Source organism: Modicisalibacter xianhensis, assembly GCF_900113605.1.
Lineage (GTDB): Bacteria > Pseudomonadota > Gammaproteobacteria > Pseudomonadales > Halomonadaceae > Modicisalibacter > Modicisalibacter xianhensis.
Genome location: NZ_FOPY01000005.1, coordinates 172613 through 228692, shown reverse-complemented (window position 1 = coordinate 228692; position 56080 = coordinate 172613). Strand labels below are relative to the sequence as shown.

Annotated in this window: 52 protein-coding genes (2 of these 52 cut by a window edge); 31 read left to right on the top strand and 21 right to left on the bottom strand. The window is 64.3% G+C overall.

Annotation, left to right across the window (positions count from 1 at the left end; genetic code table 11):
• Positions 1 to 21: the start of a DUF2782 domain-containing protein gene (locus tag BM194_RS07580; protein ID WP_092845364.1), read on the bottom strand. 270 nt of this gene lie to the left of the window's left edge; only the first 21 of its 291 coding nucleotides appear in the window; the start codon lies at positions 19 to 21; its stop codon lies beyond the left edge, outside the window.
• A 132-nt stretch (positions 22 to 153) separates the two neighbouring features.
• Positions 154 to 1368: an MFS transporter gene (locus BM194_RS07575; RefSeq protein WP_092845362.1), complete on the bottom strand. Its 1215-nt coding sequence runs from the start codon at positions 1366 to 1368 to the stop codon at positions 154 to 156.
• A gap of 125 nt (positions 1369 to 1493) precedes the next feature.
• Here BM194_RS07575 and polA point away from each other — a divergent pair, with 125 nt between their 5' ends.
• Positions 1494 to 4304 carry a DNA polymerase I gene (gene polA / locus BM194_RS07570; RefSeq protein WP_092845360.1) on the top strand — a complete coding sequence of 937 codons (2811 nt, stop codon included), beginning with the start codon at positions 1494 to 1496 and terminating at the stop codon, positions 4302 to 4304.
• Positions 4305 to 4313: 9 nt separating this feature from the next.
• On the opposite strand, the gene glpK is transcribed toward polA, so the two are convergent.
• Positions 4314 to 5813 carry a glycerol kinase GlpK gene (glpK, locus tag BM194_RS07565; protein WP_092845358.1) on the bottom strand — a complete coding sequence of 500 codons (1500 nt, stop codon included), beginning with the start codon at positions 5811 to 5813 and terminating at the stop codon, positions 4314 to 4316.
• Between the two features lie 311 nt (positions 5814 to 6124).
• Here glpK and BM194_RS07560 point away from each other — a divergent pair, with 311 nt between their 5' ends.
• From BM194_RS07560 to BM194_RS07550, 3 genes are all read left to right on the top strand, one after another.
• Positions 6125 to 6889, top strand: a complete 765-nt coding sequence (locus tag BM194_RS07560) for a DeoR/GlpR family transcriptional regulator (RefSeq protein ID WP_092845356.1) — start codon at positions 6125 to 6127, stop codon at positions 6887 to 6889.
• Between the two features lie 130 nt (positions 6890 to 7019).
• The gene (glpD, locus tag BM194_RS07555; protein WP_092845354.1) at positions 7020 to 8570 is read left to right on the top strand and encodes a glycerol-3-phosphate dehydrogenase; all 1551 of its coding nucleotides are present in this window, start codon (positions 7020 to 7022) and stop codon (positions 8568 to 8570) included.
• Positions 8571 to 8705: 135 nt separating this feature from the next.
• Positions 8706 to 9224 carry an ankyrin repeat domain-containing protein gene (locus BM194_RS07550; RefSeq protein ID WP_092845352.1) on the top strand — a complete coding sequence of 173 codons (519 nt, stop codon included), beginning with the start codon at positions 8706 to 8708 and terminating at the stop codon, positions 9222 to 9224.
• Between the two features lie 16 nt (positions 9225 to 9240).
• Here the strand turns inward: BM194_RS07550 and BM194_RS07545 are convergent, their stop codons facing one another.
• The gene (locus BM194_RS07545; protein ID WP_092845350.1) at positions 9241 to 9999 is read right to left on the bottom strand and encodes a Crp/Fnr family transcriptional regulator; all 759 of its coding nucleotides are present in this window, start codon (positions 9997 to 9999) and stop codon (positions 9241 to 9243) included.
• A 178-nt stretch (positions 10000 to 10177) separates the two neighbouring features.
• Between BM194_RS07545 and BM194_RS07540 the strand changes: the two genes are divergently transcribed.
• The 5 genes from BM194_RS07540 to BM194_RS07520 all read left to right on the top strand — a co-directional run bounded on the left by BM194_RS07540 (position 10178) and on the right by BM194_RS07520 (position 15552).
• On the top strand, positions 10178 to 11614 hold the full coding sequence (locus BM194_RS07540; protein ID WP_244890905.1) for a sigma-54 interaction domain-containing protein: 1437 nt from the start codon (positions 10178 to 10180) through the stop codon (positions 11612 to 11614).
• Between the two features lie 248 nt (positions 11615 to 11862).
• The gene (locus BM194_RS07535; RefSeq protein WP_092845346.1) at positions 11863 to 12987 is read left to right on the top strand and encodes a TRAP transporter substrate-binding protein; all 1125 of its coding nucleotides are present in this window, start codon (positions 11863 to 11865) and stop codon (positions 12985 to 12987) included.
• Positions 12987 to 13622: a TRAP transporter small permease subunit gene (locus BM194_RS07530; RefSeq protein WP_092845344.1), complete on the top strand. Its 636-nt coding sequence runs from the start codon at positions 12987 to 12989 to the stop codon at positions 13620 to 13622. The genes BM194_RS07535 and BM194_RS07530 overlap by 1 nt, the downstream gene beginning before the upstream one ends.
• Positions 13615 to 14970 carry a TRAP transporter large permease gene (locus tag BM194_RS07525; protein ID WP_092845342.1) on the top strand — a complete coding sequence of 452 codons (1356 nt, stop codon included), beginning with the start codon at positions 13615 to 13617 and terminating at the stop codon, positions 14968 to 14970. Before BM194_RS07530 ends, BM194_RS07525 begins: the two co-directional genes overlap by 8 nt.
• 9 nt (positions 14971 to 14979) lie before the next feature.
• On the top strand, positions 14980 to 15552 hold the full coding sequence (locus tag BM194_RS07520; protein ID WP_092845340.1) for a Rossmann-fold NAD(P)-binding domain-containing protein: 573 nt from the start codon (positions 14980 to 14982) through the stop codon (positions 15550 to 15552).
• A 12-nt stretch (positions 15553 to 15564) separates the two neighbouring features.
• Here BM194_RS07520 and BM194_RS07515 read toward each other — a convergent pair whose 3' ends face one another.
• Entirely contained in the window at positions 15565 to 16209 is a 645-nt protein-coding gene (locus BM194_RS07515) for a TetR/AcrR family transcriptional regulator (RefSeq protein ID WP_092845338.1), read from the bottom strand.
• Between the two features lie 115 nt (positions 16210 to 16324).
• Between BM194_RS07515 and BM194_RS07510 the strand changes: the two genes are divergently transcribed.
• Together BM194_RS07510 and BM194_RS07505 are read left to right on the top strand one after the other, a co-directional pair.
• Positions 16325 to 17419 carry an HlyD family secretion protein gene (locus BM194_RS07510; protein WP_092845336.1) on the top strand — a complete coding sequence of 365 codons (1095 nt, stop codon included), beginning with the start codon at positions 16325 to 16327 and terminating at the stop codon, positions 17417 to 17419.
• Positions 17416 to 18966, top strand: a complete 1551-nt coding sequence (locus tag BM194_RS07505) for a DHA2 family efflux MFS transporter permease subunit (RefSeq protein ID WP_244890904.1) — start codon at positions 17416 to 17418, stop codon at positions 18964 to 18966. The genes BM194_RS07510 and BM194_RS07505 overlap by 4 nt, the downstream gene beginning before the upstream one ends.
• 60 nt (positions 18967 to 19026) lie before the next feature.
• On the opposite strand, the gene BM194_RS07500 is transcribed toward BM194_RS07505, so the two are convergent.
• On the bottom strand, positions 19027 to 19761 hold the full coding sequence (locus BM194_RS07500) for a DUF4396 domain-containing protein (protein WP_092845334.1): 735 nt from the start codon (positions 19759 to 19761) through the stop codon (positions 19027 to 19029).
• Between the two features lie 203 nt (positions 19762 to 19964).
• Here BM194_RS07500 and BM194_RS07495 point away from each other — a divergent pair, with 203 nt between their 5' ends.
• From BM194_RS07495 to BM194_RS07475, 5 genes are all read left to right on the top strand, one after another.
• The gene (locus BM194_RS07495) at positions 19965 to 20492 is read left to right on the top strand and encodes a (2Fe-2S)-binding protein (RefSeq protein ID WP_092845332.1); all 528 of its coding nucleotides are present in this window, start codon (positions 19965 to 19967) and stop codon (positions 20490 to 20492) included.
• On the top strand, positions 20489 to 21496 hold the full coding sequence (locus BM194_RS07490; protein ID WP_092845330.1) for an FAD binding domain-containing protein: 1008 nt from the start codon (positions 20489 to 20491) through the stop codon (positions 21494 to 21496). Before BM194_RS07495 ends, BM194_RS07490 begins: the two co-directional genes overlap by 4 nt.
• Positions 21497 to 21508: 12 nt before the next feature.
• Positions 21509 to 23710 carry a xanthine dehydrogenase family protein molybdopterin-binding subunit gene (locus BM194_RS07485; RefSeq protein WP_092845328.1) on the top strand — a complete coding sequence of 734 codons (2202 nt, stop codon included), beginning with the start codon at positions 21509 to 21511 and terminating at the stop codon, positions 23708 to 23710.
• Between the two features lie 61 nt (positions 23711 to 23771).
• The gene (locus tag BM194_RS07480; RefSeq protein WP_244890903.1) at positions 23772 to 26009 is read left to right on the top strand and encodes a tRNA(Met) cytidine acetyltransferase TmcA; all 2238 of its coding nucleotides are present in this window, start codon (positions 23772 to 23774) and stop codon (positions 26007 to 26009) included.
• Between the two features lie 182 nt (positions 26010 to 26191).
• Positions 26192 to 27661: an aminoacyl-histidine dipeptidase gene (locus tag BM194_RS07475; protein ID WP_092845324.1), complete on the top strand. Its 1470-nt coding sequence runs from the start codon at positions 26192 to 26194 to the stop codon at positions 27659 to 27661.
• A 12-nt stretch (positions 27662 to 27673) separates the two neighbouring features.
• On the opposite strand, the gene BM194_RS07470 is transcribed toward BM194_RS07475, so the two are convergent.
• Both BM194_RS07470 and BM194_RS07465 read right to left on the bottom strand, forming a co-directional pair.
• On the bottom strand, positions 27674 to 28798 hold the full coding sequence (locus tag BM194_RS07470) for an App1 family protein (RefSeq protein ID WP_092845322.1): 1125 nt from the start codon (positions 28796 to 28798) through the stop codon (positions 27674 to 27676).
• A gap of 102 nt (positions 28799 to 28900) precedes the next feature.
• Positions 28901 to 29464: a type 1 glutamine amidotransferase domain-containing protein gene (locus BM194_RS07465; RefSeq protein ID WP_092845320.1), complete on the bottom strand. Its 564-nt coding sequence runs from the start codon at positions 29462 to 29464 to the stop codon at positions 28901 to 28903.
• 262 nt (positions 29465 to 29726) lie between these two features.
• Between BM194_RS07465 and BM194_RS07460 the strand changes: the two genes are divergently transcribed.
• Complete coding sequence (locus BM194_RS07460) at positions 29727 to 31148, top strand: DNA recombination protein RmuC (protein ID WP_092845318.1); 1422 nt, start codon at positions 29727 to 29729, stop codon at positions 31146 to 31148.
• A 57-nt stretch (positions 31149 to 31205) separates the two neighbouring features.
• Here the strand turns inward: BM194_RS07460 and BM194_RS07455 are convergent, their stop codons facing one another.
• Together BM194_RS07455 and BM194_RS21005 are read right to left on the bottom strand one after the other, a co-directional pair.
• The gene (locus tag BM194_RS07455) at positions 31206 to 31679 is read right to left on the bottom strand and encodes a Dps family protein (RefSeq protein WP_092845316.1); all 474 of its coding nucleotides are present in this window, start codon (positions 31677 to 31679) and stop codon (positions 31206 to 31208) included.
• A gap of 146 nt (positions 31680 to 31825) precedes the next feature.
• The gene (locus BM194_RS21005; protein WP_092845314.1) at positions 31826 to 32860 is read right to left on the bottom strand and encodes a hypothetical protein; all 1035 of its coding nucleotides are present in this window, start codon (positions 32858 to 32860) and stop codon (positions 31826 to 31828) included.
• 117 nt (positions 32861 to 32977) lie between these two features.
• Between BM194_RS21005 and BM194_RS07445 the strand changes: the two genes are divergently transcribed.
• A complete protein-coding gene (locus BM194_RS07445; RefSeq protein ID WP_092845313.1) occupies positions 32978 to 33652 on the top strand; it encodes a Fe2+-dependent dioxygenase in 675 nt (224 codons plus the stop codon).
• Positions 33653 to 33663: 11 nt separating this feature from the next.
• Here BM194_RS07445 and BM194_RS07440 read toward each other — a convergent pair whose 3' ends face one another.
• Positions 33664 to 34824: a glycerate kinase gene (locus BM194_RS07440; RefSeq protein WP_092845311.1), complete on the bottom strand. Its 1161-nt coding sequence runs from the start codon at positions 34822 to 34824 to the stop codon at positions 33664 to 33666.
• A gap of 183 nt (positions 34825 to 35007) precedes the next feature.
• Here BM194_RS07440 and BM194_RS07435 point away from each other — a divergent pair, with 183 nt between their 5' ends.
• The 4 genes from BM194_RS07435 to BM194_RS07420 are packed head-to-tail and all read left to right on the top strand — an operon-like array spanning position 35008 to position 39054.
• Complete coding sequence (locus BM194_RS07435; RefSeq protein ID WP_092845309.1) at positions 35008 to 35559, top strand: hypothetical protein; 552 nt, start codon at positions 35008 to 35010, stop codon at positions 35557 to 35559.
• Positions 35556 to 35912, top strand: coding sequence for a hypothetical protein (locus BM194_RS07430; RefSeq protein ID WP_092845307.1), 357 nt, complete (start codon positions 35556 to 35558; stop codon positions 35910 to 35912). Before BM194_RS07435 ends, BM194_RS07430 begins: the two co-directional genes overlap by 4 nt.
• Positions 35909 to 37723, top strand: coding sequence for a sensor histidine kinase (locus BM194_RS07425; RefSeq protein ID WP_244890902.1), 1815 nt, complete (start codon positions 35909 to 35911; stop codon positions 37721 to 37723). Before BM194_RS07430 ends, BM194_RS07425 begins: the two co-directional genes overlap by 4 nt.
• Positions 37720 to 39054, top strand: a complete 1335-nt coding sequence (locus tag BM194_RS07420; RefSeq protein WP_092845305.1) for a sigma-54-dependent transcriptional regulator — start codon at positions 37720 to 37722, stop codon at positions 39052 to 39054. The genes BM194_RS07425 and BM194_RS07420 overlap by 4 nt, the downstream gene beginning before the upstream one ends.
• Before the next feature lie 173 nt (positions 39055 to 39227).
• Here BM194_RS07420 and BM194_RS07415 read toward each other — a convergent pair whose 3' ends face one another.
• Positions 39228 to 39656 carry an HIT domain-containing protein gene (locus tag BM194_RS07415; protein WP_092845303.1) on the bottom strand — a complete coding sequence of 143 codons (429 nt, stop codon included), beginning with the start codon at positions 39654 to 39656 and terminating at the stop codon, positions 39228 to 39230.
• A gap of 216 nt (positions 39657 to 39872) precedes the next feature.
• On the opposite strand from BM194_RS07415, the gene BM194_RS07410 reads away from it, so the two are divergent.
• From BM194_RS07410 to BM194_RS07390, 5 genes are all read left to right on the top strand, one after another.
• Positions 39873 to 40901: a TAXI family TRAP transporter solute-binding subunit gene (locus BM194_RS07410; protein WP_092845301.1), complete on the top strand. Its 1029-nt coding sequence runs from the start codon at positions 39873 to 39875 to the stop codon at positions 40899 to 40901.
• A 97-nt stretch (positions 40902 to 40998) separates the two neighbouring features.
• Positions 40999 to 43128 carry a TRAP transporter permease gene (locus BM194_RS07405; protein WP_092845299.1) on the top strand — a complete coding sequence of 710 codons (2130 nt, stop codon included), beginning with the start codon at positions 40999 to 41001 and terminating at the stop codon, positions 43126 to 43128.
• Between the two features lie 82 nt (positions 43129 to 43210).
• Positions 43211 to 43957, top strand: coding sequence for a sulfite exporter TauE/SafE family protein (locus BM194_RS07400; protein WP_092845297.1), 747 nt, complete (start codon positions 43211 to 43213; stop codon positions 43955 to 43957).
• A gap of 105 nt (positions 43958 to 44062) precedes the next feature.
• Positions 44063 to 44191 (top strand): entericidin A/B family lipoprotein, encoded by a 129-nt coding sequence (locus BM194_RS07395; protein ID WP_092845295.1) that lies wholly within the window; start codon positions 44063 to 44065, stop codon positions 44189 to 44191.
• Between the two features lie 107 nt (positions 44192 to 44298).
• On the top strand, positions 44299 to 44427 hold the full coding sequence (locus BM194_RS07390) for an entericidin A/B family lipoprotein (protein ID WP_092845293.1): 129 nt from the start codon (positions 44299 to 44301) through the stop codon (positions 44425 to 44427).
• Positions 44428 to 44492: 65 nt separating this feature from the next.
• Here BM194_RS07390 and BM194_RS07385 read toward each other — a convergent pair whose 3' ends face one another.
• From BM194_RS07385 to osmF, 4 genes are read right to left on the bottom strand one after another with little or no spacing between them, the layout of a single operon-like run.
• Positions 44493 to 45245: an ABC transporter permease gene (locus BM194_RS07385; protein ID WP_092845291.1), complete on the bottom strand. Its 753-nt coding sequence runs from the start codon at positions 45243 to 45245 to the stop codon at positions 44493 to 44495.
• The gene (locus BM194_RS07380) at positions 45236 to 46297 is read right to left on the bottom strand and encodes an ABC transporter ATP-binding protein (protein WP_092845288.1); all 1062 of its coding nucleotides are present in this window, start codon (positions 46295 to 46297) and stop codon (positions 45236 to 45238) included. The genes BM194_RS07385 and BM194_RS07380 overlap by 10 nt, the downstream gene beginning before the upstream one ends.
• Before the next feature lie 31 nt (positions 46298 to 46328).
• Positions 46329 to 47534, bottom strand: coding sequence for an ABC transporter permease (locus BM194_RS07375; RefSeq protein WP_092845286.1), 1206 nt, complete (start codon positions 47532 to 47534; stop codon positions 46329 to 46331).
• Positions 47535 to 47576: 42 nt separating this feature from the next.
• The gene (gene osmF, locus BM194_RS07370) at positions 47577 to 48494 is read right to left on the bottom strand and encodes a glycine betaine ABC transporter substrate-binding protein OsmF (protein WP_092845284.1); all 918 of its coding nucleotides are present in this window, start codon (positions 48492 to 48494) and stop codon (positions 47577 to 47579) included.
• 171 nt (positions 48495 to 48665) lie between these two features.
• Here osmF and BM194_RS07365 point away from each other — a divergent pair, with 171 nt between their 5' ends.
• The gene (locus BM194_RS07365; protein ID WP_244890901.1) at positions 48666 to 48974 is read left to right on the top strand and encodes an I78 family peptidase inhibitor; all 309 of its coding nucleotides are present in this window, start codon (positions 48666 to 48668) and stop codon (positions 48972 to 48974) included.
• A 5-nt stretch (positions 48975 to 48979) separates the two neighbouring features.
• Here the strand turns inward: BM194_RS07365 and BM194_RS07360 are convergent, their stop codons facing one another.
• Positions 48980 to 49582 carry a LysE family translocator gene (locus BM194_RS07360; protein WP_092845280.1) on the bottom strand — a complete coding sequence of 201 codons (603 nt, stop codon included), beginning with the start codon at positions 49580 to 49582 and terminating at the stop codon, positions 48980 to 48982.
• 95 nt (positions 49583 to 49677) lie between these two features.
• Here BM194_RS07360 and BM194_RS07355 point away from each other — a divergent pair, with 95 nt between their 5' ends.
• Both BM194_RS07355 and BM194_RS07350 read left to right on the top strand, forming a co-directional pair.
• Positions 49678 to 51069 carry an aminotransferase-like domain-containing protein gene (locus BM194_RS07355; RefSeq protein WP_092845278.1) on the top strand — a complete coding sequence of 464 codons (1392 nt, stop codon included), beginning with the start codon at positions 49678 to 49680 and terminating at the stop codon, positions 51067 to 51069.
• A gap of 59 nt (positions 51070 to 51128) precedes the next feature.
• Positions 51129 to 52172, top strand: coding sequence for a hypothetical protein (locus BM194_RS07350; protein ID WP_092845276.1), 1044 nt, complete (start codon positions 51129 to 51131; stop codon positions 52170 to 52172).
• A 15-nt stretch (positions 52173 to 52187) separates the two neighbouring features.
• Here BM194_RS07350 and BM194_RS07345 read toward each other — a convergent pair whose 3' ends face one another.
• Both BM194_RS07345 and BM194_RS07340 read right to left on the bottom strand, forming a co-directional pair.
• Positions 52188 to 53216: an ion transporter gene (locus BM194_RS07345; RefSeq protein ID WP_092845274.1), complete on the bottom strand. Its 1029-nt coding sequence runs from the start codon at positions 53214 to 53216 to the stop codon at positions 52188 to 52190.
• Between the two features lie 33 nt (positions 53217 to 53249).
• Positions 53250 to 53777, bottom strand: coding sequence for an acyl-CoA thioesterase (locus BM194_RS07340; RefSeq protein ID WP_092845272.1), 528 nt, complete (start codon positions 53775 to 53777; stop codon positions 53250 to 53252).
• Between the two features lie 155 nt (positions 53778 to 53932).
• Here BM194_RS07340 and BM194_RS07335 point away from each other — a divergent pair, with 155 nt between their 5' ends.
• Complete coding sequence (locus BM194_RS07335) at positions 53933 to 54229, top strand: hypothetical protein (protein WP_092845270.1); 297 nt, start codon at positions 53933 to 53935, stop codon at positions 54227 to 54229.
• 44 nt (positions 54230 to 54273) lie between these two features.
• On the opposite strand, the gene BM194_RS07330 is transcribed toward BM194_RS07335, so the two are convergent.
• Together BM194_RS07330 and BM194_RS07325 are read right to left on the bottom strand one after the other, a co-directional pair.
• Positions 54274 to 55584 carry a short-chain fatty acid transporter gene (locus BM194_RS07330; protein WP_092845268.1) on the bottom strand — a complete coding sequence of 437 codons (1311 nt, stop codon included), beginning with the start codon at positions 55582 to 55584 and terminating at the stop codon, positions 54274 to 54276.
• A gap of 88 nt (positions 55585 to 55672) precedes the next feature.
• Positions 55673 to 56080, bottom strand: partial view of an MATE family efflux transporter gene (locus tag BM194_RS07325; RefSeq protein ID WP_092845266.1) — the 3' end only. It continues 927 nt past the right edge of the window; only the last 408 of its 1335 coding nucleotides appear in the window; its start codon lies off the right edge, out of view — the gene reads right to left on this strand; it ends in the stop codon at positions 55673 to 55675.

Sequence of the window (56080 nt, the reverse complement as noted above, 5' to 3'; positions counted from 1 at the left end):
GGCGGGACGGAACACGTTCATGACCACCTCCGAGCGGCTTCGATCGACATGATACTGGCAGTGTATGCGCAAATTCGGTGGGCTTGCACTCACTGCGACAATTGCGCCGCGGCAATAGAACTAGGCGTTGGTTACCGCGACTTGAATGGCCGCTCAGGACAGGCGCGGCCGCTTCGCGGGCGAGGGCTGGCGCAGCACCTCGGCCAGCGTACCTTGTGCGAGCAGCCAACTGCCGACAAGCAAGGCCAGCATGCCGCCGAGCAGGATCGCGAAGTCCGTGCCCACATCGAGCAGGATACCGAACACCGCGGGCGACAGCCCGGTGGCGAACACGATGCTGGCGCTCAGGGCAGCCCGGGCGCGCCCCAGGTGCTCGCTGCCCCACAGGCTGACCAGCAGGCTGTTGGCGACCGGCTCCTGCATGCCGACCACCAGGCCGCCGCCCAGCATCAGCGCCCAGATAGCAATGTCGCCGCCCATGGCCAAGGCCATGACCAGCGCCAGTGCGAAGGGCAGCTGGTACCATCGTCCCAGGCGACGCCCACCCAGACGATCGACCCAATGTCCGCCCATCAGCGCGCCGGGCAGGCGTGCCACGCCCTTGCCGGCCAGGGCCAGCGCGTAGGTCGCCGCCGCTGCACCCAGGTCGTCGGTCATCTGCGCCTGGTAGAGAAAGATGCCGGTCATGGTGACAGGCAGCACCATGAGCAGCGGCAACAATCGCCAGAAGCGTGCATCTCGCAGCGGGCGTACCGCCGGTGTCCCGATATCGTCGGTGGGCGACTGGGGAGCTGTCGGCCAACTGATTCGGGCCATCAGCGACAGCCAGACCACAATCAGAACCAGCGCAAGCAGCCACCAGGCTTCACGCCAGCCCAGCCACACCAGCAGCAGTGCCACGAACGGTGTCAGCAGAATCTCACCCAGCGGCATGCCCAGGCTGGCCACGCCCACCGCCTGGCCGCGCTGGTCGCCGAACTCGCGACCGGCCAAGGTGAAACCAAGGTGGACCATCAGGCCCTGGCCGCACAGCCTGACCAGTCCCAGCCCCAGCGCGGCAGCTACCAGCCAGGGCGACAGTGTCATCAACAGTACGCCGGCGATCAGCCCGATGAGTACCGCCAACGCAAAGCGCCGGGGCGGCACCCAGTCGAGACTGGGCCCCATACGCAGGACAATGAACCCGGCAACGAGCGAAACCAGCGAATACAGCATACCGAAGGTGCCCGCGCCAATTTCCAGGTGCTGGGTAAGCGGGCGCTGGAACAGCCCGACGAAGAAGCTCTGACCAAGATTGCCCGAAAATACGGCAAGAAAGGCAATGCCCAGCAAGCCGCGACGTTCCCTCAACAGGCGGCGGTAACTCATCCGTTCCTCCCTGACGGCATGACTGCAGTCTAGCGGCTTATCCGCCAACGGCGACTGACGCTCCTCGCCAGCTTGCGTATCATGGGGGCATCGTCTGTCTTTCGTTTCCCAGGGATGCCTTATCCATGGCCGATACCCCCATCGTTCTCGTCGACGGTTCCTCGTATCTCTATCGGGCCTTTCATGCCCTGCCGCCGCTGACCACCTCCAAGGGCAAGCCCACCGGGGCGGTCAAGGGCGTGCTCAACATGCTCAAGAGTCTGATCAAGCAATATCCTGACAGTCCCATGGCGGTGGTTTTCGACGCCAAGGGCAAGACGTTCCGTGACGAGCTCTTCGAGCAGTACAAGGCGCACCGGCCGCCGATGCCCGACGACCTGCGCGAGCAGGTCGAGCCGTTGCATGCGTGCGTGCGGGCGCTGGGCCTGCCGTTGCTGTGCGTGGAAGGAGTCGAGGCCGACGACGTGATCGGCACCCTGGCGCGCCACGCCACCGAGGCCGGCCGCGATGCAGTGATTTCCACCGGTGACAAGGACATGGCGCAGCTGGTCAACGGCCATATCACCCTCGTCAACACCATGAAGAACGAGACGCTCGACATCGAGGGTGTCAATGCCAAGTTCGGCCTGCCGCCGGAGTTGATCATCGACTTCCTGGCCTTGATGGGCGACAAGGTCGACAACATCCCGGGCGTGCCCGGGGTTGGCGAGAAGACCGCCCTGGGCCTGCTGCAGGGCATCGGAGGGCTCGATGCCATCTATGCCGATCTCGACAAGGTCACCACTCTGAGCATTCGCGGCGCCAAGTCGCTGCCCAAGAAGCTCGACGAACATCGCGAGCAGGCCTACCTGTCGTACCGGCTGGCGACCATCAAGACCGATTGCGAACTGCCGGTGGGGCTGGGCGATCTGGATATCGCGCACCCTGATCGCGAGGCGCTGCTCGAGCTCTATCGCGAGCTCGAATTCAAGGCCTGGCTCTCCGAACTGCTGGCCGGTCAGGACAAGGGCGTCGATGACGTGGCTGGCGGAGCATCAGCGGGCAATGCGCCGGCGAGCGCTTCGGCGGCGGCAGGCGAGGACGCCGTGGATGAGCCGGCTGCGCTGGCCAAACCGGCTCGTCACGACCATACCCTGCTCGAACAGGACGACTTCGATGCCTGGCTGGCCCGCCTCGAAAGCGCCGAAACGTTCTGCTTCGATCTCGAGACCAACAGCCTCAACTACATGGAGGCCGAGATCGTCGGCATCGGACTGTCACTGGAGCCCGGCGAGGCGGCCTATATTCCGCTGGCCCATGATTACCTGGATGCGCCCGCACAGCTCTCGCGCGACGCCGTGCTCGCCACGCTCAAGCCACTGCTCGAGGACCCTGCCAAGGGCAAGATCGGCCAGAACCTCAAGTACGACATTTCCGTGCTGGCACGTTACGACATCCGTGTGGCGGGCGCGCTGACCGACACCATGCTCGAGTCCTACGTGCTCAACTCCACGGCCACACGCCACGACATGGACTCGCTGGCGCTCAAATACCTGGGTGAGAAAACCATCACCTTCGAGGAGATCGCCGGCAAGGGCACCAAGCAACTGACCTTCAACCAGATCGCCCTCGAGCAGGCCGTACCCTACGCCTGCGAGGACGTCGACGTCACCCTGCGCCTGCATCGCGAGCTGCGTCCGCGCGTCGAGGCCGAAGGCCGGCTCGCCGAGGTGCTGGACACCATCGAACGTCCCATGATTCCGGTGCTCTCGCGCATGGAGCGAACCGGCGTGGCGCTCGATGCCGAGCGGCTGCACCGCCAGAGCCAGGAACTCGAGGCGCGCATCCGCGAGCTGGAAAAGGAAGCCTTCGACATTGCCGGGCGCGAGTTCAACCTGGGCTCGCCCAAGCAGCTCTGCGACATCCTCTTCGAGGAACAGAAGATCCCGGTGATCAAGAAGACGCCCAAGGGGGCGCCGTCCACTGCCGAGGCGGTGCTCGAGGAGCTGGCGCTGGATTACCCGCTACCCAAGGTGATCATGGCCCACCGTGGGCTGACCAAGCTCAAGTCGACCTACACCGACAAGCTGCCGCTACTGGTCAACAGGACCACCGGGCGCATCCATACCAGCTATCACCAGGCGGTGACCGCTACCGGCCGGCTGTCTTCGAGCGACCCCAACTTGCAGAACATTCCGATCCGCACCGACGAGGGACGCAAGATTCGCCAGGCCTTCGTCGCCCGGCCGGGCTACCGCATCGTCGCCGCGGATTATTCGCAGATCGAGCTGCGCATCATGGCGCACCTGTCCGAGGACAAGGGCCTGCTGGAGGCCTTCGCCGAGGAGCGCGATATCCACACCGCTACCGCCGCCGAAGTGTTCGGCGTGGCGCTGGACCACGTCCTGCCGGATCAACGGCGCAGTGCCAAGGCCATCAACTTCGGCCTGATCTATGGCATGAGTGCCTGGGGACTGAGCAGGCAGCTCCGGGTCGAGCGCAACCAGGCGCAGATCTACATCGATCGCTACTTCGATCGTTACCCGGGCGTGGCGCGCTTCATGAACGATACCCGCTCGCAGGCTGCCGACGATGGTTTCGTCGAGACCGTGTTCGGACGCCGGCTGTACCTGCCTGAAATCAATTCCCGGCAGCATGCCCGCCGCCAGGCCGCCGAGCGCACTGCGATCAATGCGCCGATGCAGGGCACTGCCGCCGACATCATCAAGCGGGCGATGATCGATGTCGATGCCTGGCTCAACCCGCGCGAAGGCGACGCAGAATTCGATGCCTGGATGGTCATGCAGGTACACGACGAACTGGTCTTCGAGGTCCGCGAGTCACAGGTCGAGGACTTTATCGGTGCAGTCAAGCAGCGCATGCAGAACGCTGCCGAGCTACGCGTGCCGCTCATCGTGGAAGCGGAAGCCGGGGAAAACTGGGACGAGGCGCACTAGGCGCTCTCCTCAGTCGACGGTGAATGCCATGGTCGCCTGCACGGCCTGGCGCCAGCCCTTGTAGAGCCGTTCGCGCACGTCTTCGGCCATCGTCGGCTCGAAGCGGCGGTCGGTGGTCCACTGGCGTGCGATGTCCTCGCAGCTTTCCCAGAAGCCGGTGGCCAAGCCGGCCAGGTAGGCCGCGCCCAGCGCCGTGGTTTCCGTCACCCGCGGCCGGCATACCGGCACGTTGAGGATGTCGCTCTGGAACTGCATCACGAAATCGTTGGCCACGGCGCCGCCATCGGCCCGCAGCTCCCTCAATTGCAGCCCGGCATCGCTTTCCATGGCGTCCAGCACATCACGGGTCTGGTAGGCCATAGACTCCAGCGCCGCGCGGATGAATTGCTCCTTGGAGGTGCCGCGCGACAGCCCGAACATGGCGCCACGCACGTCGCTGCGCCAGTAGGGGGCACCCAGCCCGACGAAAGCCGGCACCAGATAGACCTCTTCGTTGTGTCCGGCGCGTTCGGCATAGGCTTGCGAGTCGCTGGCCTTGCCGAGCATGCGCAGCCCGTCGCGTAGCCACTGCACCACCGAGCCCGACACGAAGATGCTGCCTTCCAGCGCATACTCCACCTTGCCGCCATGACCGCAGGCGATAGTGGTCAACAAGCCATTGCGCGAGCGTACGGCCGTATCGCCGGTATTCATCAGCATGAAGCAGCCGGTGCCGTAGGTGTTCTTGACCATGCCCGGTTCGAAGCAGGCCTGGCCGAACAGGGCGGCCTGCTGGTCACCCGCCACGCCGGCAATCGGCACTTCGCTGCCGAAGAAGTGCTGGGGCAGCGTATAGCCGTAGACCTCGCTGGACGCGCGAACCTCGGGCAGCATGGCGCGCGGCACGTCGAGCATGGCCAGCAACTCGTCATCCCATTGCAGCCTATGAATGTCGTACATCATGGTCCGCGAGGCATTGGTGTAATCGGTGACGTGCGCCTTGCCCCCGGTCAGGTTCCAGATCAGCCAGGTATCGATGGTGCCGAACAGCAACTCGCCACGCTGGGCACGTTCGCGGGCGCCCTCGACGTGATCGAGTATCCACTTGACCTTGGTGCCGGCGAAGTAGGGGTCGATCAGCAGGCCGGTCCTGTCGCGCACCAGCGATTCGAAACCGTCGTGGCTGAGTCGGTCACAGATGTCCTTGGTCTGGCGTGACTGCCAGACGATGGCATTGTGGATGGGCTGGCCCGTCTGGCGGTCCCAGACTACCGCTGTCTCGCGCTGGTTGGTGATGCCGATGGCGGCGATCTCCGCCACATCGACCTGGGTGTTCTTGATCACTTCGGTGGCGGTCACCAGCACGCTGGTAAGAATGGCGCGCGGATTATGTTCGACCCAGCCCGGCTGGGGAAATATCTGCTCGAATTCGCGCTGGGCGGAGTCGATGGCATGCCCTTCGCGATCGAACAGAATGGCGCGCGAACTGGTCGTGCCCTGATCGATGGCCAGGATATATTTCTTGTTCATGGGGCCTCCTTGGGTTCCGTAGGTCACGTTCCGGCACGCCGGCAACGCCCGTGCCGGAATGTCTCAACCGGTCGACGCACTGTAGAATGCGATGTCGTTGCCGCGAAGGGCGTCGTGCGTCATTGTTCTTATTGATGCATCATTAATTAGCGGTTTTTCGTTAACGAACATTGGCAAAGGTATGCCCCCAGGTCGGGGAAAACAAACGATTTGCGGGCTTCTTGCCTTAGACCATGGTTTGAGGCTCGCGATGCATGCCACGAGAAACCGCCTGTCTGCCATGTATTCAGGCCGATCAACGGGATTCAGCCATGTCTCAGCATCACCGCCATACGTCCATCCTCGAGTTGATCAAGCGCCAGGGGTATGCGTCCATCGAGCAGTTGACGAAACATTTCGACGTCACGCCGCAGACCATCCGCCGCGACCTCAACCAGCTTGCCGAGGACAACCTGATACGCCGGGTCCATGGCGGGGCGGGCCTGGTCGACTCGAGTACCGTCAATGCCTCCTACAGCACCCGCAAGACGCTCAATCTCGAAGCCAAGCAACGCATTGCCCGCTGTGTGGCCGAGCATATTCCCGATCACAGTTCGCTGTTCATCAATATCGGCACGACCACCGAGCTGGCTGCCGAGGCGCTGCTCGATCATCGTGGCCTGGAGGTGATCACCAACAATCTCAACGTTGCCGCCATCCTGCAGCGCAAGGAAGACTTCAACATCATCGTCGCCGGCGGTGTGGTGCGCTCCCGTGACGGCGGTATCATCGGTGAAGCCACCATCGACTTCATCCGTCAGTTCAAGGTCGACTTCGGCATCATCGGGATCAGCGGGATCGACGACGACGGCTCGCTGCTTGAGTTCGACTATCAGGAAGTGCGCGTCGCCCAGGCGATCATCGAGAATTCGCGTCAGGTGTTGCTCGCCGCCGATCATTCCAAGTTCTCGCGCAATGCCGTGGTGCGCCAGGGCAACCTCAGTCAGGTCGATGCGCTGTTCACTGATCGCGAGCCGCCGCAACCGGTTCAGGAGTTGATGCGCGCCCATGACGTCGAGTTGCACATCGCCGAATGAGGCGGTGGACGTCGCTGATGTAGTTTTCGCTTGATGTTCGTTTTTGCGTCGTTTATGTTCGTTAAGGAACATGCTCGGCGAGCCAGGGGACGGATGGCCTCCCTGGTCCGCGACCTCAGCGGAGCGACTCATGAACTCGCAACGAACGGACATCCTCGACCTTTTCGTCATCGGAGGCGGTATCAATGGCAGCGGCATCGCCAACGATGCGGCAGGGCGCGGCCTGAGCGTGGGGCTCTGCGAACAGGGCGACCTCGCCGGTGCCACGTCCTCTGCGTCCAGCAAACTGATCCATGGCGGATTGCGGTATCTGGAGTATTACGAGTTTCGCCTGGTTCGCGAGGCGCTTCGCGAGCGCGAGGTGCTGATGAAGAAGGCCCCGCATATCGTCTGGCCACTGCGTTTCATCCTGCCGTACCAATCCCATCTGCGTCCGGCATGGATGCTGCGGGCCGGCCTGTTCCTTTATGACCACCTGAGCCGTCGCAACGACCTGCCGGGGGCACGAGCGCTACGCTTCGACGCGGAGAGCCCGCTGAAACCGGGGATTCGCAAGGGGTTCGAATACTCCGACTGCTGGGTCGACGATGCGCGCCTGGTAATACTCAATGCGATTCAGGCCCGTGAAGCGGGCGCGGAGATTCTGGTTCGCACACGCTGCACCGGGGCAACCGAAAAGGATGGCATCTGGGAAATCAGCCTCGAAGACCTCGCCAGTGGAAGGGTCCACATGCGCCGCGCACGGGCGTTGATCAATGCCGCCGGCCCCTGGGTCGAGTCGTTCATTCGCGGCCAAACCCGGCGCTCGTCTCGCTACGCCATCAACATGATCAAGGGCAGTCATCTCATCACCCGCCGCATCAACGCCGACGAACGTGCCTATATCCTGCAGAACCGCGACAACCGCATCGTCTTCGTGCTGCCCTATGAGCAGGACTATAGCCTGGTCGGTACCACGGATATCGGCTATCAGGGCGATCCGGCCGACATCGCCATCAGCGATGCCGAGATCGACTACCTGCTCGATGTAGTCAACGAGCACTTTCGCGACCCTGTCACACGGGACGATATCGTGGCGAGCTATGCCGGAGTGCGTCCGCTCTGTGACGACGAATCCGACAATCCTTCGGCGATGACTCGCGACTACACACTGAACCTGGACCGGGGCAAGGAAGGGCTGGGAGCCCCGATGCTGTCGGTCTTCGGCGGCAAGATCACCACCTATCGCAAGCTTGCCGAGGCGGCACTGTCACAGTTGTCGCCGGATTTTCCTGCCATGGGCAGCCCCTGGACCGGCGAGGCCCGCCTGCCGGGTGGTGACATTCCGGGGCGACTGGCCTATGCCGATACCCTGGTGCAGCGCTATCCCTTCCTTGGGCGAGCCCGGGCCGAACGCTTCGCTTCCAGCTACGGCTGTCTGTGCGAGCGCTTCCTGGCGGGCAAGCGCTCGGTCGACGAACTGGGCGAGGATTTCGGTGCCGGGCTGACTCGGGCGGAGGTCGATTACCTGATGGATCACGAGTGGGCCCGTGATGCCCAGGATGTCCTGTGGCGGCGTACCAAGCTGGGGCTGCGGTTGCGCGAGGCCCAGCGGCAGTACCTGGCCGACTACTTGAAGGGCCGCCAGACATCGTCAACCACCCACCTCACCCGGCCCGAGCCGGCCGACGCGCGCAAGTAACCGATGCAGGGCGCCGCCCTGCCACGCATGCAATCGACCAATGAAGACGATAGCTTGCGTGGCGCTGCGGTCGGTGCCCAAGGTCTCTATGATAGGCAGAAGGTAGGCTTATCAAATGACTGCACGGAGAACGCCATGTCACAAGACCCCCAGAGCGCCAAGCCGGTGCCGGACGAGGAAACCATCGAGCTGGCGACCAAGCTGTTCAATTGCGCGCGTATCGGTGATACCGAGACCTTCCGGGAATACCTGCCCAAGGGGCTGCCGCCCAACCTGTGCAATCAAAAGGGCGATAGCCTGGTGATGCTGGCCAGCTACCACGGCCATGTGGAAACCACGCGGGTGTTGCTCGAGCATGGGGCCGACCCGGAAATGCGTAACGATCACGGTCAGAACCCGCTGGCAGGCGCTGCCTACAAGGGCAACCTGCCAATGGTCAAGCTGCTGCTGGCGCATGGTGCCAAAGTCGATGGCTGCTCACCGGACGGCAAGACGGCACTAATGTTTGCCGCCATGTTCAACCACGTCGATATCGTCGATTTCCTGCTTGCCAACGGGGCCAACCCGCAGGCCACGGAGAGCCGCGGCATGACCGCTCGCGACCTGGCCCAGGCCATGGGGGCCGAGGATACCGCGGCTCGGCTGGCGAGCTGATCCGGGCGAGCCAGCGTTATACAGTGGAGGATTGTCGGGGCGCTTCGCTGGGTGGCGACATGCCGCCGTCCAGGTACTTGCCGTCGAATTCCGCGACACAGGCCAAAGCATGGACATCGGGAATCTCGACCCACTGGCGTTTACGGAACACCAAGCCCTGCTCGCGAAACGCCGCAAAGGTCCGCGAGACGTGAACGGTGGAAATGCCCAGCAAGTCGGCCAGCAGCTGCTGGGACAGGGGAAGTTGGATGCGGTTCTCGGTGCACAGGCCGATACGCTCCATGCGCTGCAGGGTCTCGTAGAGAAAGTGCGCCAGCTTCTGCTGGGCATTGCGCCGAGCCATGTTGATCAGACGTTCGGTCAGCAGGGCCTGGTGGTGTCCGGCAATGGTGAAGAACAGCGACGTCAGCGTCGAGGATTCGTCGAAGACCTCCTGCAGGTTCCTGTGCGGAAAATAACAGACCTCGCCGTCGGTCAGCATGATGACGGTATTCAGGCGGTGGTGGAACGCATACTCGCCCAGGCCGATCACATCGCCCGGAATATGGATGTCGAGAATCTGTCGCGTACCATCTTCCATGTAGCGGCACGAGAATGCCCAGCCCTGCGATAGTACGCCGAAGTGGCCGGCGCGATCCCCGGTTTCCCACAGTGTAGTACCGGCCACGACGTTGTCGGGGTTGGCCTCGAGTGTTCGAAGGAGGTGCTTGTCCCGCTCGGACAGCGGGGCGAAATGGCTGAACTGGCGAATGAAACAGCTCTCCGAAGGGCTCACATCCTGGCTCCTGTATCGATAAACGGGCTAGCAAGCCGCACTTCATTGCTGAGTTCTTCAGCCTATTTATCGTGACACATCCGGCCTTGAATTGCCTCATCACGCCTCCGCGGGGCCTTTAACGCTTCGCCCAAGGTCGTCTTGCCGTACCTGGCGCGTCCCGCAATGCTGGAGCCACATGCCGCGAGCAGGAAGCATTACCATGGGCAACGTGCTGTTTTCCTCGGCGCCGGCACAGGCGCTGCCTTCACCGTTGCTGTTGCATGGCCTTGATGCCATGGGCGAATGGCTGGTGGTGGTCGATGGCGAGGCACGCATCGTCTACATCAATGCACCGTATGCCGATTTTCTCGAAGTGGATCCGCTGGCCGTCGTGGGGCGGCCGGTGGCAGAGATCATCGAGAACACGCGCATGCCCGAGGTGCTGGCATCGGGCAAGGCCGAGCTGGCGCAACTGCAGATGGTGCGCGGGCATCACATGATTGCCCACCGCTATCCGATCCGGGTCGACGGCAAGGTGGTCGGGGCCGTGGGCACGGTGATCTATCACGACACCTGGGAATGGCGGCAGATGAATGCCCAGGTCAAGGCGCTCGAGGCCGAGGTGGACTACTATCGCCAGGCGCTGGATGCTCGTGCCGGCACCCGCTGGCAGCTGGCCGACGTGGTCGGCGAGAGCGAGGCAATCCTTATCCTTAACGACAAGGTGCGCAAGATCGCGCCAGGCGATGCCTCGGTGCTGATCCGAGGCGAATCGGGTACCGGCAAGGAGCTCTACGCCCATGCCCTGCATCGGTTGTCGGAACGTGCCAGGGGGCCTTTCATCAAGCTCAACTGCGCGGCGATTCCCGAGCACCTGCTCGAGGCCGAACTGTTCGGCTACGAGGAAGGGGCTTTCACCGGGGCGCGCAAGGGCGGCAAGCCGGGCAAGTTCCAGCTCGCCCATGGCGGTACGCTGTTTCTCGACGAGATCGGCGACATGCCGCTGGCGATGCAGGTCAAGCTGCTGCGCGTACTTCAGGACCGTGAGGTCGAGGCGGTCGGCGCCACGCGGCTGGTGCCGGTCGATGTGCGGGTCATTGCCGCTACCCACCGCCCGCTGGAAAGCCTGGTCGAGCGCGGCGAGTTCCGTGAGGACCTGTTCTATCGCATCAATGTCGTACCGCTGACCATTCCCCCCTTGCGCGAACGCCGCGAGGACATTCCCGGCCTGGCCCGTCACCTGCTGGCACGTCTGGCCGAGAAGCGTGGGCGGCGCTGCCCGGGGCTCAGCGAGGCGGCGCTGGCTTGCCTGTGTCGCTATCACTGGCCGGGCAACGTGCGCGAACTCGAGAACGTACTCGAGGCGGCCTTCTACCTGGGGGGGAATCGGCTCGATGTCGACGACCTGCCGGAGGCGCTGCGCTGCGAGCCGGCAGTCACTCCGGCGCTGGGCGTCTCCCTCAAGGCGACCCTGGCACGGGCCGAACGTGACGCGCTCCAACATGCCCTGGCGGAGAGTGGCGGCAACCGGACCCGGGCTGCACGGCGCCTGGGCATCGCCAAATCCTCCTTCTACGAGAAGCTGGCGCGCCATGGGCTCGACGGTACCTCGCCGACCGCAAGCGTCCGTTAGGTCGGACACCGTCCGTTAATCCGGACGGCAGCATGTTGGCCTGCGTGGTGGCCCTTCGGAAAAGCGTCCGGAAAATCGGACGTTTTTGCGCTATTAATCATTCATGCACTGTCCTTGGCTTGCTCTTTACTGCCTTGCCAGTTGTTTAAGTAACTGATGTAAAAAACATCTTGTACGGTTGGCAGTCCCCTTGCGTGTGTCGATCCAGCCCCTTTGGGCCGGACAAGAACAACAGCAAGGAGTCAGCCATGCCAAGCAATGCAAGCAAGCCATTCACTCGCACATTGATTGCCGCCGGGGTCGGCGCAGTCGTGACTGCAACGCTGAGCGCCCCGGCGCTGGCCGAAGGGCCCAAGCGCCTCGACGTGGCGAGTACCTTCTCGACCCAGAACTTCCTCGGCGAAGGCGCCGTGCATCTTTCCGAGGAGCTCGAGAAAGCCACCGGTGGCGAAGTCTCGCTGCGTGTCCACGAGCCCGGCGATCTGGTGCCTGCCTTCGAAGTCTTCAACTCGGTGTCGTCGGGTGCCGTCCAGGCCGGCTGGGACTGGATCGGCTACTGGGCCGGGACGGTGCCCATCACCAATCTCTACGGTGCGCTGCCGTTCGGCCCCACACCGGAGGCCTTCATGTCGTGGATGTGGGCCGGCGAAGGTACCGAGCTGCTGCAGAAGGCCTACGACCCGTACGGCGTGAAAGTATTGCCGTGCTTCATCTCGCCCCAGGAAACCGGTGGCTGGTACAACAAGGAAATCAACAAGCCCGAGGATTTTGAAGGCCTGTCGATGCGCATTTCCGGTCTCGGTGCCAAGGTGCTCAACAAGTTGGGGGCCTCGACGCAGCTGGTGCCGGGCAGCGAGATCTACCTGGCCCTGGAGCGTGGACGTGTCGACGCCACCGAGTTCTCGGTGCCGCAGGTCGATGCCGCCATGGGCTTCGACGAGGTGGCCGAGTACTACTACTTCCCCGGCTGGCACCAGAGTGCAAGCTGGTTCTCGCTGCTGATCAACCAGCAGGTCTGGGATGAGTACAGCGACGAGCGCAAGGCACAGTTCGAGACCGCCTGCCGTGCCACCCTGCAGTGGGCCATGGCCGAGGCGCCACCGGAACAGGTGCGTACCATCCACCAGCTCGAGGAGAAGGGCGTCAAGGTGCGCCGTTTCCCCGACGAGGTCATCAGCGCGCTGCAGGATGCCTGGGTCGAGGTGCGCCAGGAAGAAATGCAGAACAACCCTGACTTCAAGGAAGCCTACGAGTCGTTGATGCAGCATGTGAAGCTGATCGACGAATGGTACGAGCTTCAGGCCCTGCCCGCGCCCAAGCCGATCCAGGGCGAGAACCAGCCTACGCCGGTTCAGGGTGAAGGAGACGCGTGATGACCGACGCCCGCCTTGCGCCCTGGCGTGAGCGCGGTGCGGCGGTGTGTGCCGCCCTGGCCAGGCCCCTGGTCTGGCTGGGGTTGTTCATCGGCCGTGTCACCAGCTGGCTGGTCCTGCTGGTGATGCTGGCCGTGCTCACCACCGTCACGCTCAACGCCCTGGGCATCAATGAAATCGCCCGCTGGCAGGCGGATGTCCTGCTGTTCGGCAACGCGCTGACCATCAACAGCGTGACCGAACTGCAGTGGCACCTGTTCGGCATCCTTACCCTGTTCGGCGGCACCTATGCGCTGCATCACGATACCCATGTACGTGTCGATCTGGTCTACCAGAAGCTTTCGCCGCGTGGCCGGGCCATCGTCGATATCCTCGGTCACTTGCTGATGCTGATTCCGTTCTGTCTGTTGATTGCCTGGCTGTCGCAGCACTTCGTGGCGATGTCCTACATGTCCGGCGAGCGCTCCAATTATGGCGGCCTGACCGACCGCTACCTGATCAAGGCGATGCTGCCGATCGGCCTGGTCTTCCTGGCCGTCGGGGCACTGGGGCAGGTATTCAACAATCTGGCCGGCCTGTTCGATCCGTCCCGCCTGGCCGTGCCCACCCACGACAAGGAGCCGATCCATGGCTGAATTTCTGGCCGAGTACGCCCTGGCCATTGCCATGGTCGTGGCCCTGCTGGCAGGGATCTTCACCGGTTATCCGGTAGCGTTCCTGCTCGGCGGGCTGGGCATCGCCTTTGCCTTCATCGGCGGCATTCCCATCCCGTTTCTGGGGACGGTGGGCTCACGCATCTTTGGCGGGGTGATCGAGAACTGGCTGATGATCGCCATTCCGCTGTTCGTGTTCATGGGGTTGATGCTGGAACGCTCGGGTGTCGCCAAGCGGTTGCTGCTCACCCTGCAGCGCCTGTTCGGGCGTACCCCCGGTGGCCTGGCCATCTCGGTGGCGATCCTCGGGGTGGTGATGGCAGCGAGCACCGGTATCATCGGTGCGTCGGTGGTCATGCTGGGCCTGCTGGCACTGCCGGTAATGATGAAACAGGGCTACCGCGCCGAGATGGCCTGCGGGGTGATCGCTGCCTCGGGTACGCTGGGCATCCTGATTCCGCCATCGATCATGCTGGTGCTGATGGGGTCGATCCTGCAGGTATCGGTCGGTGCGCTTTTCAAGGCCGCGCTGCTGCCCGGACTGCTGCTCGGTTTGCTGTATATCGTCTACCTGCTGGTCACCGCCTGGCTCAAGCCGGACTGGGCGCCGCTGGCCGACCCCGATGCAGTGGATGCCGACACCACGCCACTGCCGCTGGCACTGCTGCGCGATCTGCTCGGGCCGGTGGTGCTGATCGTCGCCGTGCTGGGGTCGATCATGGCCGGTATCGCCACACCCACCGAGGCGGCAGCCATCGGTGCCGCTGGCAGCCTGTTGCTGGCGCTGATCATGCGCAGTTTGGATTGGGCGACCCTGCGCGATGCGGTTCGCGAGACCTCACGCACGTCGGCGATGATCCTGTTCGTGGTCATTGGCGCGACCTGCTTCTCGGTGGTCTTCAAGCGCCTTGGCGGCGACTACATGATCGAGGAGATGGTCACCGGCACCGGCCTGGGCCCCTACGGGCTGCTGTTGTTGCTGATGCTGTTAATCTTCGTGCTGGGCTTCTTCCTCGAGTGGATCGAGATCAGCTTCGTGGTGCTGCCACTGGTAGCGCCGGTGGTCGAGGTGCTTGATTTCGGCTATGGCCTGTCGGGTCAGGCGTTGCTGATCTGGTTCGCCATCCTGGTGGCGATCAACCTGCAGACCAGTTTCCTGACGCCGCCATTCGGCTATGCGCTGTTCTACCTCAAGGGGATCACCGAAGGGCAGATCGGCATCGGTACCATCTATCGCTCGATCATTCCCTTCGTGCTGCTACAGCTCACCGGACTGATATTGTGCATCGCCTTCCCGGCGCTGGTGCTGTGGTTGCCGGGGTTGCTGTGAGGAGCGCACATGGCCAAGCGCGTATTGATTGCCGGCGGCGACGAGCTGCTCGAAGCGTTGGCGCGAGCCTTCCTGGAGGAGGGTGCCACGGTGGCCCTGCTGACGCCCGAAGCTACCAGCCTGGAGCGGGTGCTCGATGGGCTGGGGGGCGAGCACGATGACCGCTTCGGCCTGGTAGCGAGGGAGGGTGCGCTGGATGCCCTGTTGGGCCGACTGGGGCGTCTCGACGTGCTGGTCTGCGCGCCACAGGCGCTGGCCCGCAGCGTGTCGCTGGAACGGCGCCTGATCGAGCAGGTCGCCGGGCCATCAAGCCTGTTGCAGGTCGCACGAGCCTGGATGCACGGTCGCGGTGGCGGGCGCCTGGTGGCCGTGGCGCCGGATGGCGATACCCAGGCGGCCAGCATGGTGCGCGAGGCGCTGGCTGCACTGGTACGCAAGCTCGCCGATGCCAGTGGTCCGGGGGTGCGGGTCAATCTGCTGTGCCCACAGGGCGCGTCGAGTGCCGCAGTGGCCGATTGCGCGCGCTTTCTGGCCGGTGGGGCGGGGCGGGCACTGAACGGACAGGTACTGACACTCACTTGAGCGTAGAGCGGCTCAGGTGGACGCACCACGCAGGAACAGCGCCGTACAACGCCGGGCCCGCGCATCGCACTGGTCGCGAGTCGGATGGACGTCACGCCCGAGCAGGGCATCGACGTGCCATTCGCCAAGCAGCATGCCGATGAACATGCCGGCCGCCTCGCGGGGATTGTCCAGCGTCAGGCGGCCCTGGCGTAACTGTTCCTGCAGGTAATCGGCAAGCTGGCTACGAGTTCGATCCGGGCCGTGGCGCAGAAACAGCTCGCCGAGAGCGGGCGCGCGCTCCGCCTCGAAAGCCAGGCCACGGAACAGCCGTATTACCGCCGGATCGAAGACCAGAACCAGCATGCGCCGACCCAACTCGAAGAGTACCTCTTCAATACGCTGGTCGCTGCGCCTGCCTTCCTCGATGGCTGCCCAGGCGGTCGCCACATGACGCTCCATGGCCGCCATGAATAAGCCTTCCTTGTTGCCGAACTGCTTGTAGAGCGTAGCCAGCGAGCCCCCGGCACGGGCCACGATCTCGTTGACGCTGGCGCTGGCATAGCCCTGCTCGAGAAACACGTCCCGGGCAGCGTCGAGCAGGCGTTCGCGGCGTGCATGCCCACGTGAGGTGAGCGTGGCGGCGCCGGGGGAGGAGGATCGGTCCGAAGAAGGCATAGGTTCAGAACATCGAAAAACTCATGGAAAGTGTAGTGTAGCATTCATTACACTATTGCCTAGTGTGTGCGGCCCTTCAGTTATGTCGCACCGACCATCGACATGAGGCAGCAGCATGAAGCAGGGCGGCAAGATAGTCGTGGCGCTGATCGCCATGGTGGCGTTTGGCGCCCTGGCCTGGTGGGGCGTGACCTGGTGGACGACCGGGCGCTTCATCGAGGAAACCGACAATGCTTACGTGCATACCGACAATGTGGCGGTACGCTCCGAGTTATCGGCGCGCATCGCCGAGGTGGGCGTGACCGACAACCAGCCGGTCCGGCAGGGCGATCTGCTGGTGCGCCTGGACGATAGCGATTACCGAACCCAGGTAGCCCAGGCCGAAGCCCAGCAGGCTGTGGCTGCGGCAGACATCACCCAGGCCAAGCGTCAGGTCGCGCTGCAGGAAGCGGCCATCGATGAGGCCCGGGCCCAGATCGATGCCGCCGAGGCCGACGTGCGCCAGGCGCGCCAGCACCTGCAGCGCTCGCAGTCGCTGGAATCGCGCCAGTATGCCTCGCAGCAGCAGCGCGAGGATGACGAGGCGGCCCTGCGTATCGCCGAGTCGACACTGGCCGCGCGCCGCGCTGCGCTGGTTTCCGCCCGGCGTCAGCTGGACGTGGCCCAGGCCAGCGTCGAGAGTGCCGAGGCCAGCTTCGAGGCGGCACGTGCCGACCTCGACTATGCGCGCAACCAGCTTGCCAAGACCCGCCTGACCGCGCCGCGTAACGGCGTGATCGGCAATCTCTCCGCCGAGGTCGGCGACCTGGCCCAGCCGTCGTTGACCCTGATGCAGCTGGTGCCGGTGGAGTCCGCCTACGTGATCGCCAACTTCAAGGAGACCCAGACCGCCCGCATGCGCGTCGGCCAGCCGGTTGAATTGCATATCGACGCCTACCCCGACGTGACCTTCGAAGGTGTGGTGGATAGCCTGGCACCGGCCACCGGCACCGAGTTCAGCCTGCTACCCAATGACAACGCGACCGGCAACTTCAACAAGATCGTCCAGCGTGTGCCGGTGAAGATTCGCGTTACCGCCCCCCAGGATGCGCTGGGCCGGTTGCGTGCCGGACTCTCGGTGGTACCCGAGGTCGACACCCGTGAGATGAATACCGAGACCTTCTACCACCGGGTCGCCACCGGTGAGGCCATCGAGCCCTCCGCCTCGTGAGCGACGCGACCGCCAACGGCCATGGCGTCGTCAGCGACATGCCGCCCTGGCGTCAGCGCATCGGTTTCATTGCCGCGGTGTTCGGCATGTTCATGGCGATTCTGGATATCCAGATCGTCGCCAGTTCGCTGAACGAGATCCAGGCCGGCGTCTCGGCCAGCAGCGACGAGATCTCCTGGGTCCAGACCGCCTACCTGATTGCCGAGATCGTGATGATTCCGCTGTCGGGGATGCTGAGCCGCATTCTCTCGACGCGTATCGCCTTCGTGATCTCGAGTGCCGGCTTCACCCTGGCCAGCCTGGGCTGCGCGCTGGCCGGTTCCATCGAGCAGTTGATCGTGCTGCGCGCCATCCAGGGATTCATGGGTGGGGCGATGATTCCCATCACCCATGCAGTGAGCTTCTCGATCTTCCCGCGCCGGGTAATGGGCAGCGTGCAGGCGGTGATCGGCATGGTGGTGACCATGGCGCCGTCCATCGGCCCCACTATCGGCGGCTACATCACCGAATTCGCCAGCTGGCACTGGCTGTTCCTGGCCAATGTGATCCCGGGCATTCTGGTGACCTGGGCTGCCTGGTCGTTTCTCGATATCGACAAGGGCGACCGCGAGGCCGCGCGACGGTTGGATATCACCGGGCTGGCCCTGCTGGCGGTGTTTCTGGGCACCCTGGAATTCACGCTCGAGGAGGGGCCGGGCGAGGACTGGTTCGCCAGCGAACTGATCCTGGCGACGTCGCTGATCTGTGTGGCCGCCGGGGCCTGGTTCTTCCACCGCACCCTGACCCGAGAACATCCGATTGTCGGTCTGCATGCCTTTGCCAACCGCAACTTTGCCTTGGGCGCGGGGCTGGGCTTCGTGATCGGCATCGCGCTCTACGGCCTGGTGTACGTCATGCCGCTGTTCTTCGGCTACGTGCGCGGCTATTCCAGTCTGCAGATCGGCGAGGTGATGTTCGTTACCGGCGTGGCGATGTTCTTCTCCGCGCCGCTGGTCGGCAAGCTGACCAATCACCTCGACCTGCGCGTGCTGCTGTTCGTCGGCCTGCTGCTGGTCGGCATCGGTACGCTGATCAATGCCAACCTCACCGTGGAGTCGGGGTTCTGGCAGTTCTTCTGGCCGCAGGTGATCCGCGGGTTGGGGCTGATCATGTGCCTGATTCCGGCCTCACGCATTGCCCTCGGCACGCTGGCGCCCCACGAGGTGGGCAATGCCAGCGGGCTGTACAACGTGATGCGCAACCTGGGGGGCGCGCTGGGCCTGGCATTGCTCGATACAGTGCGCGACTGGCGGCTCGACTATCACTGGAACCAGCTGATCCCGGCCATCGGCAACGGGCGCGATGTCGTGGTCAGCGAGCTTGCCAGCTACCAGGCCCTGTTCGAGGGGCATGTCGCCGACCCCTACCACAGCGGCGTTGCCATGCTCGCCCGACGCGTGACCCAGCAGGCCGAGGTGCTGGCCTTCAACGACATCTTCCTGTGGCTGGGACTCATCTATCTGGGGTGTGTGCCGCTGGTATTGTTCCTCAAGCGTATCGACGCTTGATGGCGAGGGAGCGGCTGCACCATCGTTACCGCGCTCCGGGGGCCGTAGTGAAAATAGCCGTTACATGGCTTCCTTGATGCCCTTCTTTATCAACCACCAATTGATCGGGTAGGAGGTCATGAAGCCGAAGAACATGGCGATCTGCATCATGAACCAGAACTCCGCCGAGTTGACGTGCAGCTTATGGTTGAGCACCACGGCAAACAGGTAGAAATGCGCGAAGGCCATGAAGCCGTACATGCCCACCTGCCAGGCGGTCAGTGACAGGAAATCGGCCTTGGTGGCCTGGACCAGGCCCTGGCCGGGTGACAGGCCGCGCATCGGCTTGATGGTGAAGTACTGGAAGGCCACCCCGAACAGGAACGCCAAGGTGTAATCGAAGACCCACACGGCGAAGATCTTTTCGCCGAAGATCGCCTGCCAGCCGAACCAGATGGCAATTGCCGGGATCAGGAAGGCCAGCGTTTCGGCAATGATGTCGCCCAGCGTGCAGCCGCTGCCGCAGTGCAGGGCGCCCTTGGCGACCTTGAGCGGAAAGGGCGTCTGGGCCTTGTGCGGCGGCGTCTCGTCGTTCTGCATTGCCGGGTGTGCGACCTCATGCGCCGCCAGGCGGCCGTACTTCAGATAGAACGGCACGATCACCACGTGGCCGAACAGCGCACACAGCGGCCAGACGTAGTTCATGATGCTCATGTGCTGGGGGTGCTTCCTGACATCCAGGGCGATATAGGCGGCACAGGCGATACCCAGCAGAACGGATATCCACGCAAGGACATGCAGCCAGGTCGGTATCATGGCAAGAACTCCTTTTCTTGACGCGATAAAAAACCAGAGCGTTCTTAACGTAGGTGAAGCACGACCGCCATCGCAAATCGCCATCCTTTACGGTTTGTCGTTCCGATCATCCTCTCCTAGGGTTGTGAGGTAACCCTGCCCGACGGCCCCGGACGCCGTCGTCGGTACCCGTGACGTACCGCTTACAAGGATGAGGAGTCGGCATGATGGAATCTTCCGAAACGTCGGCACAGGCCGGCGAGACGGTCACCGTGTCCCTGACCGTCAACGGCGAGCCGCGCCAGTTGCAGGTCACGCCCAATGTGGTGCTACTCGACGCCCTGCGCGACGACCTGCGTCTGACCGGGACCAAGAAAGGCTGCGACCATGGCCAGTGCGGCGCCTGCACCGTGCACGTCGACGGCAAGGCGGTCAATTCCTGCCTGCGTCTGGCGGTGATGTGCGAGGGCCGGCATGTGACCACGGTCGAAGGCCTGGCGCGAGATGGCCAGTTGCATCCCGTGCAGCGCGCCTTTCTGGAGCATGATGCCTACCAGTGTGGCTACTGTACCCCCGGCCAGATGATGTCCGCCGCCGCCCTGCTCGAGGACGAGCGTATCGCCGCCGATGACGCCTCGGTACGCGAGGCGATGAGCGGCAACCTGTGCCGCTGCGGTGCCTACAAGAACATTCTCGAGGCCATTCAGGACGCACGTCGGGACGTCACGGCAGGCACAGGGGAGGGCGCATGAGATCCTTCGCATACCGCACGGCCGAGGACATTTCACAGGCCGTGACCACGCATGGTGCCGACGACCATGTCGCCTACGTGGCGGGTGGCACCACACTGCTCGACCTGGTCAAGCTCGACGTCATGCGTCCTTCGCAACTGGTCGATATCAATCGCTTACCCCTGAGTGAGGTGGAAACGCTCGACGATGGGCGGCTGCGTATCGGCGCCACCGTGACCAACACTGATCTGGCGCACCATCCCGAGGTCAAGGCGCGTTATCCGCTGCTTTCCCAGGCGCTGCTGTCGGGCGCCTCGACACAGCTTCGCAACATGGCGACCACGGCCGGCAATGTCATGCAGCGCACGCGTTGTCCCTACTATCGCGACGCCTCGGCGGCCTGCAATCGTCGCGAGCCGGGCAGCGGCTGCGATGCCATGCACGGCATCAACCGCATGCATGCGGTGCTGGGCGTGAGCGATGCGTGTATCGCCACCCATCCCTCCGACATGTGCGTGGCGATGGCGGCCATCGGCGCGACCCTGACCCTGGAAGGGCCCGAGGGCGTGCGCGAGATGGCCTTCAACGACTTCCACCGCCTGCCCGGCGAGCAGCCCGAGAAGGAACACGAGCTGCGCCCCGGCGAACTGATTACGCATGTCACTCTGGACACCCCGGTCGAGGGTGCCGGGGCGCACTATCTCAAGCTGCGCGATCGTGCCTCGTACGAGTTCGCGCTGGCCTCCGCGGGGGCCGTCGTGGCGGTGGAGGACGGCATGATCCGCGAGGCGCGCCTGGCGCTCGGCGGGGTGGCCACCAAGCCGTGGCGCGCCCACGAGGCCGAACAGGCCCTGCACGACCAGCCGGCGAGCATCGAAACCTTCGAGATGGCCGCCGAGGCGGCGCTGCAGGACGCCGTGCCTCACGAGCACAACGCCTTCAAGATCCCGCTGGCGCGTCAGGCGATCGTGCGCGCGCTGCGCGAGGCCTGCAAGGATGCCGAGAACGCCAACCCGCAACGCTGAGGATCACCACGGATGGATACCCAAGTCATAGGTCATCGCACCCCGCGGGTGGATGGCGAGAACAAGCTGACCGGCCGTGCGGACTACACCACCGACTGGTACGTCGAGGACATGCTGCATGGCTATCCGGTGCCGGCGAGCATCGCCCATGGCACGCTGGAGGCACTGGATATCGAGCCGGTACTGGCCATGCCCGGCGTGGTGGCGGTCTATCACCACGGCAACTTTCCCAGGCTCTATCGCTCGCCGAGCAGCCAGGCCCATCAGGACCAAGTCAGCGAGGTGCGCCTGCCTTTCGAGGACGAGCGCATCCATTACGACGGCCAGTACGTGGCCATGGTAGTGGCGGAACGTTATGAACAGGCGCGTGCAGCGGCGCAGGCCCTGCAGGCCCGCTACCGCCAGGATGATGGCGCGCGGCCGGGCCTGCTGTACACCCGCGAGGATGGGCGGCCACTGGAGTCCGAAGGCGGCTCGCGCGGCGATCCCGAGAGCGCCTATGAGCGTGCGCCGGTAAAGATCGACCATGTCTACGGTATTGCCCCCGAAAGTCACATGCAGATGGAGATGCATGCCACCCTGGCGCAGTGGCGCGACGGCCGGCTCATCGTGCACGAGTCGAGCCAAGGCGTGATCTACCAGCAGAAAGCCATGGCACGCATCTTCGATCTTCCCGAAGAGCAGGTCGAGGTGATCTCCCATTACATCGGCTCGGGGTTCGGCAACAAGCTGTTCATGTGGCCACACGCAGTGGCCGTGGCGGCAGCGGCCCGCGAACTGGGGCGTCCGGTGAAGGCCGTGCTGCCGCGCCAGCAGGACATGGAAAGCGGCGGCAACCGGCCGGCGTCCCGGCAGCGCCTACGTCTGGCAGCCGACGAGCAGGGTCGACTGCAGTCGATGCGCCACGACAGCACCACCGAAACCTCGTTCGTTCATCCTTATGTCGACTCGGTGGGCTCGCCGACCCTGAGTCTGTATGCCTGCGACAATGCGGCGATCAGCCAGCATCTGCTCGAGGTCAATCATGGCACACCGTGCCCGATGCGCGCCCCGGGCGAAGTCTCGGGTATCTATGCCCTGGAATGCGCCATGGACGAGTTGGCCATTGCGCTCGACATGGACCCCCTGGAGTTGCGCCGGCGTAACTACAATCACGAGGACCCTGCCAAGGGCCTGCCGTGGTCGAGCAAGCACCTCGACACCTGCTACGACAGCGCGGCCAGGCGCTTCGGCTGGGAACGCCGCGATTCCGCCGTCGGTTCGATGACGGAAGGCGACGAGATCCTCGGCTGGGGCATGGCGACCAGTTCCTGGTTCGCCGGTCGACAGCCATGCATGGCGCGCGTCGAACTGCGCGCCGATGGCACCGTCCTTGCCGCCTGCGGCACCCAGGACATCGGGACCGGCACCTATACGGTGGTGGCCCAGACCGTTGCCGAGCTGACCGGCGTGCCGCTGGATCGCGTCGAAGTGCGTCTGGGTGAGTCCAGCCTGCCTGCCGGGCCGCTGTCCGGCGGGTCGATGGCCACCGCAACCACGCTGCCCGCCGTGGCGGCGGCGGTGCGCGCCGCCATCGACGAACTCAAGGAAGTCGCCACCGACGAGGACGCACCTTTCACTGGCGCCGACCCGGACGGCCTGACCTTCCGTGACGGGGCGCTGGTCGACGCACAGGGCAAGCGAGTCACCTTCGACGAGTTGCTCACCGGCCAGAAACTGGGCAGCGTCAACGGCGACGGCCAGGCGGCCCCCGGCGACGAACAGCAGCAGTACAGCTTCCGCTCGTTCGGTGCGCATTTCGTCGAGGTACGCTGGGATCCGGCCATCACCCGGCTGCGCGTGTCGCGGGTGGTCAGCAGCATTGATATTGGCCGGGCGGTGAATCCCGCCACGGCGCGCAACCAGGTCGAGGGCGCCATTGTCATGGGCATGGGCATGGGCCTGTTCGAGAAGCTCGACTATGACCCGCGCGATGCCCGGCTGATCAACAACAACTACTCCGACTACATTGTCACCAGCCATGCCGACATGCCCGACATTGATGTCGAACTGCTCGACAATCCCGATTACGCCTTCAATGAGTTCGGGGCGCGCGGTGTCGGCGAGATCGGCCTGACCGGCATTGCCCCGGCCATCGCCAATGCCGTGTACCACGCTACCGGCAAGCGTATCCGCGAATTGCCGATCACCATCGACAAGTTGCTGGATATCTGACGCACCGGGTTGCGCCGGCCAAGGCTGGCGCAACCGGTTCGCGTGGCGCATGCTTGGCGCTATGTTTGACACCTCGACTCTCAACAACCTTTGTGACCGGCTGAGTGCGCGCCGTCACCGCGCCTTGCTGTGGATCGCTGCGCCAGTGGGTCAGGCCATTCCGCGTGCCCATGCCCTGTGGCAGGCGAGAGGCTGGCAGGCGCCACTGTGGCTGGGGCCGGATCCCGGCTTGAGCGGTATTGCGGCCTTGCCGGTCGCCAAGGCCCGTACCCGGCTGGGCGGCGAACATGACCTGGTGATCGTCGATGCTGTCTCGCCGCAGGCCGGGTTCGACCCTGACGCCTTCGGCGCCATCTCGGGCACGCTGCGAGCCGGTGGGCTGATGGTGCTGCTGACGCCCGAGACCTGGTGCCTCGGCGCGCCGGGCCCGGATGCCGACTATGCACGTCTGGCAGCCTGGCCACATACGGCGGAGTCACTGAATGCCCGCTTTCTGGCACGTCTTTCAAGGCGACTGATCGAATCGCCACACGTGCTGCGCTGGTGGTCAGGCGAGCACTTGTCCGAGCTTGACTTGCCCGAAGCCGATGTCATGGCAACGGCGACGCCGCCGGACGATCAGGCCTGTCTGACCCATGATCAGGCCCGGGCCGTCGGGCGCCTGACTCGCCTGCGCCGTCGTCGGCCGCTGGTACTGACTGCCGACCGCGGGCGTGGCAAGAGTGCGGCGCTGGGCATAGCCGCCGCTCGCCGCCTGCAGCATGGCGAGCGTTGCCTGTGGATCACCGCGCCGCGTCCGGCGGCGGTCGAGCCGCTGTTCGAGCGTCTTATGGCGCTGCTGCCCGAAGGGCGGCGCGAGGGCAATGCGTTTCGCGTCGTGATCGAGGGGGCCAGCGCCGAGGTGCGTTTTCTGGCCCTGGATGTCTTGCTCGAGGCGCTGCAGGCCCCCGATATCGATGCCCGGTCGCCGCCGACCCTGTTCGTCGATGAGGCGGCGGCGATTCCCGCGCCGCTGCTGGGCCGGTGGCTGAACGCCTTCCCGCGCATCGCCTTTGCCACCACCGTGCACGGCTACGAGGGTACGGGGCGCGGCTTCGCCCTGCGCTTTCGTGGACGTCTCGCTCGGGAGACTCCGGACTGGCGCGAACTGCATCTTGTCCAGCCGGTACGCTGGGCCGAGGGCGACCCCCTCGAGGCGGTGACCCGCGATCTGCTGTTGCTCGAGGCCGAGCCCGCCGATGACGTGCGGGCTGCCGAGGCATTGTTCGCACATCCCATGCGGATCGTTCCGCTCGACCGGAACCGGCTGGCCAGCGACGATGCCTGCCTGAGCGAGCTGTTCGGGCTTCTGGTGCAGGCTCACTACCGCACCACGCCGGCCGACCTGCGTCAGCTGCTCGACGGTCCCGGCACCCATCTGCTGGCTGCCTACGCAGGCGGGGTCTGCGTTGGGGTCTGCCAGGCAAGCGAGGAGGGTGGCTTTCCTGCGGACCTTGCCCTGGCCATCGCCCTGGGCCAGCGGCGTCCGCGCGGTCACCTGCTGGCGCAGTCGCTGGCAGCGCATGCCGGGCATGTCGCGGCGGCCGAAGCGCGCTGGTGCCGGATCACGCGCATTGCGGTGCACCCCGCAGCGCGCCGCCGTGGCGTAGGCCGCTCGCTGGTCGAGACACTGGCGCAGCAGATGCAGGACCGGGGCATTGCCCGCCTGGGCGTGAGCTTCGGTGCCGAGGTGTCGCTGGTGGCGTTCTGGCGCTCGCTGGGCTTTGTCTCCCTGCGGCTGGGGTTGTCCCGCGAGGCATCGAGCGGTGAGCATGCGCTGATGATGGGACGGGCGCTCGATGCGCCTGCCGCCATCGAACTGGCGTGTCTCGGGCAGGAATACCGCAACCTGCTGCCCAACCTGCTGGCCTTCGAGCTGGGGGGGCTCGAGCCCGAGCTCGCAGCAGCGTTGCTGCGGGAGGGCAAGCCGCCTGTCATCGATGAAACGACACGAGCACGCGTGGCGTGGTTTGCTCAGGGCGGTGGCGAGCTGGCCACGGTCAGGCCCTGGCTGGCGATGGCCTGGCTGGCCTGGTGGCGCGACCCGGCCCGCACCAGGAACGATGCCGAGCTGTCCGCCCTGGTCGGGCCATTATTCCAAGGCGGAAATGGCGTACAGTTCGCTGGGCGCAAGGCCCAACTGGCGCATTGGCGGGACCTGGCCGCGCGGCTGCTGACATGGCAGGAAACTCGACGGCTCGAGAAGCCGCCCCTACAGCCCGGGAATGCCGATGGGGCCGGGCAGGTCGGGGATCGGTGAGCACCCGCTGAGCCACAACAGCAGCCCCAGGCCGAGCGGTATCGCTTTCCAGATGGGGCGGAACATGACATCTCCCGTGTCGGTGAGTGGTTCGCCATCCTAGACGGAAGACGTTGCCATCGAAAGCTTGCGTCTTGCGATACGCGGCGTAAGGTATCGGAGTCTCAAGCAGGGTTGCTGTCATGAACGAACATCTGGATACGCTGTCGCCGGCCATCGTCTGGCGTCACTTTCGCACACTGTGCAATACGCCGCGGCCCTCCGGGCATGAGGAGCGCCTGGCATCGATCATCGAGCGCTGGGCAGACGAGCGCGGGCTGCCGCATGACCGCGACGCCGCCGGCAATCTGCGGGTCCGCAAGCCGGCGTCGTCCGGCTGCGAGTCGGCGCCCGGCGTGATTCTTCAGGGCCACCTGGACATGGTCGCCCAGGCCAATGCCGATCATCCCCACGACTTCACCACGGACCCCATCGACACCTACATTGCCGATGGCTGGCTGCACGCCAGCGACACCACGCTGGGTGCCGACAACGGTCTGGGTGTGGCCGCCGCGCTGGCCGTACTCGAGGATGACACACTGCGTCACGGACCGCTGGAAGCACTATTTACCGTCGAGGAAGAGTCGTCGATGGGCGGTGCGCTCCAGCTGGCCGAACACTGGCTTGAGGGCAGCCTGCTGCTCAACCTCGATTCCGAGGACCGGGGCGAAGTCTACATCGGCTGTGCCGGTGGCGCCGACGTGGTGGTCTCGGCCAGCCTGCCGACCAGTGCCCTGCGCGACGATGAGCAGGTCTGGCAACTGGCATTGACCGGCCTGAAAGGTGGCCATTCGGGCATCGATATCCACAAGGGATTGGGCAATGCCAATCGCCTGCTGGTGCGCGTGCTGCGTGCCCTGGAACCCTACGGCGCCCGCCTGATCGATTACCACGGCGGGACCCTGCGCAACGCGCTGCCGCGCGAGGCCTTCGCCACCCTGGCCCTGGATGCCGACGAGGGCGAGGCGGCCCAGGCCAGGATTGCCGAACTACAGGACGAGTTGGTGGCCGAACTGGCCGGGATCGATGATCGTCTGGTACTGGAACTGGAAGCTCGGGATGACGCGCCAGGCGAGGCACTGACCCGCACTGCCAGCCATATGCTGGTGGCTGCGTTGCATGTCGCCCCCTGCGGGGTCGAGCGGATGAGTGTCGAGGTGCCAGGCGTGGTCGAAACCTCCAATAATCTCGGCGTGGTGGCGCTCGAGCAGGGGCGCTTCACTCTCTGTGCCTTGGTACGCTCGCTGCGTGACAGTGCCACGGCGGATATCGCCGATCGCTTTCGTGCCCTGTTCGGGTTGATCGGCGCCGAGACGCGCGTCGAGAATGCCTACCCCGGCTGGACGCCGAATCCCGAAAGTCCGCTGCTGGCCCGCTTCCGTCGTCTGCATCAGCACCTGCTGGGCAGCGACCCCGAGGTCAAGGTGATCCATGCCGGGTTGGAGTGCGGCATCCTCGGTGGCAAGTATCCGGCCCTGGAGATGATCTCGTTCGGGCCGCAGATTCGTGGTGCGCACTCCCCCGACGAGCGGGTCGAACTCGACTCGGTCGAGGAATTCTGGAAGCTGTTGCGCGCCCTGATCGAGGATCTGGCCGAGCGCCAGGCGGCCTGACGCCAGGCGCCGTCAGGGCGGCAACTGGCTTTCACGCCGGGTTTCGGTCTTGACGGCCTCCAGCCCGGCGGCGGAAATCAGGCCGTGGGTACGCGCATGCTCGGCCATGCGCACACTGTCCGAGGCCAGGATCAGGTCGCAGCCGGTCTCGGCGACCTCCTTGGCGAGTCGGGCAATGGCGTCGTCGCGCGAGGCATCGTGGTTGACGTTACGGATGTAGATCGCACGGATGCGGCCGGGGTAGGTATGCACGATGCGCGCATAGGTTTCCGGGTCGTGCTGTCCGCTGTCGCCGATCAGCACGAAAGGTAGATCGCTGTACAGCCCCAGCATCTGCTCGATAAGGCGTGCCTTGTGCTCCGTGGCCCGGCGCGGCAGCGGGCGTTGCAGGGTCAGTCCCCACTCGCGCAGAAACAGGATGGGGCCTACGGGAATACCGTTGCGCTGGAAGAACTCCTCGAGTACCTCGTAGATGCTCCAAGGCCCACGCGAGACATACAGCATCGGGCGCCGGCGCTGGCCGTCGAGGCCGGCGAACAGGGCCTGGTAGAACGCCGCGACACCCGGAAACGCGGTGCGCTGATGGGCCTTCTTGAAGAACAGCCGATACATCATCTTCAGCTTGTTGGCGACACCGGTGTACATCACCGTGTCGTCAATATCGCTGATCACGGCCAGATCGACCGCCGCCGGGGGCACATAGATTTCCGCGGTACTGCTGACCGTGCGTTGGCTGGGCATGATCACGCTGAGTTCGCCACGGTGCCAACTGCGGTCGGTCGGCAGCAGTGGCTGGTTGATCAGGTGCACGTCGAAGTAACCGTCGCGGTCGGTAGTCACCGTCTTCTGTCGTCCGTTCAGGTACAACGTGACCTCGACATGCTTGACGCCCCAGCGAAACAGGCGGCGCACGACATCGATCACATCGCGCAGCAGCGAACCCTCACGAAACGGCAGGCCCAGGCTGGGCTGGCGAAATACCCGACCCATCACGAACACTTCCTTGGCAGAGCCATAACCGCGATAGGCATGGACTACCACACCGCCACGACCGCGATCCGATTTCATCGGCCGGGCGAGCAGATGCAGCAGGCGGCGGGCAGTCTTGCGCAGCGGCGACGGAACGTGTCGTGACATGACGGCCCTCCGGTGGCCGGGCTGGTGGTTCTCTCAGTGTATATGCACACAAAATGCCCGCCTCCCCGAGAGGCGGGCCATTGCTGCGATCAATACATCAAATCAGGCATGCTGATTGGTGTGCTTGCCTTCGCAGATTTCTTCTACCAGCTTGCTGCAGAAGGCGTCGAGATCCTTGGGTGTACGGCTGGTGACTAGCCCGCTGTCGACCACCACTTCCTTGTCGACCCACTCGGCACCGGCATTCTTCAGGTCCTGCGACACCGACGGGAACGAGGTCATAGTGCGCCCCTGCACGACCCCGGCGTTGATCAGGACCCACGGGCCGTGGCAGATGGCACCGACCGGCTTGTGGGCTTCGAAGAAATGCCGGGTGAAGGTCAGCGCTTTCTCGTCCTGGCGCAGATTGTCCGGGTTGAACAGGCCGCCCGGCAGAACGAGAGCGTGATAATCGGCCGGGTTGGCCTCGTCGAGGCTCTTGTCGACATCATAGGTGTCGCCCCAGTCGGTCTTGGCCCAGGCGCGAATGCCTTCCTTGCCGGGAGCCACGATGTGCACCGTGGCACCGGCCTCCTGCATGGCTTTCCTGGGCTCCGAAAGCTCGGATTCCTCGAAGCCGTCGGTGGCGAGGATAGCGACCTGTTTACCGTTGAGTTGCTGACTCATAGCTAGCTCCTTGCTCCTTGCAGCCACGAAAGCGGCGATAGGCCGACTCCGGTAGACTGGGCCTGGTCCGGCTGGCTCGGCCGGATACCTTCGTGGCAATCCATGAAACCTGTCAATCGCTACATGTCCTGACGTTGGGATGGCCGAAGCCGATGACAAGGGGACAGGGTGTAACGGAACGTACAGTGCATCGCCCTTGCTGGGCGACTCTGAAAGGATAGAAGATGATTAGCGTCCTACAACGTTTGGAAGAGTTCTCTTCATGGCGGCAGTGAGTAACCTGTTGTCGTCACCGGCCGGGCTGGTCGTTGTGCTGGCGGCGCTGTTCCTTCTCGGTGGCCTGTGGCTGGCAACATGGCGGCGGGCGCAGCAGCGCCAGCAGGCACTGGCACAGCGTCTTGAGGAACAGGATTCGTTGCGCCAACGCCTGGAGCAGGAGCTGGCCCACAGCGATGCCCAGCTAGATAGCGTGCGCGAGCAACTGGGCGAACGCGACCAGCGACTCGAGACCCTCAACGAGCGCCTGGTGACCCTGCGTGAGCGGCAGGCCCGCCTCGAGACAGAGCGCGACCAGCAGCGCGCCCACCATGCCGAGAAGCTGGCACTGCTCGAGGAGGCGCGCGAACGTCTCAAGCAGGACTTCGAGGCCTTGGCCGGGCGCATCTTCGACGAGCGGCAACGGACCTTCGCCAGCCATAGCCGGGAAAGTCTCGAGGCGCTGCTCAAGCCGTTCCGCGAACAGGTCGGCACCTTCCAGCGTCGTGTCGAGGAACTGCACGGCCAGGACAGTCGTGAACGCACCACGCTGCGTGCCCAGATCGAGCAGTTGGCCGGCCTCAATCGCCAGATGAGCGAGGAAGCCGCCAACCTGGCCAAGGCGCTCAAGGGTGACAAGAAGATGCAGGGCAACTGGGGCGAGATGGTGCTGGAAACGGTACTGGAGCGTTCCGGCCTGCGCCGTGACATCGAGTACCGCCGTGAAGTCTCCATCGACGGCGACAACGGGCGCCAGCGCCCCGATGCGGTGATCTATCTGCCCGACGACAAGCATCTGATCATCGATGCCAAGGTCTCGCTCAACGCCTATGTCAGCTACGTCAACGCCGAGGACGATACGGCGCGGGCCGCGGCACTCAAGGCGCACGTCCAGTCGGTACGCAGCCATGTCGAGGCGCTGGTCCAGCGCGACTATGCGCGCCTGCCGGGACTGACCTCACCCGACTTCGTGTTCATGTTCATGCCGGTGGAGCCGGCCTTTGCCGTGGCCTTCGAACACGACGACCTGCTGTTTCAGGATGCCTTCGCCCGCCACGTGGTGGTGGTCACGCCGACCACGTTGCTGGCCAGCCTGCGTACCGTGGCCAGCCTGTGGAGCCTGGAGCGCCAGAACGAGAATGCCCGCCTGATCGCCGAGCGTGCAGGGCGGCTGCTCGACAAGTTCAGTGGCTTTGCCGAAAGCCTCGAGGAGGTGGGGCGGCACCTGGAGCGTGCCCAGGGCAGCTACGGTCAGGCCATGAGCCGGCTCAAGACCGGGCAGGGCAACCTGGTCAGCCAGGCCGTGGAGCTCGAGAGGCTCGGTGTGCGCATGAAAAAGTCGCTGCCCGAGCAACTGCGTCGCGAGGCCGAACTCGATGAGGCGGAGCGTCCGCGCATCAGTTGGGACGAACAGGAACGAACGCGGTAGGCGCAACGAAAAACGCCGCCTCGAGAGGCGGCGTCGTGCAGCAGCTGCATATCGGGCTCAGCCCAGGTAGGCGTTGAGCATCCACACGGTCTTTTCCTGCTCGCGGATATAATCGCTGGCCAGCGAGGCGGTACCCTCGTCGTCGGCGTCGGAGGCGACGCTGAGCAACTCGCGCTGCAGCTCGATCAGGGTCTGGTAACCCTTGACGATGCCGCGTACGCAGGCTTCGCCATCATGCACGTTCTTGGCTTCCTCGATCGAGGAGAGCGTGACGTAATCGCTATAGGCATGAACCGGCTGGAAGCCCAGGGTAAGGATGCGCTCGGCAACCTCGTCGACCTTGGTCAGCAGATCGGTGTAGTACTCCTCGAACTTGGTATGCAGCTCGAAGAACTGCTGGCCCTTCACGTTCCAGTGATAGCCACGCACGTTCATGTAGAAGATCTGGTAATTGGCAAGCAGCGTATTGAGCTTGTCGGCCAACTGGCTGGCGCTGCCCGCGTTGAGGCCGATGGCATTGGTGTCGGTCATGCGTCTTCCTCCATGAGTCGTGTGATCTGCCACGATGCTAGCGTATTGCCGTGAGCCAAGACAGCAGGTTCAGTGCATGGCCGGCATAGTTGCAGCCAATGACATGGTGACGCCGCCGGCGGCTTTCAACCGGCGGCGTCTGGACTTCAGTAGCGGAATGCTGACGTGGCCAGCTCGAAGCGTGAGACCTCGCCGTGCAGGTCGGTGGACGACATCACCGGGGCCTGGGGCGGCTGTGGCGATGGCCAGACCTTGGCCAAGGCATCGAGTTCGTCGAGCGCCTTCTGGTAGGCATTGGCGTCGGCGTTCTTGAGCGTCTCGGCGTTGGCCTGCCACAGGTCCTTGGCCACGAGGACGAAGCCGCGACCGTCCTGGTACTCGGTACGGTTGACGAACTGACCTTCCTCGACGGCTTCCTCGTACTCGGCGCTGGCCTGCTTGAGCAGGGCCAGGGTCACGTCGCTGATGAACCGTGGGTCGTTGCGCTTGGCCGGCTCGACGCTGGCCTGGGCCGCATCGATGGCTTCACGGGCGCGTTGGAAGGCTGGTTCGATCTGGGCCCAGTCGTCGCTCTGCCCCGCCTTGTCTGACAGGGCACGCAGCGCGTCCTCCAGGCCGGACTGGTTGCGGGCCTCGAGGGCCTCGTCAACGGCCGGGTAGTGTTCCGCCAAGGGATGGCTCAGGTGGGGCGTCCCTTGCAGGGCGTTGCCGGACTCATAAAGATCCTGGGCGATACGCAGGTGGCCTTCCATGAAGCCCAGGGTGGTGTAGTACACGCCAGGGGAGGTCATGGCGGTCAATGCCGGGCCACCGCCTTCGCCACCTTCACCGCCTTCACCACCTTCACCACCTTCACCACCGCCGGCTGACGGGAAGTGGCTGAAGATTGCATCGCTGGACTCACCACCTTCGCCGCCGTGGTGCTCGCCGCCTTCACCACCTTCGCCGCCATGGTGTTCGCCGCCTTCACCACCTTCGCCGCCATGGTGCTCGCCGCCTTCGCCACCTTCGCCGCCGTGGTGTTCGCCGCCTTCACCACCCGCTTGCGGCTGATGGGTGCCGTGCTGCTCGCTGGCTGCCGAGCCAGTCGCCATCTCGTCGGCCCAGGTTGCCTGGCCGGTGGCGGTCAAAAACGAGGTCATGCCGATGCCGACCCATAGCTTGAGGCGCTGTTCTGTCATTGTTTGCTCCTAGGCAGGGAATTGCATGTGATTGAATCTTTCCGAGAGGCGATAAGTTAAACTAAGCGAGAGTAATTTGCATTAATCGTTAGATGGCGATGGATTGGAGGAACGCGGATGATCATCTGCATTGCCGATGTACTGGATGCCGAAATATTGGCCGACCTGACGCGCGAGCTATCCAGCGACGCCCTGTTCGTCGATGGACGCAAGACGGCCGGCTGGCATGCCCGTGAGGTCAAACGCAACGAGCAGGCCGACGGTAGCCAGCCCGGTATCCGTGACTGGCGTCACAAGGTCGGTGAAGCGATACGGCGTCATCCCCTATTCCAGATGGCCGCACGTCCGGCCCGCATGACCCCGGTACGCTTCAGTCGCTACCAACAGGGCATGCACTACGGCAACCATGTCGACGATCCGGTCATGGGCGGCGATCAGCCACTGCGTACGGACCTGTCGTTCACGCTGTTCCTTGAATCGCCCGAGGACTACGACGGCGGTGAACTGATCACGGATACCAGTGCCGGCGAGCAGCGCTACAAGCTGCCGGCGGGGGCCATGATCCTGTATCCCTCCTCGACGCTGCACCGCGTCGAGCCGGTGACCCGTGGACGCCGCCTGGCAGCGATTGGCTGGGTGCAAAGCCAGATACGCGATCCCGCCGCCCGCGAGATCCTCTTCGACCTCGATACGGCACGCAGGCAGTTGTTCGAGCGGGAAGGCAAGTCCCACGAGTTCGATCTGGTCACCAAGTCGCTGGCCAACCTGCAACGCCTGTGGAGCGAAATCTGATGTCCCGACGGTCAATTGGCAGAGCTATCGCCTGAGGATCGCCTTGCGGCCAGAAACAGGCGCGCGATACCCTCGGCCCGGTCGCCGAGCAGTTCGGCACAGCGCGGCAGGGCCTCGTCCAGCGTCATCAGCCGGTCGGCCAGGGCAAAGGCTGCGGTAACGCCCTCGTCGTAGGCGGCCTGCCAGCCGTCACCCAGCCGGCCGGCGAGAACGATCACCGGGACGCCATGCCGCCGGGCGGCACGCGAAATACCGATGGGGGTCTTGCCGGACAGGCTCTGTCCATCGAGCTGGCCTTCGCCGGTGATTACCAGCGCGGCATCATGCAGATGCTGCTCGAAGTTGGCCTGTTGCATGACCAGCTCGATTCCCGGGCGCAACTCGGCATTGAGGAAGGCACGCGCCGCAAAACCCATGCCGCCGGCGGCGCCGGCGCCCGGCAGGTCGCGATGGTCTTCGCCCAGTACGTCGGCAGCGCAGTCCGCAAAATGTGCCAGTGCGGCATCGAGGCGTTCGACATCCGCCTCGCTGGCACCTTTCTGGGGCCCGAAGACGGCGCTGGCACCGCGCGGCCCGAGCAGGGGGTTGTCCACGTCGACGGCGGCTTCTACCTGGAGCCGTGCCAGGCGTGGATCGAGTTCCGAAAGGTCGAGGCGCTGAAGCGCAGCCAGGGCAGCACCGCCCGCCGGCAGGGCACAGCCTTCCGCGTCGCGCAAACGCGCGCCCAACGCTTCGAGCATTCCCGCACCGCCGTCGTTGGTGGCGCTGCCGCCGAGGGTAAGCAGCAGGCGCTCGGCGCCGGCATCCAGAGCCGCGAGGATCAGCTCACCGACGCCGCGGGTCGTACTGTGCAGGGCGGTGCGCTGCTCCGTAGTCAGCGCCTGGAGTCCACTGGCCTCGGCGAGCTCGACGTAGGCGGTGCGTGTCTCGACGTGCCAGCCCCAGGCAGCTGTCGCCTGGCGCCCCAGGGCATCGTGCACATCGGCTGTCCGCCGTTCGGCGCCGGTCGCGGCCAGCAAGGCGTCGAGCGTGCCTTCACCACCATCGCCCATCGGGCACTCGATGAGTTCCGCTTCGGGCAGGGCGCGGCGCAGGCCACCGGCGATGGCGGCTGCGGCTTCCCTGGCTGGCAGGGCATCCTTGTAGCTGTCGGGGGCGATCAGGATCCTCATGCATTCCTCGCTGGGGTAAGTTGTGTTGTCCTGCGACTATCGCGTACTCCGTGGGCAACGACAACGCGCATGCCGAGGCCGAACGGCATAGACTATTGCTCTCCCTGTGACCGCCCGGGCGTGACTACGCTCAAATCAGGCCGGGCGCTAACTGCCAGGCAACAACCCTACGTGAGGTGAATCATGCCCAGCTTGCGAAGCAGCCTGATCGTGATGGGAGCCGTAGTGCTTGGCGGCTGCCAGTCCCTGTCTTCCCAGGACCCCCTGGCGGAAGCGGGGGCAACCTCTGTGCCGGCAGAGTGTCGCTGGGCACGCAGCGACAACGTTTCCCGTGAGCGCTGGATGCGGGCCACGGTGGCTGAACTCGAGGCGCAGGGTTATGCCATTACCAATACCGAGACCGAGCTTGGCGTGATCAGTGCCGAGCAATACACGCGTCGTCCCGGGCTGGGTGCGGTGGATCGGCCCTGGTTCGGTGTCGGCTCGCTGTGGGGCGGTTTCGGGCGTCGCTCCGGCGTGGCGATAGGCTATGGGGTGCATTTCAACGACGATCCGGTGGAAGTCGAGCGCCTGTCGGTAGTCATCGACGAGGAAGCAGTGACCGTGACCCGGGATACCCGCGTCATCGACGACGGCTATGTAGTCGATGCACGCTCGGCCAACCGGGCCGATTTCTGTCGTGACCTGAGTGCCGCCATCGAATCCCGCCTGCTCGTGGAAGGGCCCCTGCAATGAGCCGTCTGTTGATAGTCTGCCTGCTGCTGGCGCTGACGGCCTGCGCTGCCACTTCGACATCACCGCCCGAGCGCGAGCTGCGGGTCGAGGCGTCACCTGAGCGAGCGCTGGCCGTGGGGCTGGATGTTATGGTCGAGCGCGGATTCGTGATCCGCATGGCCGATACCGGCCTTGGGCGCATCGATGCCGTGCGTGCCGCTCGCCCGGGCTACGTGGTTCATTACGAAGTGCGCGAAGCGCAGAGCGGCACCTGGCTCGTTGTCTCGGGCCGCCGCGGTACTGGCATCATCGAACCGCATCGCTTCGATCCGTTACTGGCCGAGATTGCCGCACGCCTGGAGGCGACACGGTGAGGGAGGGGCAACGTCGACGTGTGCAGCGAGGCCTGCTGGGTGGCCTGACATTACTCATCGTGGCCTCGCTGTGGTGGGTGTGGCATTGGCAGCTGACCCGCGAAACCCGGGACGCCATCGACCATGCCGAAAGCCGCCTTGCCCTCTACTCGAGCAGTCTCGAAGGTGCCCTGCAGCGCTTTACCTACCTGCCTGACCTGCTGGCTCGCCAACCCTTGGTGCGTAACGCGCTGAGCGGTGACGATACTACCCCGGCCTCACGGGTCAACGCTCACCTGGCCCGGGTCGCCGAGCGTTCAGGCGCCGAAGCCATCTACCTGATGAACGACCGGGGTGTGACGCTGGCCGCCAGCAATCACGATTCGCCGCAGAGCTTCGTCGGGCACCGCTACCATTACCGGCCGTACTTCATCGAGGCCATGCGCGGCAAGCAGGGGGAGTTCTTCGCGGTGGGCAGCACCACTGGGCGCCCTGGCTATTTCGTGTCGGCGCCAGTGTATGCGAGTGGCGATGCCCAGCGCATTATCGGCGCGTTGGCAGTCAAGATCTCGCTGGAATCGCTGCAGGAGGACTGGCGCCGTGCAGACGAGAAGGTGCTGCTGAGCGATGCCAACGGCGTGGTGATTCTCTCCAGCCGCCCGGCCTGGCGGTTTCGCCGTCTCGGGGCGCTCGACGCCGCTGCCCTGGAAACCATCCGTGCCCAGCGCCAGTTCGTCGGCAACCCGCTGGCTCCGCTGGGGCATCGGCTGGCCGATGGCTCCTTGCTGATCGGCGCGGCCGGGGTCGGCGAGCGTTTCTTCACCCAGGCCAGCCCGCTGGGTGAACTGGGCTGGACGATGCATTACCTGGTTCCGGTGCGTCCCCTTTATGCCAGTGCACGCAATGCCGTGCTTGCCAGCGCCGCCGTGTGGCTGGCGCTGGTGCTGCTCGGTCTGTGGCTGCGCGAGCGCCAGCAACGCCTGCGCCTGCGCCTGCGCGAGGCCAGCATCATGCGAGAGGCCAACGAGCGCCTGGAGATCCGGGTCGCCGAGCGTACCCGGGAACTCGAGTCGGCCCAGGCCGAACTGGTCCAGGCCGGCAAGCTGGCCGCGCTGGGGACCATGGCGGCGGGTATCGCCCATGAGCTCAACCAGCCGCTGGCGGGCATCCGCACCTATGCCGCCAGCGGGGCCCGCCTGATCGAACGCGGCCGCCAGTCAGCAGCGGCTGATAACTTCCAGCGTATCCAGACGCTTTCCGATCGCCTGGCGACCCTGATTCGCCAACTCAAACTGTTTGCCCGCAAGGGCGGTGCGCGCGAGCCGGTCGACCTGCTGGCGCGCCTGGACTTCGTGCTCGAACTGCTTGGAGAACGGCTCTCCCGCCAAGACGTCGCACTGCATCTGGACCTGCCCGATGAAGCGTCGCGGCCGGTCTGGGTGGCTGGCGACGATATCCGCCTGGAGCAGTTGCTGACCAACCTGCTGCGCAACGCCCTGGATGCCCTGCGTGAGGTCGATTCTCCGTGTCTGGAAATCGGGGTAGCCCTGGAGGGCGAGCGCGTCGTGCTGACGGTCACCGACAATGGGCCAGGCATCGAGGCGCAGACGCTCAAGCACCTGTTCGACCCGTTCTTCACTACCAAGCGCGTCGGCGACGGGCTCGGACTGGGGCTGTTCATCAGCTACGGCATCGTTCAGGATCTCGATGGCCGCATCCGTGCCGACAATCGCCCGGCGTCGCAGGGGGGCGGCGCCCATTTTCGCGTCGAACTGCCCGGGCTGCAGGGGGCAACGCCGGCCCGGCCTGCCCGCAAGGAGACCCTGACATGAGCGAACTGCCGGTCTGGCTGGTCGATGATGATCCCGGCGTGCGCGAATCGTTGACCCAATGGCTGGAATTGTCCGACCTGGCGGTACGCGCCTTCGACTCGGCCGAAGCGGCACTGGCCGAACTGGCCACCGGGGCCGACTGCGGCGTGCTGATCTCGGACGTGAAGATGCCCGGTCTCGATGGGCTGGCTCTGTTGCGCCAGGTGCAGGCGAGCGATGCGGGGCTTCCGGTCATGCTGATTACCGGCCACGGTGACGTGCCCATGGCGGTCGAGGCCATGCGCGAGGGCGCCTGGGATTTCATCGAGAAGCCCTTCGAGCCCGAGCGTCTGGAGGAACGGGTGCGCCGTGCCCTGGAGCGTCGTCAGTTGCATCACGAGAACGATCGGTTACGCCAGGCACTGCGCCAAGGCGACCTGGCGGCGCGCCTGCTCGGCGAGTCACCGGGCATCCGGCGCCTGCGTGACCAGATCGGCAACCTGGCCTCGACCCGGGCCAACGTGGTGGTCCGTGGCGAAACCGGTAGCGGCAAGGAGGTCGTGGCGCGCTGCCTGCACGATTTCGGCACGGCATGCCAGGCACCGTTCGTGGCGCTCAACTGCGGCGCCATCGCCCCCGACCTGATCGAATCCGAACTGTTCGGCCATGAGAAGGGGGCCTTCACCGGCGCGTTGGAAAGCCGCATCGGCAAGCTGGAACATGCCAGTGGCGGCACCCTGTTTCTCGACGAGATCGAGTCCATGCCGCTGTCGGCCCAGGTCAAGTTGCTGCGTGCATTGCAGGAAGGCGAAATCTCGCGGCTGGGCAGCAACGCGGTGATTCGTCTCGATCTGCGCGTGGTGGCGGCGACCAAGGTGGATCTGCTGGACATGGCGGCGCAAGGAGAGTTTCGCGAAGATCTCTACTACCGTCTGGCCATTGCCGAGCTGGCCATCCCGCCGCTGCGTGAACGCCGCGAGGACATCGGCCTGCTGTTCATGCATTTCTGTCGCCAGGCAGCGGAAGTGCACCAGCGTCCGCCGCGTGACCCCGACGGCGAGCTTATCGCCGCACTCGGCCAGCATGCCTGGCCCGGCAACCTGCGCGAGTTGCGCAATGTCGCCACGCGTTTCACGCTGGGGCTGGATGTCCCGCAACTGGCCGAACCGACCAGCGACAGCGAGGGCTCGCTGAGCGAGCAGGTCGCGGCATTCGAGTCCGCGTTGCTGCGCGCCGCCCTGGCCAGGCATCGGGGCAATATCCAGGCGGTGCTGGATGAGCTGGAGCTGCCGAGGCGGACCTTGAACCAGAAGATGCAGAAGTATGGACTACGTCGCGAGGCCTTTCTCTAGGAATCAAGGATAAATGGCTGCGCGCGTGAATCACTGCGTTACGCGGTGCTCAAAGACTCGCCTAACGCATGTTATGTCTCGTCTCTTGCGCTCCGGGCGCCTTGTGCTTTACAGCGCTCGCCAATTTATCCAGTGATTCCACCAACCTCTCATTCATACAAGTAAGAAGGAGCTTACTTGGGCCCGTCGGGCAGGGTGTTGACGAGCATCAACAGTTGATCGCGCATCTCGGCGAGGCTGTCGGCATCGTAGGGTTGGCGTTCGCCGAAGCCCCAGACTGGAGCCGGCCAGGCGGCGTCGTCCCGGCGCCGCAGGATGACGTGGATGTGGAGTTGAGGGACTTGGTTGCCGAGGGTGGCAATATTCAGCTTGTCGCCGCCCAAGGCGTCCTTCATGCCATGGCCGAGGGAGGTTGCTTCGCGCCAGAGCTGGGTCTGGTCGTCCGCCGACAGCTCGTGCACCTCGCTGATGTCGGCACGGCGGGGCACCAGGATCAGCCAGGGGAACCGCATATCGTCCATCAGGCAGACCCGGCACAGCGGCAGGTCGGACAGATGATGCGTGTCCGCGTCCAGGCGCGGATGGAGCTGGAAATCGTTCATCGCCACTCTCACTCTTCCTAGGACAGGTGTTGGCATAGGCAACTTCTTGCCTATGGCGTTCGGCATCATCGGCGAAATCTTGCCGATGGCGTGGGTATTCGACAGCCTTTTCCTGTATAACACCCTGATAAATAGAGAAATTAAAAACCTGGCAAGACACTTGCAATATGACTGACGCAGACAATAAACGCCAGCTTCTTTCAGGAGACAACAAGCATGCACAAGCGTCAGTTCCTCAAGACCACGCTGGGTCTTGCCACGGCCGCTGCTCTCGGTCTGTCCGCTTCCGCCACCCTGGCTCAGGACCAGGGCGCCCAGTACATCATGGGTACCGCGACCACCGGTGGCACCTACTATCCGGTCGGTGTCGCCCTGTCCACGCTGGTCAAGGTCAAGCTGGAACCGAGCACCGGCATCTCGCTGTCGGCGATCAGTTCCGCCGGGTCTGGCGAGAACCTCAAGCTGATGGACGAGGACCAGGCCCAGTTCGGTATCCTGCAGGGGCTCTATGGCGCCTATGCCTGGAAAGGCACCGGCCCGGTACCCAAGGCGTACAAGAACCTGCGCAGCGTGTCGATGCTGTGGCAGAATGTCGAGCACTTCGTCGTCGACAACGGCATGGCCGAGTCGGGCACCATCGAGGACATGACCAACCTGTATGGCGAGCCGTTCTCCATCGGCGCGCGCAACTCGGGTACCGAGGGCTCCGGTCGTTACATACTCAACCAGCTGGGCATCGATCCCGAGCAGATGGACCTGGCCTACCTCGGCTATGGCCCGAGCGCCGATGCCCTGCAGAACGGCACCATCGAGGGCATGAACATTCCCGCCGGTGCGCCGGCCTCGGCGGTGACCCGCGCCTACGCCAACATGGGTGGCGACATCACCACGCTGGACTTCACCGAGGAGCAGTTGAAGAAGGTCAACAGCGAATTCGACCTGTGGTCAGCCTATGAGATCCCGGCCGAGACCTACCCCAACCAGACCGAGGCCATCAATACCATCGCGCAGCCCAATATCCTGGCCGTGCGCGCCGATGTGCCGGCAGACCACGTCTATGCGCTGACCAAGGCGATGTACGAGAACCTGCCGTTCCTCAACAACATCCACCCGGCCACCAAGGCCATGGCGCTGGAAAAGGCGATTGCCGGCCTGCCGATGCCGTTGCATGAAGGTGCGGCCCGCTACTTCAAGGAGCAGGGCCTGGAGATCCCCGAGCGCCTGCAGCCGGTACCCGCCGAGTAAAACGTCCCGACCTGCCCGGCCCGTTGGGGGCCGGGACCAGCGAGCCGTCCGGTCTGGCAGGGCCGGTCGGCTCGTTACCGATTCCGAGGAGTGATCCGTGAGCGACCCGAACATCGAAAAGGTCCGCGACGAGAGTGCCAGCGAGGCCGAGGAGCGTCTGCAGCATCCCTGGCTGGGACGATTCCTGTTTGGCTTCGCCATCGTCGTGTCCCTCGTCCATCTCTATTTCAATACCTTCTCGACGCTTTCCACGCTGTGGACGAGCGCCATGCATTTCGGCCTGTTCGGTGCGCTTTGCGCACTGTCGGTGCCCTTGGCCCGCCCGCAGGGCAACGGTGCCCGGCGCCTGATACTCGGGGTGGATATCCTGCTCGCCGTGGCGGCGATCGGCTGCGTCATCTACCTGATGGCCTTCGAGGATGCCCTGTACGCTCGCGGTGTGACGTTCACGACGGCGGACTGGGTCGTGTCGATCGCTGCCGTGGCGCTGGTTCTCGAGTTCGCCCGCCGCACCACGGGTTGGTTCATTCCGGTGCTGTGCCTGATTGCGCTGACCTACGTGGCCTGGTGGGGCAAGTACGTGGGCGGCGTATTCAACTTTCCTGGCCTGAGCTGGGAGACGGTGCTGTTTCGCAGCTATATCGGCGGCGAGGGCATGCTGGGCTCGATTGCCCGGATCTCCTGGACCTACGTGTTCATGTTCATTCTCTTCGGTGCCTTCCTGGTCAAGTCCGGTGCCGGGGACTTCATCATCGAGCTGGCGCGCTGCGCCGCGGGCCGTTTTGTCGGTGGGCCCGGCTTCGTGGCGGTATTTTCCTCCGGGCTGATGGGCTCGGTTTCCGGTTCGAGCGTAGCCAATACGGTGTCCACCGGGGTCATCACCATTCCGCTGATGCGCAAGGCTGGCTTCCCGGCGCGCTTCTCCGCCGGCGTCGAGGCGGCGGCCTCCACCGGCGGGCAACTGATGCCACCGGTGATGGGGGCAGGCGCCTTCATCATGGCCTCTTACACCCAGGTGTCGTACCTGACGATCATCGGCGTGGCCGCCCTGCCGGCACTGCTGTATTTCCTGTCGGTGGCAATGTTCGTGCGCATCGAGGCCAAGCGCAGCAATGCGCAACAACTTGCCGATCCCAACGCACCGAAGATCGGCGAGGTGCTCAAGGGTGGCTGGCACTTCCTGTTGCCGCTGGTGGTGCTGGTCGCGTCGCTGATCTACGGCTTCACGCCGACTTATGCCGCCGCCATCGCCATTGTCTCGGTGATCGTGGCCTCCTGGCTGTCGAAGAACCCGATGACGCCACGCGACATCATCGATGCGCTCGCCCTGGGCAGTCGCAACATGATCACCACTGCCATCCTGCTGATCACAGTTGGCTTGATCGTCAACGTGGTATCGACCACCGGCATCGGCAACACCTTTTCGCTGATGATTACCGACTGGGCCGGGGGGAGCCTGCTGGTTACCATCTTCCTGATCGCCATCGCCTCGTTGATCCTGGGCATGGGCCTGCCGGTCACGGCGTCCTATATCGTGCTGGCCACGCTGTCGGCGCCAGCGCTCTACAACCTCATGGCGCATGCCCAGTTGCTCGACCTGATTGCTGCCGGCAACCTGCCCGAACAGGCCCAGGCGATCTTCATGATCGCTGCGCCGGATCAGATGCAGGCGTTGTCGAGCCCGATGAGCATGGCCGACGCCAAGGCACTGCTCGACAAGGTACCCGATACCTTCTCCAGCCAGCTCTACGAGCAGGCGCTGTCCCCGGCGTTCCTGACCATGGCGCTGGTTGCTGCACACATGGTGATCTTCTGGCTGTCGCAGGATTCCAATGTCACCCCGCCGGTGTGCCTGACGGCGTTTGCCGCGGCGGCCATTGCCGGTACGCCACAGATGCGCACCGGCTTCACGGCCTGGAAGCTCGCCAAGGGCCTGTACATCGTGCCGTTGCTGTTCGTGTGGTCGCCGTTGATCACCGGGACGCCTCTGGAAATGCTGACGGTGTTCGTGTTCGCCCTGTTCGGCGTCTACGCGATCATTGCCGGCTTGGAAGGCTACCTGGAGCATGAGCTGCCTTGGTGGCTGCGCCTGCTGATGTTCCCTATCGGCGCCCTCATGCTGTGGCCGCATGGTATGCTGGCCATCGACCTGGCCGGGGTGGCGATTTTCCTCGCCGTCCTGCTGTGGAGCGCCCGACAGGGACGATCTACCCCCCGCCTGGCATAAGCAAGCGCTGCTATGAACGACGCCCGCCCGTGCATGGTGCATGAGCGGACGTCAGAATGTCCAACCCCATCAAGGAGTGGCGATGAGCCTGCTGGAAGCCCTGGCTCTGGTGGCGATCGGTGGAGTTGCCGGTTTCATCAATGTCCTGTCGGCAGGTGGCTCGATGCTGACCCTGCCGTTGCTGATGTTTCTCGGGCTGCCGCCCCAGACCGCCAACGGCACCAACCGGGTGAGCATCGTGCTGCAGAGCGTGACGGCGGTCGGCGGCTTCTTTCGTGCCGGTGCGCGCGATATCGGCATCAGCCTGAGACTGGCCATCCCCGCCGTGTTCGGGTCGTTGCTCGGTGCCTGGCTGGCCCTGCAGGTGCCCGATGCCCTGTTCGAGGCGGTGCTGGTCGCTGCCATGGTCATAGCTTCGGTGATGATGCTGTTGCCCCAGCCTCGCCTGGATACCCGCACGCTGACCCCCGAGCGCCTGACGCCCGTCGTGTACCTGGCGATGTTCGTGATCGGCCTGTATGGCGGTTTCATCCAGGTCGGCGTCGGCGTGTTGTTCATCGCCGTGCTGTATCGCCTGCTGCGCATCGACCTGGCCCAGGTCAACGTGTTCAAGGTTTTCATCATCCTGCTCTACACGCTGCCGGCACTGGCGATGTTCATGCTCAACGATCAGGTGCGCTGGGGCTACGGCCTGCTGTTGGCGCTGGGCAGCATGTTCGGGGCCTGGCTGGCGGTCAGGGTCAATCTGGGGCCGCGCGGTGCAGTCTGGGTGAAATGGCTGACCATAGCCGTAATAGTCGCCATTGTGGTGCGCCTGCTGCTGTTCTGAGTCTCTGCGCGGGATGGCAGTGCGATACCTTGGATGCACCTGCCTCTTGCCGTGGAACCTCGCTTGAGGGATAACGAGACGTTGTGACCGAGCAAGGGTAAAGACATGAAACGAATCGTATGGGTATCCGTGTTGCTGGCGCTGGTGGTGCTGACTGGCTGTAACACCATGCAGGGTTTCGGGCGGGATGTCGAAAAGGTCGGCGCCGAGATCGAAGAGGCCGCCAACCGGTAACCGACAGGCAAGGTGTGCGTAACGGACGGTTAACTGTTACGCTGCAGTTAGGTGGCCTTGCCGCCTGCTTTTCCGAATCGAAAGGTAATCACGTTAAGGAGGACATGATGAAGAAGATTTGGACGCTGACCTTCACCCTGCTGATGGCCGCGACGGTGCTGGCTGGCTGCAACACCCTGGAAGGTGCCGGCGAAGACATCGAGCAAGGTGGCGAGGAAATTCAGGAAGCCGCCTGATCTGCTGACGTTCCCCAATCCCCGGCGGGTGCTTTGGTACCCGCCGGGGATTTTTCGTTATTGCCCTAGTCGCCGAAGGTGAAGCGACGCTCCAGGCGTTCGAATATCAGGTCGCTGACGATCGCCAGCAGGCCCACCAGCACGGCCCCCTGTATCACGTAGGCGATATTGTTGCCGACCAGTCCGGCAATGATCGGCGTGCCCAGGCTCTGTGCCCCCACGGTGGAGCCGATGGTCGCCGTGCCGATGTTGATGATCACCGAAACACGCACCCCGGCGATGATCACGCGCATGGCCATGGGCAATTCCACGCGGCGCAGAATCTGCCCCCGGGTCATGCCGATGCCGCGCGCTGCCTCGAGTGCGGCAGGCGGTACGGTGCCCAGGCCGGCGATGGTGTTCTGGACCACGGGCAGCAGGCCGTAGAGCGTCAGGGCGACGATGGTCGGCACGAAGCCGAACCCCGCCAGCGGCACCACAATGGCGAGCACCGCCGCTGGCGGAAAGGTCTGGCCGATGGCGGCCAGCGACGACACCATGGGTTCGAACTCGCGCCCGCTTCGGCGTGTCACGAACAGTCCGGCACCCACCCCCACGCTGACCGAAATCAGCGACGACACCAGCACCAGCAGCAGATGATCCAGGGTCAGCTGCAGGAAGCTCTCGCGGCGATACACCGGGTTGCCCAGCTCGGGAAAGAGCGCCTGGAACAGCGGCGCCAACTCCTCCATGAACAGGACCAGCAGCACCAGCAGCGCGCTCAGGGATGCCAGCAAGCCGTCACGGGACGTGGGGCGCTTCAGGGCGGCTACGCGCATGGCTGTTGCCCCATCACGCCGTGCATGGTGACCTCGCCGATCAGCCGGCCCTCACCATCGATGACCGGCAGCACCATGACCCGGAACCACACCATGCGCGACAGCGCTTCCTTCATGGTCATGTCGGGAGTGGCACTCCATTCCTGGGTGACCTCGGTGTGCTGCTGGCGATCCTCGGCATGCAGCCGACCGCCATGCAGGCAGGTCGGGCGTCCTGTGGCGTCGACTTCCCAGGTATAGCCGGCCTGCGTGGACGCGGCCGGAGAGCCCTGCAGCGTGGCGTGCTGTTGGTACTGGTGGACCCAGCGCCGCGAGAGCAGCTTGAGGCCAAGATCGGCCTTGCCGATGAAGCTGCGCACAAAGTCGTCGGCGGGGCGGGTCAGCAGCTCGATGGGGCGGTCGTACTGCACCAGCCGGCCAGTGTTGAGCAGGGCGATGCGTGAGGCCAGCTTGAGCGCCTCGTCCATGTCGTGGGTGACGAAGACGATGGTCTTGCGGGTATGTTGATGCACGCGCAGCAGTTCGTCCTGCAGCACCTCGCGGGTCAGCGGGTCGACGGCGCCGAACGGCTCGTCCATCAACAGCACTTCCGGATCGGCGGCCAAGGCACGGGCCACGCCGACACGCTGGGCCTGTCCGCCGGAGAGTTGGTGCGGGTACTTGTCACGCAACTCGCCGACATCCAGATGGAAAAGGCCCATCAACTCGTCGACACGCTCGTCGATGCGCGATTTTGGCCATTTGAGCAGTCCGGGCACGACAGCGATGTTCTCGGCCACGCTCCAGTGCGGGAACAGCCCGATCGACTGGATGGCATAGCCGATACGCCGCCGCAACTGCTCGACGGGCAGCTGGGTCACGTCGTCGTCACCCAACAGGATACGCCCATGCGTGGCCGGAATCAGGCGGTTGATCATGCGCAGGGTGGTCGACTTGCCGCAGCCTGACGGGCCGATCAGCACGCCGAATTCGCCGCTGTCGACACGCAGCGAGATATCGTCGACGACCGTCTTGTCGCCATAGATCTTGGTCAGGCCCTGGAGTTCGATCATCGGCTCCGCCTTGGTCGGAAAGGAAATGACATCATCGCGTGCCTGCCGGTTTGCTCAGTGAGACCAGGATCTGTAGCAAAAAGTCGGCTACCACGGCCAGCGCGATGGTCGGCACGGCACCGAGCATGACCAGGTCGATGGCGTACTGGCCCAGGCCCTGGAAGATGAACGAGCCCAGGCCACCGGCGCCGATCAATGCTGCCACCACTGTCAGGCCGATGGCCTGTACGGTGACGATGCGCAGGCCCGAGAGAATCACCGGCAGGGCCAACGGCACTTCGACCCGCCACAGGATCTGGCGCGCGGTCATGCCCATGCCGCGGGCCGCCTCGATGGTCGTGGCCGGTACGCCGGCAAAGCCGGCATAGGTGTTGCGCACTATAGGCAGCAGGGAATACATGATCAGGGCGATGATCGCCGGGGCTGCACCGATCCCGCCGACACCCAGCGCCTTGAGCCACGGCAGGGCTTCGCCTAGGGCCGACAGCGGAGCGACCAGCAGCGCGAACAGGGCGATCGAGGGGATGGTCTGGAAGAAATTGAGCACGCCGAACAGCGGCCCTCGCGCCGACGGGCTGCGACGGGCCAGCAGGCCCAGCGGCAGGCCCACCAGCAGCGCCGGGCCCAATGCCAGGCCAACCAGGCGCAGGTGGGTCAGGAATTCCGCTGCGAAGGTATCCCGGTTATTGGCATACTCCTGCATGATCGACAGTCCATCGAAGATGCCACTGGCAAACAGCGCACCGACCATGGCGACCAGCGCGGCAGTGTAGAAGCCGCGCACAGCGAGACCGCTACCCAGGCGCTGGAAGGCGTCGATGATCATCAGCACCGGACAGAACACCAGAATCCAGAAAGCGGCCCCCTGCGAGACCCGGGCGGCCGGGGAGGCGTCCTGAAGAGTGCGGAAGGCATAATCCCCCAGGCCATAGAGCGCCAATAATAGCCATAACGGCGCAATGATCAGCGTCAGCCATCGGGCAAGCCGCGAGGGAAAGGGGCGGGCCAGGGTGCACAGCGCCAGCACCATGGCCAGCCCGGCCAGCGACAGCCACTGCCATGGCAGTAGCGCTACTGCCACGTTGACACCCTGCCCGGACATCAGTCGGTTGGGGGCCATCGCCGCGAACGGCAGCAGCACGACGCCCATCAGGGCGGCGGCCAACAGGACCAGCAGGACCCGGTTGGCTACGAAGGGGCCGGCTCGCCGTGGATGCCAGGCGCGCTCTTCAGACATGATTTGCCGGCTCCATCATGAATGAGCGGGATGCGGGTGGCATCAGTCCAGAAAGCCCTGCTTCTGGAGGTAGTCTTGTGCTACCTTGCTGGCGGGTTGACCCTCCACCTGGATACGGCTGTTGAGTTCCTGCAGGGTCTCGCGGTCGAGGGATTCGAACACCGGCGCAAACAGGCCTTCGATGTCAGGATTCGCTTCCAGGGTTTCCTGACGAATCACCGGGGCAGGCTCATAGACCATCTGCACGCCCTGGGTGTCGTCCATGATCTTGAGACCGGCGGGCTTGATGGCGCCATCAGTGCCGTAGACCATGGCAGCATTGGTACCGCTGGTGCCCTCGGCGGCGGCGCGGATGGTAGCGGCCGTGTTGCCGCCGGACAGTACCAACAACTGGTCCTGGTCGAGCTGGAAATCATAGGCTTGCTGGAAACTGGGCAGGGCGGCTTCGCTCTCGACGAACTCCGCCGAGCCGGCTAGCTTGACCTCGCCACCCTCGCTGACCCATTGGGCAAAGTCTTCCATGGTCTCGAGATTGTTCTTTTCAGCCACGTCGTTGCGCACGGCAATGGCCCAGGTGTTGTTGGCCGGCGCCGGGGTCAGCCAGACTACATCGTTGTTCTCGCGGTCCCACTGACGAATCTTCTCGTAGCCGGCCTCAGCGTCCTTCCAGGCGTCGTCGTCGGTGGTGCCGGTGAAAAAGGCGCCATTGCCGGTATACTCGGGGTACAGGTCGATCTGATCCTCGAGCAGTGCGGTGCGCACGATGTTGGTCGGGCCGAGCTGAAGCTTGTCCTCGACCTCGTGGCCGGCATCGCGCAACAACTCGATCATCATGTTGCCGAGTAGTGCGCCCTCGGTATCAACCTTTGACGCCACGCGAATCGGGTCGGCGGCCATGGCCTGGCCCACGGTCAGGACCGTGCCGAGCGCGATACCGAATACGTTGCCCATCCTGGTCATATGCTTTCATCCTCTGGTTGCGATGCGACGATCCTGTCGCGTGGTGTCAACGGCCCTTACCCGGGCATGACATGCGGTGACATCCAGAGCCTAGCGTATTCTGCAGGTGAAGCTCTACTTTCAGTGGGTTATCCGGTGCGCAACGCACTGCCAGACATGAGGAAATGCTTAATGAAACGGATCGTTCTTCCAGGAATCTTCGCCGTGCTGGCAGCGGGCTGTGCCCCGTCTCCGGCTCCCGACCAGGCGCCGCCCCCGCCCCCCATGCAGGCCAGTGGCGAATGCCAGGCCGAGGCGATACAGGACTATGTCGGCGAGGAATACCGTGCCGCCCTGGAGCAGATTCTCGCCAACCGGAGCGGGGCGCAACGGGTGCGTGTGATTCGCCCCGGCGAAGTCTACACCATGGACTATCGCCCCGACCGGCTGAACATCCACCTCGATGAACAGGGCGTGATCAGCGAACTGAGCTGCGGCTGAACCGTTCAGCCCAGGATGAAGGCCACGCAAGCGGCGGTCATAGCGCCCATGCTGACGTTGAAAACACGCCAGCTACGTGGCGTGTGCAGCAGGTGACCGATGGCGATGCCAAAGCCAGCCCATAGCGAGATGCAGGGTAGGGCGATGAGCTCTGCAAAGCCGGCCAGCAATAATGCGTTGAGCCACGTGCTGCCGCCTGCTGGCAGGAAACCTGCCATCAACGCCAGCCCCATGACCCAGGCCTTGGGATTGGCGAACTGAAAGGCGGCGGCTTGCCAGAAGGTTAGCGGTTGGCCCGTGCCGCGCAGGCTCAGGTCGGGTGGCGGTGCCGTGGCGATCTTCCAGGCCAGGTAAAGAAGATAAGCGCTGCCGATCAGCTTGAGCAGGGTCTGGAAAAGCGGGTAACGCTCGAACAGCAGGCCCAGACCCAGGGCGATCGCCGTGAACAGCACGAAACAGCCACCCATGATGCCCAGAATGTGCGGCAGGGTACGCCAGTAGCCATAGTTGGCGCCGGAAGCGGTCAACATGAGGTTGTTGGGCCCCGGGGTGATGGTCATCGAGATCATGTACAGAGCTGCCGGCCCGAGAAACGCCAATCCTTCCATATTTGTATCCATACAATTTTTGATTTTTCGTTCATGCGCTCGCCATATCGGAGCATAATAGGTACTAATACCGCGTCAACGGGATTATTGTCACCATGACAATCTGGATTCCTCAACTGCCGGCCAGTGGCGTGCGCTACCGGGCGCTGGCCGATGCCATCGGCGATGCAATCGCCAGCGGCGAGCTGGATGAGGGCATGCGCCTGCCGCCCCAGCGACGCCTGGCCGATGCCCTGCATGTCACGGTAGGTACCGTGACCCGCGCCTATGCCGAAGCCGAACGGCGTGGCCTGGTGGAGGCCAGGGTAGGCAGCGGCACCTACGTGCGAGGGCGTCAGACGACTGCCACGTTCCGCCAGGTCGCTGGTCAGGCCGACGCGGCCTGCGTCGACCTCAGCCTCAGCCTGCCACCGCCGCATCCCGACCGGCCGCGAGGGCTCGGCGAGGCTCTCGAGAGCATCCGTCATGACCCGAGCGCATTGGTCCAGGCGGTGGATTACCAGCCGGAGCAGGGCATGTTCCGACATCGCGAGACGTTGGCACGCTGGATGACCGGGCTCGGCCTGCCTGTCGAGTCCGAGGAACTCATGGTTACCCAAGGCGGACAGCACGGCATCAGCCTGGCCCTGCAGGCCCTGGCCCAGCCCGGCGAGCGAGTTGCGGCCAGTGCGCTGACCTATCCGGGGCTGATCGCGGCGGCTCAGCAACTGTATCTGAAACCGCTGCGCGTGCCGCTGGACGAGGAGGGGATGAACATCGAGGCATTGGCGCGGCTATGCGCCCAGCAGGCGCCGCGGCTGGTCTACGTCACCCCGGATCTCAACAATCCCACCGGGGCCTGCCTGTCCGAGGAGCGACGCCAGGCCCTGGTGGCGCTGGCGCGCCAGCACGACTTCTGGATCGTCGAGGACGGTGTGCAATATCTGCCCGCAGAGGAGCGGGGGACGCCGTTGTACCGGCTGGCGCCGGAGCGCACCTTGTACCTGTTCAGCACCTCCAAGATCATCGCCGGGGGGCTGCGTATCGGCATGCTGCGGATGCCGCCGTCGATAGTCGAGCGGCTCGGCGCCCTGCAGCGTGCTCAGAGCTGGATGGTGCCGCCGTTGATGGCCGAGGTGGTGTGCCGCTGGATCGAGAGCGGCGCCGCCGAACGCCTGCTCGACTGGCAGTTGGGCGAGGTTGCCGCGCGCCAGGCGCTGGCCCAGCGTTACCTGGCGAGCTACGGGGTGCGTGGACGGTCGCACGGCTTTCATCTTTGGCTGCCGCTGCCCCACGGGGTGCGCGCTGCCGCCCTGATCCAGCAGCTCGAGCAACGCCAGGTGCGCGTGACCAGTGCCGAGCCGTTCTGTGTCGGCAGCGAGCCGGCGCCTCAGGCGATACGCCTGTGCGTCAGCGCCGCGACGAACCGTGACGCACTGGCCCGCGCGCTCGACACCCTGGTAACCCTGCTCCAGGCGCCACCGACCAGCCCGTGGCGTACCTTGTGACTTGCCTTCGCGGCGAAAGCGGGGCAGCGTTGTGCTATATCGACCGGACAGGAGGTGACATGAGCCGAGCGCAAGTACTTTCCCATGGCACGCTGCACTGCTTCCCCGCCGGCTTGCGCGACGAACGCGACAGGCTGGTCAATGCCGAAGTGTCGGCCGTGGTCTACGACGGCCGAAGGCTGATCCTGGCGAGCGACAAGCCGGTGCCCGGCCATGGGCGTTCGCCGGTATTTGCCGTGGATATCGACGAGCGGGGCATTCCAGACGATTCGTCCCTCACCTACTTCACGGCGGACGCTATCGTGCGCGCCACCAAGTATGAGGATTTCGCGCTGACTGCCGACGGGCAGTACATTCTTGCCACTACCGGCTTCGACCGGATCGACGACGCCAGTCATGACCTCAATGCCTACAACCACCTGCTGATCTGGCCCTTGGGCGAACCGCAGCGGGTTCAGGTCGTCGACCCTGACCCGCGCGATGGGGTCGAGGGTTCGCTGGAGCTGCGCGCCAAGCTCGATGCGGCCATCGGGACTCCCTACTACAAGATCGAAGGGCTGGCAGCGATTCCTGGCGAGCAGGGCGATGGCCTGCTGATGTTCGGCGTGCGCGAGCAGGGCAACGCACACGACGACTTCGAGTACGTCTGTCGCATTGTCGGGGCTCATTACCGGATCACGGCCGAGGGCAACCTGGTGTTTCTCGACGAGCTGCGTAGCCTGTATGGCTTCGAACCCGGGGTGCATCCCGGCGTGAACCACGTATGCGGCCTGTCGAGCCTGGAATACGACCCCTACAACCACCGCCTCTACCTGCTCACCAGTTTCGAGACCGAGGAAGAGGGCATGGGGCGGATCGGGGGATACCTATGGATGATCTCCCTGGATGAGCTGGCGGCCGGGCACGAGCCCGACCTGGTTTGCGACGAACAGGGCGAGACGCTGGTCTTCGAGCACAAGGCCGAAGGGCTGGCGGTAATCGACGAGACCCGCCTGTTCGTCGCCTACGACAACGACCGACACCTGGGGCTGGGTTCGATCGACGAACGTGACGAGCGTCACGCCTGCGAGGCGCCGTTCACCCTGCTTGCCATGCGCGAATGAGCGCCCTGGCGCCGCTCACTGCGGCGGCGCCAGCCCGTGCTCGGCGTACTTATCCTGCCACTGCTTCACGGCGACCTGCTCCTTGAGCAGTTCCAAGATATCGATCAACACGCGCTCGGTGATGCGATCGGTGCGTTTGTCGGTAACCAGTAGCGCATCGAAGCCATTATCGGCCACCTGACGGATCAACTGGGTGAACTCGGGAGAGCGCAGGCCGACGATCGCCTCACGGACCAGGCGATTGGCGATGTCACTGATTGTGTGGTCCAGGGCGGTGGCGACCTGATCGCCGAACGGCAGGCGGCGCAGGCGCTGGATCTCGGGGCTGTCCTGCATGGTTCGCCCGACCAGCGCACTGACGTAGCGGGAAATCAGGGCATGACTCCGGGTGCAGGTATCGCTCAGCGTCTCCTCCAGGCGCTGGGTAATCTCGTCGACCAACTGTTGCTTGTGCGGTGCAATCACGTCCTGGGCGATACGCCGAGAAAAGTCATCGCTGTGACGGATTTCCTCCTGAACGCTACCGATCAGTCGCATCGCCACACGATCCGAGACTTCCTCGAGCAAAATGTCGTAATACTTGGCGATGCCCTCGGCCAGTGGCCAGCGTCGTACATCGATCAGCTTCAGGCGCTGCAGGCGGAAGAGCAGCGAAAAGATGCGCAGGGCACGCAGCCAGCGCAGGCCTGCCAGCGGAATGCAGCCGAGCACGTCGTACCAGTGCATGAAGGGGTAGTAGAACCAGCGTGGGTAGCGTCGTTCGGCAATCGCCACCGCCCAGCCAACCAGTACATCGAGCAGGAAAATGCTGACGAACACTAGATCGATGGTAAAGAAGTTGGCATGGATCGTCTCGTCATAGAAGCGATAGGCCTGCGGTGCCACTGCCTCGAAGCCATTGTTCAGCGCCGGGATCAGAAACAGGCTATCGAAAACCAGCAGTACCAGGTTGATCACCACCAGCACAATGATGGTCAGGTCCCAGACCAGGTGCACGCGTTCGTTACCCAGGCGCAGGTCGCGTTGTGGCATGGGAGTCGTCATGCGACCTCCTTGTCGATGCATGTGGGTGCCGGTTCAGCCGGGTTGCTGGCCGCTGGGCTGTTCGGCGTAGTGGTTCTCATGGGTGCGCCGGGCTTCCTCTTCGGCTTCCTTGCGCAGTTTCTTGCGCAGGGCCGCCTTCTCGAAGCGCAACTTCTGCAGGGGCGTCTTCATCTCAAGCGGCGGCACCTTGGCGGGACGGCCGTTCTCGTCCACGGCCACCATGGTGAGATAACAGCTATTGGTATGTCGAATCACCTTCTGCTGGATGGATTCGGCCACGACCTTGATGCCGATTTCCATGGACGAACTGCCGACATGGTTGACGGAGGCCAGGAACGTCACCAGTTCCCCCACATGAATCGGTTGCTTGAACAGCACTTGGTCCACCGACAGGGTCACCACGTAGCTGCCCGAGTAACGGCTGGCGCAGGCGTAGGCGACTTCATCAAGTTTCTTGAGGATCGCGCCGCCATGCACCTTGCCGCTGAAGTTGGCCATGTCGGGGGTCATCAGCACGGTCATGGTCAACTCGTGCTGGCGAGGAAGATCGTCGGGCGTCATGGTCGGTTTCCGTCAGATGGAGGGTTTAAACTAGGTTTATCATGTTTCGCAGGGGATTGCGTGAGCCTGCGAATTCCCGCGCATGGCTTGGTATGCCAATCGGGAATTGTGCTGTACTGCTAGTCAATGGATGGGTTCGATGAAGGAGGAACAGTATGGAATCAGCATATCGCGTAGGCGCCGAAGTATGGACTTCAGGTAACGAGAAGGTCGGCACGGTGGATGTCCTCGGTGACAAGTATGTCCGTGTCGTGGCCGAGGATCACTCCTTCCGCTGGATCGCTTATGACCTGCTTGAGGCAGCCGACAGTGACCGCCTGATGCTACAGGGGAGTACTAGCCGGATCCTGACGTCACCGCCCGTTGGCGAGAGCGATGCCATCGCCGACGAGGCCAGTGCCGACTCGTTCCCCGCCAGTGATCCGCCGGGCTATACCCCTGACAAGACCTGACAGGCGCCAGTAAGTGCTGGCGCCTGGGTCTCGCTAGGCGCGCTCTACAGGAAGCTCAGGCCCAGGGCAATGATCGCGCCGGTGATGACCAGTTGGATCAGGCAGAAGCCCATGATGTCCTTGGCCTTGAGGCCGGCAATGGCCAGTACCGGCAGAGCCCAGAAAGGCTGCAGAAGGTTGGTCCAGGCGTCGCCCCAGGCCACGGCCATGGCGATCTTGGGAACACTGGCGCCCAGCGCTTCCGCTGCCGGAAGCATGACGGGGGCCTGCACGGCCCACTGGCCGCCGCCCGAGGGGACGAACAGATTGAGTACACCGGCGCTGATGAACGACCAGAATGGCAGGCTGTCGGCATCGGCAATCGAGACGAATCCCTCCGATAGCGTCTCGGCCAATCCCGACTCCACCATGATCGCCATGATACCGGCATAGAACGGAAACTGAATGACGATACCCGCACCGCCCTTGACGGCTTCCTGAAGGCTATCCAGAAGCTGGCGCGGCGTACGGTGCAATACCAGGGCCAGGAACAGGAACAGGAAGTTGACGATATTCAGGTTGAGCCCGCCACCGCGCAGCAGGAAGTGATCGAGCAGGAACAGCAGGCCGGGGATGCCCACCAGCCAGGACAGCGTCACGCTGTTCTCGAGATGCTCGGCCGGACGCGACGGCAGGTGGCGGGGACGGGGCGCATCGTCCAGCTTGTCTCGCTCGACGTATACGCTCTCGTTCTCGTCGGGCAGCATCAGCCGGTTGACCAGCGGCACCACCACGAACAGCACGGCTACGATTGCCAGGTTGAACAACGAGAAGATCGTCTCGGTGGTAGGGATGACACCGATACGATCGGCGGCGAAATGCCCCTCGGTGGCGATGACCAGGGGAATCGAACCGGCCAGTCCACCATGCCAGACGATAAAGCCCGAGTAGGCGCTGGCAATCAGCAGCCGATAGTCGACACGTATCTGGCGTGCGAGTTCCTTGGCGAACAGGGCACCCACCACCAGGCCGAAGCCCCAGTTGATCCAACTGGCGGCAAGCGACACCACACTGACCAGTACGATGGCCTTGGCCGCGTTGTCCGCCTGCGAGGCGAGCCTGGTGAGCAGGCGTTTGACCGGCGGTGAACTGGCCAGCATGAAGCCGGTGACCAGTACCAACAGCATCTGCATCGAGAAGGTCAGCAGGTTCCAGAAACCGTCACCCCAGTAGCGCAGCACGGCCAGGGGCGTCTGGCGCTCCACGCCGATGGCAGCGGCGGCGGCAACCAGCGTCAGCAGCAGGACGAAGATGTAGGGATCAGGCAGGTAGCGCTCGACCAGCTTGACGGCTGGCCTGGAGAGGGTCTTGAGCATGGCGGTTCTCGACAGAGCGGGTCCTTGAGTAACGTAGCGTAAGTTGGTGGCCTTGCCTCTCCCCCTCTGGTCGTAGCGTATTGTGCATTCAGGTTGCCACTGCCGCGTTCCAGCAAGTGCGACGGTAATGGAAATAGTACGCGGCGAGCGTGACTGAACGCACCAGGGTAAACAGGGTAAAGGCCAGCCACAGGCCATGGTTGCCCAGCCCCGAGCCGATGTGCTGCGTCAGCCACCAGGCCGGCAGGTAGACGGCCAGGCCGGCAAAGATACTGTTGCGCATTTCGCGGGTGGCCGTGGCGCCGATGAATACACCGTCCAGCAGATAGCTCCATACCGCCACGGCCGGCATCAGTACCATCCATGGCAGATATTCCGCGGCGGCGGCGCGCACTGTGTCCAGGTGGGTCAGCAGCGCGATCAGCCATTCGCCGGACACGGCGAAGACCAGCATGGACGCTCCTGCCGTCAACAGCGAGAAGCGTGTGGCGGCCCG

What these genes read in the sequence shown, in the direction of transcription:
- BM194_RS07420 (WP_092845305.1), top strand. Translation starts at nt 37,720, where the DNA reads ATGAGCGAACTGCCGGTCTGGCTGGTCGATGATGATCCCGGCGTGCGC.
- BM194_RS07490 (WP_092845330.1), top strand. Translation starts at nt 20,489, where the DNA reads ATGAGATCCTTCGCATACCGCACGGCCGAGGACATTTCACAGGCCGTG.
- BM194_RS21005 (WP_092845314.1), bottom strand. Translation starts at nt 32,860, where the DNA reads ATGACAGAACAGCGCCTCAAGCTATGGGTCGGCATCGGCATGACCTCG.
- BM194_RS07495 (WP_092845332.1), top strand. Translation starts at nt 19,965, where the DNA reads ATGATGGAATCTTCCGAAACGTCGGCACAGGCCGGCGAGACGGTCACC.
- polA (WP_092845360.1), top strand. Translation starts at nt 1,494, where the DNA reads ATGGCCGATACCCCCATCGTTCTCGTCGACGGTTCCTCGTATCTCTAT.
- BM194_RS07455 (WP_092845316.1), bottom strand. Translation starts at nt 31,679, where the DNA reads ATGACCGACACCAATGCCATCGGCCTCAACGCGGGCAGCGCCAGCCAG.
- BM194_RS07440 (WP_092845311.1), bottom strand. Translation starts at nt 34,824, where the DNA reads ATGAGGATCCTGATCGCCCCCGACAGCTACAAGGATGCCCTGCCAGCC.
- BM194_RS07485 (WP_092845328.1), top strand. Translation starts at nt 21,509, where the DNA reads ATGGATACCCAAGTCATAGGTCATCGCACCCCGCGGGTGGATGGCGAG.
- BM194_RS07375 (WP_092845286.1), bottom strand. Translation starts at nt 47,534, where the DNA reads ATGTCTGAAGAGCGCGCCTGGCATCCACGGCGAGCCGGCCCCTTCGTA.
- BM194_RS07340 (WP_092845272.1), bottom strand. Translation starts at nt 53,777, where the DNA reads ATGACGCCCGACGATCTTCCTCGCCAGCACGAGTTGACCATGACCGTG.
- BM194_RS07360 (WP_092845280.1), bottom strand. Translation starts at nt 49,582, where the DNA reads ATGGAAGGATTGGCGTTTCTCGGGCCGGCAGCTCTGTACATGATCTCG.
- BM194_RS07480 (WP_244890903.1), top strand. Translation starts at nt 23,772, where the DNA reads ATGTTTGACACCTCGACTCTCAACAACCTTTGTGACCGGCTGAGTGCG.
- BM194_RS07380 (WP_092845288.1), bottom strand. Translation starts at nt 46,297, where the DNA reads ATGATCGAACTCCAGGGCCTGACCAAGATCTATGGCGACAAGACGGTC.
- BM194_RS07335 (WP_092845270.1), top strand. Translation starts at nt 53,933, where the DNA reads ATGGAATCAGCATATCGCGTAGGCGCCGAAGTATGGACTTCAGGTAAC.
- BM194_RS07465 (WP_092845320.1), bottom strand. Translation starts at nt 29,464, where the DNA reads ATGAGTCAGCAACTCAACGGTAAACAGGTCGCTATCCTCGCCACCGAC.
- BM194_RS07515 (WP_092845338.1), bottom strand. Translation starts at nt 16,209, where the DNA reads ATGCCTTCTTCGGACCGATCCTCCTCCCCCGGCGCCGCCACGCTCACC.
- BM194_RS07355 (WP_092845278.1), top strand. Translation starts at nt 49,678, where the DNA reads ATGACAATCTGGATTCCTCAACTGCCGGCCAGTGGCGTGCGCTACCGG.
- BM194_RS07365 (WP_244890901.1), top strand. Translation starts at nt 48,666, where the DNA reads ATGAAACGGATCGTTCTTCCAGGAATCTTCGCCGTGCTGGCAGCGGGC.
- BM194_RS07540 (WP_244890905.1), top strand. Translation starts at nt 10,178, where the DNA reads ATGCCGCGAGCAGGAAGCATTACCATGGGCAACGTGCTGTTTTCCTCG.
- BM194_RS07430 (WP_092845307.1), top strand. Translation starts at nt 35,556, where the DNA reads ATGAGCCGTCTGTTGATAGTCTGCCTGCTGCTGGCGCTGACGGCCTGC.
- BM194_RS07535 (WP_092845346.1), top strand. Translation starts at nt 11,863, where the DNA reads ATGCCAAGCAATGCAAGCAAGCCATTCACTCGCACATTGATTGCCGCC.
- osmF (WP_092845284.1), bottom strand. Translation starts at nt 48,494, where the DNA reads ATGACCAGGATGGGCAACGTATTCGGTATCGCGCTCGGCACGGTCCTG.
- BM194_RS07390 (WP_092845293.1), top strand. Translation starts at nt 44,299, where the DNA reads ATGAAGAAGATTTGGACGCTGACCTTCACCCTGCTGATGGCCGCGACG.
- BM194_RS07560 (WP_092845356.1), top strand. Translation starts at nt 6,125, where the DNA reads ATGTCTCAGCATCACCGCCATACGTCCATCCTCGAGTTGATCAAGCGC.
- BM194_RS07520 (WP_092845340.1), top strand. Translation starts at nt 14,980, where the DNA reads ATGGCCAAGCGCGTATTGATTGCCGGCGGCGACGAGCTGCTCGAAGCG.
- BM194_RS07510 (WP_092845336.1), top strand. Translation starts at nt 16,325, where the DNA reads ATGAAGCAGGGCGGCAAGATAGTCGTGGCGCTGATCGCCATGGTGGCG.
- BM194_RS07575 (WP_092845362.1), bottom strand. Translation starts at nt 1,368, where the DNA reads ATGAGTTACCGCCGCCTGTTGAGGGAACGTCGCGGCTTGCTGGGCATT.
- BM194_RS07445 (WP_092845313.1), top strand. Translation starts at nt 32,978, where the DNA reads ATGATCATCTGCATTGCCGATGTACTGGATGCCGAAATATTGGCCGAC.
- BM194_RS07500 (WP_092845334.1), bottom strand. Translation starts at nt 19,761, where the DNA reads ATGATACCGACCTGGCTGCATGTCCTTGCGTGGATATCCGTTCTGCTG.
- BM194_RS07345 (WP_092845274.1), bottom strand. Translation starts at nt 53,216, where the DNA reads ATGACGACTCCCATGCCACAACGCGACCTGCGCCTGGGTAACGAACGC.
- BM194_RS07350 (WP_092845276.1), top strand. Translation starts at nt 51,129, where the DNA reads ATGAGCCGAGCGCAAGTACTTTCCCATGGCACGCTGCACTGCTTCCCC.
- BM194_RS07530 (WP_092845344.1), top strand. Translation starts at nt 12,987, where the DNA reads ATGACCGACGCCCGCCTTGCGCCCTGGCGTGAGCGCGGTGCGGCGGTG.
- BM194_RS07470 (WP_092845322.1), bottom strand. Translation starts at nt 28,798, where the DNA reads ATGTCACGACACGTTCCGTCGCCGCTGCGCAAGACTGCCCGCCGCCTG.
- BM194_RS07385 (WP_092845291.1), bottom strand. Translation starts at nt 45,245, where the DNA reads ATGCGCGTAGCCGCCCTGAAGCGCCCCACGTCCCGTGACGGCTTGCTG.
- BM194_RS07400 (WP_092845297.1), top strand. Translation starts at nt 43,211, where the DNA reads ATGAGCCTGCTGGAAGCCCTGGCTCTGGTGGCGATCGGTGGAGTTGCC.
- BM194_RS07395 (WP_092845295.1), top strand. Translation starts at nt 44,063, where the DNA reads ATGAAACGAATCGTATGGGTATCCGTGTTGCTGGCGCTGGTGGTGCTG.
- BM194_RS07460 (WP_092845318.1), top strand. Translation starts at nt 29,727, where the DNA reads ATGGCGGCAGTGAGTAACCTGTTGTCGTCACCGGCCGGGCTGGTCGTT.
- BM194_RS07475 (WP_092845324.1), top strand. Translation starts at nt 26,192, where the DNA reads ATGAACGAACATCTGGATACGCTGTCGCCGGCCATCGTCTGGCGTCAC.
- BM194_RS07410 (WP_092845301.1), top strand. Translation starts at nt 39,873, where the DNA reads ATGCACAAGCGTCAGTTCCTCAAGACCACGCTGGGTCTTGCCACGGCC.
- BM194_RS07435 (WP_092845309.1), top strand. Translation starts at nt 35,008, where the DNA reads ATGCCCAGCTTGCGAAGCAGCCTGATCGTGATGGGAGCCGTAGTGCTT.
- glpD (WP_092845354.1), top strand. Translation starts at nt 7,020, where the DNA reads ATGAACTCGCAACGAACGGACATCCTCGACCTTTTCGTCATCGGAGGC.
- BM194_RS07525 (WP_092845342.1), top strand. Translation starts at nt 13,615, where the DNA reads ATGGCTGAATTTCTGGCCGAGTACGCCCTGGCCATTGCCATGGTCGTG.
- BM194_RS07550 (WP_092845352.1), top strand. Translation starts at nt 8,706, where the DNA reads ATGTCACAAGACCCCCAGAGCGCCAAGCCGGTGCCGGACGAGGAAACC.
- BM194_RS07330 (WP_092845268.1), bottom strand. Translation starts at nt 55,584, where the DNA reads ATGCTCAAGACCCTCTCCAGGCCAGCCGTCAAGCTGGTCGAGCGCTAC.
- glpK (WP_092845358.1), bottom strand. Translation starts at nt 5,813, where the DNA reads ATGAACAAGAAATATATCCTGGCCATCGATCAGGGCACGACCAGTTCG.
- BM194_RS07415 (WP_092845303.1), bottom strand. Translation starts at nt 39,656, where the DNA reads ATGAACGATTTCCAGCTCCATCCGCGCCTGGACGCGGACACGCATCAT.